The sequence below is a fragment of the Arthrobacter sp. efr-133-TYG-120 genome, from assembly GCF_030209785.1.
Lineage (GTDB): Bacteria > Actinomycetota > Actinomycetes > Actinomycetales > Micrococcaceae > Arthrobacter.
In genome coordinates this window covers 1-56,387 of sequence record NZ_JARVRI010000006.1, presented here as the reverse complement: position 1 = coordinate 56,387, position 56,387 = coordinate 1, and the positions used below count along the sequence as shown (strand labels likewise).

General features: G+C 61.6%; 57 protein-coding genes and 2 pseudogenes (1 of these 59 running past the window's edge). 25 read left to right on the top strand and 34 right to left on the bottom strand.

What is annotated here, in order from left to right:
• Positions 1-1,492, bottom strand: a pseudogene (mobF, locus tag QRN51_RS04920) (MobF family relaxase) (it extends 2,071 nt beyond the left edge of the window).
• Positions 1,493-1,814: 322 nt separating this feature from the next.
• On the opposite strand from mobF, the gene QRN51_RS04915 reads away from it, so the two are divergent.
• Genes QRN51_RS04915 through QRN51_RS04905 form a run of 3 tightly spaced genes read left to right on the top strand, consistent with a single transcriptional unit; the run spans position 1,815 to position 2,736 of the window.
• Positions 1,815-2,228, top strand: a complete 414-nt coding sequence (locus tag QRN51_RS04915; RefSeq protein WP_284988870.1) for a hypothetical protein — start codon at positions 1,815-1,817, stop codon at positions 2,226-2,228.
• The gene (locus tag QRN51_RS04910; protein WP_284988869.1) at positions 2,209-2,568 is read left to right on the top strand and encodes a helix-turn-helix domain-containing protein; all 360 of its coding nucleotides are present in this window, start codon (positions 2,209-2,211) and stop codon (positions 2,566-2,568) included. The genes QRN51_RS04915 and QRN51_RS04910 overlap by 20 nt, the downstream gene beginning before the upstream one ends.
• A 33-nt stretch (positions 2,569-2,601) precedes the next feature.
• Entirely contained in the window at positions 2,602-2,736 is a 135-nt protein-coding gene (locus QRN51_RS04905) for a hypothetical protein (protein ID WP_284988868.1), read from the top strand.
• Between the two features lie 64 nt (positions 2,737-2,800).
• Here the strand turns inward: QRN51_RS04905 and QRN51_RS04900 are convergent.
• Positions 2,801-3,028: pseudogene (locus QRN51_RS04900) on the bottom strand (fructose-bisphosphatase class II); the annotation flags it as partial.
• 80 nt (positions 3,029-3,108) lie between these two features.
• Between QRN51_RS04900 and QRN51_RS04895 the strand changes: the two are divergent.
• Positions 3,109-3,993 (top strand): DeoR/GlpR family DNA-binding transcription regulator, encoded by an 885-nt coding sequence (locus QRN51_RS04895; protein WP_284988867.1) that lies wholly within the window; start codon positions 3,109-3,111, stop codon positions 3,991-3,993.
• A gap of 111 nt (positions 3,994-4,104) precedes the next feature.
• Here the strand turns inward: QRN51_RS04895 and QRN51_RS04890 are convergent, their stop codons facing one another.
• Genes QRN51_RS04890 through QRN51_RS04880 form a run of 3 tightly spaced genes read right to left on the bottom strand, consistent with a single transcriptional unit; the run spans position 4,105 to position 5,714 of the window.
• The gene (locus QRN51_RS04890; RefSeq protein ID WP_284988866.1) at positions 4,105-4,395 is read right to left on the bottom strand and encodes a PTS sugar transporter subunit IIA; all 291 of its coding nucleotides are present in this window, start codon (positions 4,393-4,395) and stop codon (positions 4,105-4,107) included.
• Positions 4,335-4,673 (bottom strand): PTS fructose transporter subunit IIB, encoded by a 339-nt coding sequence (locus tag QRN51_RS04885; protein WP_284988887.1) that lies wholly within the window; start codon positions 4,671-4,673, stop codon positions 4,335-4,337. The genes QRN51_RS04890 and QRN51_RS04885 overlap by 61 nt, the downstream gene beginning before the upstream one ends.
• 27 nt (positions 4,674-4,700) lie before the next feature.
• Entirely contained in the window at positions 4,701-5,714 is a 1,014-nt protein-coding gene (locus QRN51_RS04880) for a 1-phosphofructokinase family hexose kinase (RefSeq protein WP_284988865.1), read from the bottom strand.
• 152 nt (positions 5,715-5,866) lie between these two features.
• Between QRN51_RS04880 and QRN51_RS04875 the strand changes: the two genes are divergently transcribed.
• The 8 genes from QRN51_RS04875 to QRN51_RS04840 all read left to right on the top strand — a co-directional run bounded on the left by QRN51_RS04875 (position 5,867) and on the right by QRN51_RS04840 (position 14,655).
• Complete coding sequence (locus tag QRN51_RS04875; RefSeq protein WP_284988864.1) at positions 5,867-6,721, top strand: class II fructose-bisphosphate aldolase; 855 nt, start codon at positions 5,867-5,869, stop codon at positions 6,719-6,721.
• A gap of 208 nt (positions 6,722-6,929) precedes the next feature.
• Positions 6,930-7,694 (top strand): DeoR/GlpR family DNA-binding transcription regulator, encoded by a 765-nt coding sequence (locus tag QRN51_RS04870; RefSeq protein WP_284988863.1) that lies wholly within the window; start codon positions 6,930-6,932, stop codon positions 7,692-7,694.
• A 119-nt stretch (positions 7,695-7,813) separates the two neighbouring features.
• Positions 7,814-9,178, top strand: coding sequence for an ABC transporter substrate-binding protein (locus tag QRN51_RS04865; RefSeq protein WP_459342780.1), 1,365 nt, complete (start codon positions 7,814-7,816; stop codon positions 9,176-9,178).
• Between the two features lie 64 nt (positions 9,179-9,242).
• Entirely contained in the window at positions 9,243-10,211 is a 969-nt protein-coding gene (locus QRN51_RS04860; RefSeq protein ID WP_284988862.1) for a carbohydrate ABC transporter permease, read from the top strand.
• Complete coding sequence (locus QRN51_RS04855) at positions 10,208-11,104, top strand: carbohydrate ABC transporter permease (protein WP_284988861.1); 897 nt, start codon at positions 10,208-10,210, stop codon at positions 11,102-11,104. The genes QRN51_RS04860 and QRN51_RS04855 overlap by 4 nt, the downstream gene beginning before the upstream one ends.
• Positions 11,101-12,105: a zinc-dependent alcohol dehydrogenase family protein gene (locus QRN51_RS04850; RefSeq protein ID WP_284988860.1), complete on the top strand. Its 1,005-nt coding sequence runs from the start codon at positions 11,101-11,103 to the stop codon at positions 12,103-12,105. Before QRN51_RS04855 ends, QRN51_RS04850 begins: the two co-directional genes overlap by 4 nt.
• A 7-nt stretch (positions 12,106-12,112) precedes the next feature.
• Complete coding sequence (locus tag QRN51_RS04845; RefSeq protein WP_284988859.1) at positions 12,113-13,162, top strand: 2-hydroxyacid dehydrogenase; 1,050 nt, start codon at positions 12,113-12,115, stop codon at positions 13,160-13,162.
• Positions 13,153-14,655 (top strand): FGGY-family carbohydrate kinase, encoded by a 1,503-nt coding sequence (locus tag QRN51_RS04840; RefSeq protein ID WP_284988858.1) that lies wholly within the window; start codon positions 13,153-13,155, stop codon positions 14,653-14,655. The genes QRN51_RS04845 and QRN51_RS04840 overlap by 10 nt, the downstream gene beginning before the upstream one ends.
• Positions 14,656-14,813: 158 nt before the next feature.
• On the opposite strand, the gene QRN51_RS04835 is transcribed toward QRN51_RS04840, so the two are convergent.
• Entirely contained in the window at positions 14,814-15,257 is a 444-nt protein-coding gene (locus tag QRN51_RS04835; protein WP_284988885.1) for a winged helix-turn-helix transcriptional regulator, read from the bottom strand.
• 164 nt (positions 15,258-15,421) lie between these two features.
• On the opposite strand from QRN51_RS04835, the gene QRN51_RS04830 reads away from it, so the two are divergent.
• Positions 15,422-15,787 carry a DoxX family protein gene (locus QRN51_RS04830; protein ID WP_284988857.1) on the top strand — a complete coding sequence of 122 codons (366 nt, stop codon included), beginning with the start codon at positions 15,422-15,424 and terminating at the stop codon, positions 15,785-15,787.
• Between the two features lie 91 nt (positions 15,788-15,878).
• Complete coding sequence (locus QRN51_RS04825; RefSeq protein WP_284988856.1) at positions 15,879-16,547, top strand: SDR family NAD(P)-dependent oxidoreductase; 669 nt, start codon at positions 15,879-15,881, stop codon at positions 16,545-16,547.
• 231 nt (positions 16,548-16,778) lie between these two features.
• On the opposite strand, the gene QRN51_RS04820 is transcribed toward QRN51_RS04825, so the two are convergent.
• From QRN51_RS04820 to QRN51_RS04790, 7 genes are all read right to left on the bottom strand, one after another.
• Complete coding sequence (locus tag QRN51_RS04820) at positions 16,779-17,621, bottom strand: alpha/beta fold hydrolase (RefSeq protein ID WP_284988855.1); 843 nt, start codon at positions 17,619-17,621, stop codon at positions 16,779-16,781.
• Positions 17,622-17,657: 36 nt separating this feature from the next.
• Positions 17,658-18,980, bottom strand: coding sequence for an MFS transporter (locus tag QRN51_RS04815; protein WP_284988854.1), 1,323 nt, complete (start codon positions 18,978-18,980; stop codon positions 17,658-17,660).
• 84 nt (positions 18,981-19,064) lie between these two features.
• A complete protein-coding gene (locus tag QRN51_RS04810; RefSeq protein ID WP_284988853.1) occupies positions 19,065-19,928 on the bottom strand; it encodes an NAD(P)-dependent oxidoreductase in 864 nt (287 codons plus the stop codon).
• Positions 19,925-20,416 carry a ribose 5-phosphate isomerase B gene (rpiB, locus tag QRN51_RS04805; RefSeq protein WP_284988852.1) on the bottom strand — a complete coding sequence of 164 codons (492 nt, stop codon included), beginning with the start codon at positions 20,414-20,416 and terminating at the stop codon, positions 19,925-19,927. The genes QRN51_RS04810 and rpiB overlap by 4 nt, the downstream gene beginning before the upstream one ends.
• 20 nt (positions 20,417-20,436) lie before the next feature.
• Complete coding sequence (dhaL, locus tag QRN51_RS04800) at positions 20,437-21,099, bottom strand: dihydroxyacetone kinase subunit DhaL (protein WP_284988851.1); 663 nt, start codon at positions 21,097-21,099, stop codon at positions 20,437-20,439.
• 9 nt (positions 21,100-21,108) lie between these two features.
• Positions 21,109-22,113 (bottom strand): dihydroxyacetone kinase subunit DhaK, encoded by a 1,005-nt coding sequence (locus QRN51_RS04795; RefSeq protein ID WP_284988850.1) that lies wholly within the window; start codon positions 22,111-22,113, stop codon positions 21,109-21,111.
• Entirely contained in the window at positions 22,110-22,970 is an 861-nt protein-coding gene (locus tag QRN51_RS04790; RefSeq protein ID WP_284988849.1) for a sugar phosphate isomerase/epimerase family protein, read from the bottom strand. The genes QRN51_RS04795 and QRN51_RS04790 overlap by 4 nt, the downstream gene beginning before the upstream one ends.
• 333 nt (positions 22,971-23,303) lie before the next feature.
• On the opposite strand from QRN51_RS04790, the gene QRN51_RS04785 reads away from it, so the two are divergent.
• The 7 genes from QRN51_RS04785 to QRN51_RS04755 all read left to right on the top strand — a co-directional run bounded on the left by QRN51_RS04785 (position 23,304) and on the right by QRN51_RS04755 (position 30,629).
• A complete protein-coding gene (locus QRN51_RS04785; protein WP_284988848.1) occupies positions 23,304-24,935 on the top strand; it encodes a sugar ABC transporter ATP-binding protein in 1,632 nt (543 codons plus the stop codon).
• Positions 24,932-25,921 carry an ABC transporter permease gene (locus tag QRN51_RS04780; RefSeq protein WP_284988847.1) on the top strand — a complete coding sequence of 330 codons (990 nt, stop codon included), beginning with the start codon at positions 24,932-24,934 and terminating at the stop codon, positions 25,919-25,921. Before QRN51_RS04785 ends, QRN51_RS04780 begins: the two co-directional genes overlap by 4 nt.
• Positions 25,922-25,976: 55 nt before the next feature.
• Complete coding sequence (locus tag QRN51_RS04775) at positions 25,977-27,122, top strand: substrate-binding domain-containing protein (RefSeq protein ID WP_284988846.1); 1,146 nt, start codon at positions 25,977-25,979, stop codon at positions 27,120-27,122.
• A gap of 67 nt (positions 27,123-27,189) precedes the next feature.
• Positions 27,190-28,050 (top strand): NAD-dependent epimerase/dehydratase family protein, encoded by an 861-nt coding sequence (locus QRN51_RS04770; protein WP_284988845.1) that lies wholly within the window; start codon positions 27,190-27,192, stop codon positions 28,048-28,050.
• Positions 28,051-28,097: 47 nt separating this feature from the next.
• On the top strand, positions 28,098-28,889 hold the full coding sequence (locus tag QRN51_RS04765) for an SDR family NAD(P)-dependent oxidoreductase (protein WP_284988844.1): 792 nt from the start codon (positions 28,098-28,100) through the stop codon (positions 28,887-28,889).
• A gap of 88 nt (positions 28,890-28,977) precedes the next feature.
• Complete coding sequence (locus QRN51_RS04760) at positions 28,978-29,655, top strand: GntR family transcriptional regulator (RefSeq protein WP_284988843.1); 678 nt, start codon at positions 28,978-28,980, stop codon at positions 29,653-29,655.
• Between the two features lie 80 nt (positions 29,656-29,735).
• Positions 29,736-30,629 carry an alpha/beta fold hydrolase gene (locus QRN51_RS04755; protein ID WP_284988842.1) on the top strand — a complete coding sequence of 298 codons (894 nt, stop codon included), beginning with the start codon at positions 29,736-29,738 and terminating at the stop codon, positions 30,627-30,629.
• 118 nt (positions 30,630-30,747) lie between these two features.
• Here the strand turns inward: QRN51_RS04755 and QRN51_RS04750 are convergent, their stop codons facing one another.
• From QRN51_RS04750 to QRN51_RS04715, 8 genes are all read right to left on the bottom strand, one after another.
• A complete protein-coding gene (locus tag QRN51_RS04750; protein WP_284988841.1) occupies positions 30,748-31,548 on the bottom strand; it encodes an SDR family NAD(P)-dependent oxidoreductase in 801 nt (266 codons plus the stop codon).
• 27 nt (positions 31,549-31,575) lie between these two features.
• Positions 31,576-32,544 (bottom strand): aldo/keto reductase, encoded by a 969-nt coding sequence (locus tag QRN51_RS04745; RefSeq protein ID WP_284988840.1) that lies wholly within the window; start codon positions 32,542-32,544, stop codon positions 31,576-31,578.
• Positions 32,532-33,227 (bottom strand): TetR/AcrR family transcriptional regulator, encoded by a 696-nt coding sequence (locus QRN51_RS04740; protein WP_284988839.1) that lies wholly within the window; start codon positions 33,225-33,227, stop codon positions 32,532-32,534. The genes QRN51_RS04745 and QRN51_RS04740 overlap by 13 nt, the downstream gene beginning before the upstream one ends.
• 94 nt (positions 33,228-33,321) lie before the next feature.
• Positions 33,322-33,561 (bottom strand): hypothetical protein, encoded by a 240-nt coding sequence (locus QRN51_RS04735; protein ID WP_284988838.1) that lies wholly within the window; start codon positions 33,559-33,561, stop codon positions 33,322-33,324.
• Positions 33,562-34,410: 849 nt separating this feature from the next.
• Positions 34,411-34,704, bottom strand: a complete 294-nt coding sequence (locus QRN51_RS04730) for a bactofilin family protein (protein WP_284988837.1) — start codon at positions 34,702-34,704, stop codon at positions 34,411-34,413.
• 50 nt (positions 34,705-34,754) lie between these two features.
• Positions 34,755-35,522, bottom strand: coding sequence for a hypothetical protein (locus QRN51_RS04725; RefSeq protein WP_284988836.1), 768 nt, complete (start codon positions 35,520-35,522; stop codon positions 34,755-34,757).
• Between the two features lie 9 nt (positions 35,523-35,531).
• On the bottom strand, positions 35,532-36,101 hold the full coding sequence (locus QRN51_RS04720) for a hypothetical protein (RefSeq protein WP_284988835.1): 570 nt from the start codon (positions 36,099-36,101) through the stop codon (positions 35,532-35,534).
• A gap of 116 nt (positions 36,102-36,217) precedes the next feature.
• Complete coding sequence (locus QRN51_RS04715; RefSeq protein ID WP_284988834.1) at positions 36,218-37,030, bottom strand: TIGR04255 family protein; 813 nt, start codon at positions 37,028-37,030, stop codon at positions 36,218-36,220.
• A 591-nt stretch (positions 37,031-37,621) separates the two neighbouring features.
• Here QRN51_RS04715 and QRN51_RS04710 point away from each other — a divergent pair.
• Positions 37,622-38,218: a hypothetical protein gene (locus QRN51_RS04710; protein WP_284988833.1), complete on the top strand. Its 597-nt coding sequence runs from the start codon at positions 37,622-37,624 to the stop codon at positions 38,216-38,218.
• Between the two features lie 760 nt (positions 38,219-38,978).
• On the top strand, positions 38,979-39,929 hold the full coding sequence (locus QRN51_RS04705) for a DUF559 domain-containing protein (RefSeq protein WP_284988832.1): 951 nt from the start codon (positions 38,979-38,981) through the stop codon (positions 39,927-39,929).
• Between the two features lie 861 nt (positions 39,930-40,790).
• On the opposite strand, the gene QRN51_RS04700 is transcribed toward QRN51_RS04705, so the two are convergent.
• Both QRN51_RS04700 and QRN51_RS04695 read right to left on the bottom strand, forming a co-directional pair.
• A complete protein-coding gene (locus tag QRN51_RS04700; protein WP_284988831.1) occupies positions 40,791-41,666 on the bottom strand; it encodes a nucleotidyl transferase AbiEii/AbiGii toxin family protein in 876 nt (291 codons plus the stop codon).
• A complete protein-coding gene (locus QRN51_RS04695; RefSeq protein WP_284988830.1) occupies positions 41,663-42,262 on the bottom strand; it encodes a type IV toxin-antitoxin system AbiEi family antitoxin domain-containing protein in 600 nt (199 codons plus the stop codon). Before QRN51_RS04695 ends, QRN51_RS04700 begins: the two co-directional genes overlap by 4 nt.
• A gap of 330 nt (positions 42,263-42,592) precedes the next feature.
• On the opposite strand from QRN51_RS04695, the gene QRN51_RS04690 reads away from it, so the two are divergent.
• Positions 42,593-43,474, top strand: coding sequence for a LysR family transcriptional regulator (locus QRN51_RS04690; protein WP_284988829.1), 882 nt, complete (start codon positions 42,593-42,595; stop codon positions 43,472-43,474).
• Between the two features lie 89 nt (positions 43,475-43,563).
• Positions 43,564-43,833, top strand: coding sequence for a hypothetical protein (locus tag QRN51_RS04685; protein WP_284988828.1), 270 nt, complete (start codon positions 43,564-43,566; stop codon positions 43,831-43,833).
• Between the two features lie 52 nt (positions 43,834-43,885).
• Here the strand turns inward: QRN51_RS04685 and QRN51_RS04680 are convergent, their stop codons facing one another.
• From QRN51_RS04680 to QRN51_RS04630, 11 genes are all read right to left on the bottom strand, one after another.
• On the bottom strand, positions 43,886-44,881 hold the full coding sequence (locus QRN51_RS04680) for a sugar phosphate isomerase/epimerase family protein (RefSeq protein WP_284988827.1): 996 nt from the start codon (positions 44,879-44,881) through the stop codon (positions 43,886-43,888).
• Position 44,882: 1 nt separating this feature from the next.
• Positions 44,883-46,058 carry a Gfo/Idh/MocA family protein gene (locus QRN51_RS04675; RefSeq protein ID WP_284988826.1) on the bottom strand — a complete coding sequence of 392 codons (1,176 nt, stop codon included), beginning with the start codon at positions 46,056-46,058 and terminating at the stop codon, positions 44,883-44,885.
• A gap of 218 nt (positions 46,059-46,276) precedes the next feature.
• Positions 46,277-47,467 (bottom strand): levoglucosan dehydrogenase, encoded by a 1,191-nt coding sequence (locus QRN51_RS04670; RefSeq protein WP_284988825.1) that lies wholly within the window; start codon positions 47,465-47,467, stop codon positions 46,277-46,279.
• 32 nt (positions 47,468-47,499) lie between these two features.
• Positions 47,500-48,318 (bottom strand): sugar phosphate isomerase/epimerase family protein, encoded by an 819-nt coding sequence (locus QRN51_RS04665; protein ID WP_284988824.1) that lies wholly within the window; start codon positions 48,316-48,318, stop codon positions 47,500-47,502.
• 78 nt (positions 48,319-48,396) lie between these two features.
• Positions 48,397-49,527 carry a glycoside hydrolase 5 family protein gene (locus tag QRN51_RS04660; protein WP_284988823.1) on the bottom strand — a complete coding sequence of 377 codons (1,131 nt, stop codon included), beginning with the start codon at positions 49,525-49,527 and terminating at the stop codon, positions 48,397-48,399.
• Between the two features lie 30 nt (positions 49,528-49,557).
• On the bottom strand, positions 49,558-50,532 hold the full coding sequence (locus QRN51_RS04655) for an ABC transporter permease (protein WP_284988822.1): 975 nt from the start codon (positions 50,530-50,532) through the stop codon (positions 49,558-49,560).
• Entirely contained in the window at positions 50,507-52,081 is a 1,575-nt protein-coding gene (locus QRN51_RS04650; RefSeq protein ID WP_284988821.1) for a sugar ABC transporter ATP-binding protein, read from the bottom strand. The genes QRN51_RS04655 and QRN51_RS04650 overlap by 26 nt, the downstream gene beginning before the upstream one ends.
• A 43-nt stretch (positions 52,082-52,124) precedes the next feature.
• Positions 52,125-53,288, bottom strand: coding sequence for a substrate-binding domain-containing protein (locus QRN51_RS04645; protein WP_284988820.1), 1,164 nt, complete (start codon positions 53,286-53,288; stop codon positions 52,125-52,127).
• Positions 53,289-53,531: 243 nt separating this feature from the next.
• Positions 53,532-54,413, bottom strand: a complete 882-nt coding sequence (locus tag QRN51_RS04640; RefSeq protein ID WP_284988819.1) for an alpha/beta fold hydrolase — start codon at positions 54,411-54,413, stop codon at positions 53,532-53,534.
• Between the two features lie 43 nt (positions 54,414-54,456).
• Complete coding sequence (locus tag QRN51_RS04635; RefSeq protein WP_284988818.1) at positions 54,457-55,611, bottom strand: substrate-binding domain-containing protein; 1,155 nt, start codon at positions 55,609-55,611, stop codon at positions 54,457-54,459.
• Between the two features lie 112 nt (positions 55,612-55,723).
• Positions 55,724-56,212, bottom strand: coding sequence for a hypothetical protein (locus QRN51_RS04630; protein WP_284988817.1), 489 nt, complete (start codon positions 56,210-56,212; stop codon positions 55,724-55,726).
• Positions 56,213-56,387 lie beyond the last annotated feature (175 nt).

Below are 56,387 nucleotides of genomic sequence, written 5' to 3'. Positions count from 1 at the left end.
CGAATCTGCCGTGGTGCTGGTAGCCTGCGAGTACCTCCATGGCGAGGTTTGCGCGGATAGCCGGGCCGCCGTCGTCGTTCCTTGCCTCCATGACGGTCTCCTCGCACGCGAGGGTGGTGGCGTCGGTGTAGAGGCGGGAGCCGTGGAAGTCGAAGACGTTCCGCCTGCCGAGGCGCAGATCGGGCTGCGCGTCCGCGGGGACGCTGTACCGGTAGTCGTTGAGGGGGACCGATTGGGTTTCGGCGGCGGTGGCGACGGCGTCGATCAGGGCGTTGCGGTCCTCCGGGGCGTGGCACCGGATCGCGGCGCAGACCCGTTCGGCCTCGGCGAGCAGGTTCCACCGGTTCCAGGTGGCGCGTTTGGCCGCGACACGTTCCCGGGTCAGTGATCCGACTTCGTCGATCCAGTCGGCGGTGAAGTCGCAGCCTCGGAAAGGGGCGGCATGCGAGCGTCGGACGGTGTTGGCCAGCACGAGGTGGGGTTCGAAACCTTTGGCGAGGGCCCGTGCCTGCCATTGTGCGGAGAGTTCGTGCAGCGGCGTGACGGTCTCGGGTTTGGGGGTCCGTGTGGAGAGGGTTGCTTGTTGGCGGAGCTTGATGGTGGTTATAGCCGTTGGGGGAGTGCCGTGGGCCGCGGTCCATGCGGCTACCAGGCGGTCGGTTTCCTGATCGATGAGGCGGGAGCGGTGGGAGAATTCGCGGATCAGAGTCTCGTCGATTCCAGTGAGCTGCGGGCTTGGGTTATGCGCGGTGGTTGCCGGTTCCCGGATGCCGGTATCGGTCCCGAGAGCCCGGTGTAGGGCATCGAAGAGCAGTCCGTTGTAGTGTTCGCTGGCGGCGACCGCTGCTTTGTAGAGGGTCCTGGAGTCGAGGGTGACCCAGGCGCCGTCGGTGGTCCGTTGGACACGGTTGGCGATGACCAGGTGCGTGTGCAGCTGCGGGTCCCCGGCGCGCGACTCCCAATGATCAAAGGCGGCGGCGATGGTTCCGCGGGTGCCGATGTGCGCGACGCCGTTGCGTCCCGCCCGGGTGTGGATGACATTCTCTTCGAGCCAGTCCAGTGTGGCGTTGACGGCGTCGTGGTGGGTTTGAAGGATCTGGTCCTGGAGGGCCCGGGGGCTGAGTGCCCAGAGCACGGACACGGACTTGGGGACGCTGAACGTCAGATCGAATCCGGCGACGGCCCGGCGCGTGCCGGCTTGTCCCTGGCTGTTTCCCACGATCGTGGGTTGGCCGTGCGGGCGGCCCAGGGGAGCGCCGGTGTCCGGATGGACGGTTTCATCGAAGACGGCTTTGGCATCCGTTTCGGTGACTGGGTCGCCGCTAGTTCGGTTGATTCCGCCCAGGCCGCTACCGAGCCAGCGCCCCTGCGGTGTCCCGGCCTTCATGTAGTAGCTTGTGGCCTCCGGGGGAGTCGGCGACACATCATCCATCATCGTGGTCTTGAACAGGTACCTCAGACCCGACTGCGCGGAGAGCCTGGCGATGGACATGGTCATGGCCGTCTCCGTGTCCGCCGTCGACGGTCTCGCTGCCCGTTGCCGCAGCGTGTAGAGCAAAACCGCTGCGAGGTGCGAGGATGTTCGAAGTATTGACCACATTCACAGGTCTTCCCGTTCACGTCGGTTCATCAACACCGAGCCCGTCGGCGACATGACCCGCCGTGAGCGGGCGCTCACGGTCACGCCTTGGGTGCCAGAGGTGTGCCATTGAAGGGTCAGTGGCATGCCCGGTCGAAGGCGGGCTCGAAGGTAGGCAGTGTGCGGCCGGCCATGATGACTTGCGATGCATATGTCTTGGAAGTCATAATTAGGTATGGAACTTTTCTGGCCGGAAAGCTTTGACGAGCAGCTGGACCGGCTGGAAGATGAGGCCGATCACGGTGATGAGAGGGCCAGGGCGGTATTCGAATATGTGGTCGCGGAGATGGACTACCTACGACGGTTGACGGCACCACCTACGGCCGAGACCCCGACTCTCAAGACCGTTCGACAGGCCAAGAAATATGAAGTGTGGCGGGTCTCCCACCCTTACCACCAAGGCATTGCCGTCCGACTCATTTGCTGGTTTCCTCCGGATGAAAACACTGCAGTGGTCGCCCTGTTTTCGGGCGATAAGGCCAACATGGGTGACGTCTTCTACGACAGCGTGGGAACCAGGGCGGACCAAATAATCGATCAATGGATCAGAGAAGGGGAGGTTGAAGAAAATGGTCAGGAAGACATTTAGGAAGGGCAACGACCGGCTCGACCATATCTTGGCAAAGCCGGGCATGACTGAGCGTGTGGCTGAAATCCGGGAAGCGTCCGCGCGCGAGGACCGCATCTACGCACTGAACCTGGCCACAATCCGCAAAGCGGCCGAGCTGACACAGGACGACCTGGCACAGAGGCTCGGGATAGATCAGAGCGTGGTCTCGAAGACGGAGCGACGGGAGGACATGCTTCTATCGACCCTGATGGATTATCTTTCCGCCGCGGGCGTTGAAGACGCAAAGATGGTCGTTCATGTGAACGGTCGCGAAATAGAACTCGACCTCCGCAGCCTGCAGCATCATGTGCGGGGCTAAAATCGGTGACGAACCGGCGTCGCCACATGCCTTTTGGCAATTCCGCGCTTCGCGTCGGCTTACTGTGATGGGGAAGATCCGTCCTTGGAAGAGATCTTCTACGGTGACATGATCATCGCGGCGGTGGCCCTGACCCTGGAACAGACGGGGGTCAAAGTGGTGAAGTAGGCTCTCCGTAGCAGGTTGCCCGCACCAGAAATGCAAGGAGCCCGACCTGACAGCCGGGCTCCTTGCTATTTCGGACCGTGCTGGTCCACTTATCGAGATGGTGTCCGCCATCGATCATGCGGATCGTACCCGAGCGGGAGCGCATCACGATCGACTTGGTCGTGATCGTCGATTTCTCATACCGCACGCCTCTGAGCAGATCATCGTCTGTAATGCCTGTCGCCGCGAAGTAGCAGTTGTCACTACGGACGAGGTCGCCCGTGCCGAGGACCCGGCCCGGGGCGTGAGTCGCTGTCGCCTTTCAATCCTAGGGGCGCGGTAAAATTAAGCCAAGCTTGTGCAGGCAATTACAGGTAAGCGCAAATTGCCGGAATGGGCGTCCCCGTGAGCGCCTGCGCCCGAGCCTGTTTCGCGGGCAGATGGCAGGATGGACTTGCCGTTGAACGCCTGAGAGGACGGAACATCCGCATGACTATCCAAGAGGACCCAGGGCGGGCCGCTTATGCCGATGAGCGCCACCAGCAGATTCTGCTGAAACTCCGCACCGAGCACAGGGTCGATTCAACGCAGCTGGCCGGTGAGCTCGGGGTGACGAGGGAGACCATCCGGATGGACCTGATCCAGCTGGAGAGGCACGGCCAGCTAAAGAGAATCCACGGTGGTGCCATCCCGGTGGATACAGCATCGTTCGAGCCGGCTGTGTCGACGCGCACCGAATATTCTGCCGAGAAGGGCCGGATTGTCCGGGCGGCCTTGGATCATCTGCCGGATCATGGTTCGGTTCTTATCGACGCCGGTTCCACGACCGAGAAACTGGCCGAGATATTTCCGGGGGACCGGGAGTTGTCGGTGTATACCAACACGCTTCCCATCGCGCTGGCGCTCGTATCGCGCCCTTTGGTGACGGTTTATCTGATCGGGGGAAGGCTGCGTAGCCGGACCCTGGCGGACGTCGACGACTGGGCGCTGCGTTCTTTGAGCGAGGTCAACGTTGACCTGGCTTTTCTCGGCACGAACGGCATCACTGCCGAGCGTGGCATGACGACGCCTGACCCGTCGGAGGCGCTGGTGAAGAGGGCGATGCTCACGGCGGCGCGGCGCCGGATTCTTCTGGCTGATCACAGCAAGGTGGGGGTCGTCAGCACGGCACAGCACGCAACGATTGCCGATATCGACCTGTTGATCACTGATACCGGACTGAACTCGGCGGACAAGACTGCTTTGGAATCCGCGGGCCTTCGGATCGAATGCGTCTGAGACAGGCCTTTAAATCGTTCAACCCTGAACTGAGCGCTGGCGTTTCGTGGCGCCCACAGTCAGAGAATCCCGGAAGTGGCGGGAACAGCCCCCCGTCCTGATGGTCGAGGGCTACACGTCAGCGAGTACATCCTCGCCGAAGAGAGCCACTATGGCTTCTGCCGACTCGGCTTCCAGGAGGCCCGCGCGGACGTCGGACTTCATCAGCGTCTTGGCAACCCGGGAGAGGAGTTTCAGGTGCGTGGTGCCGGCCTCACCTTCGGGGATAAGCAGGGCGATGGCCAGTTGGATCGGTTTGGAGTCGAGACTGTCCCAGTCGACCGCGGTGTTAAGCCTGACGATCACCAGTGCAGGGTCGGTGATTGCCGACGATTTGGCGTGGGAAATGGCGATCCCGTCCATGAGACCTGTGGTGCCTTGGGGATTCGCGCATCCGCAGTCCCTCGGCAACGGCCGCAGAATCGTTGGTCATGCCAAGGTCGGAAGCTTTGCCCGTCGGCCGCGATGATCACACCATCGGCGTTGGCGATCTCGTCGGCGCTCAGTGCGTTTTCGATGCCGATCTGGCCGTGGGTTTCCACTTTGATGTGCACGCCCAGCTTTTCGGCGGCCAGCTCGAGCGCTTCCTGGGCCATGAACGTGTGCGCGATTCCTGTGGGGCACCCTGTCGCAGCGACGATGGAGATGTTGGCATTTGTTGTGTTTCCTTACTTTGGTGCCGGGGATGTGCTGGCCCGGGCCGCGGGGGCGGCCGGTTCGGACAGGATGTATCCGGGGTCGAAGGTGTCCGTGACGGTGACACGCTCGGCAATGAGGGGGTCGACGTCGAAGAGGGTTGTCCCGTAGCCGACGGCGGACGAGGCGTAGGTCAGAGCGCTGGCAAGACATGCGGCCCGGTCCAGGCGCTGGTCGAGGCCTGCGAGGTAGCCGGCCAGTGCGGCGTCGCCGGCGCCGACGGTGTTCACCACAGTGATACCGGCCGCTTTTCCGTGAATGGCGCCATCGGCGTCGATGAGCATCATCCCGTCGCCTCCGAGGCTTGCCAGGACCGCCCCCGCGCCACGGCGGCGCAGTTCCTGGGCGGCGTCGGCCACGTCGCCGAGGGTGTCGATCCGGCGCCCGGTTTCCTCGGCCAGTTCGTGCACATTCGGCTTAATGAGGTCGGGCTTCTCAGGAATGGCCCGCCGCAGTACTTCACCTGATGCGTCCACGATCACCAAGGCCCCTGCCTGCCGCCCGACCTCGATAAGGTCTGGGTGAAACCAGTCCGGCGTCCCAGGGGGGAGGCTGCCGCAAATGGCAAGCATGACGGGACCCCCCTGACTGGCTGCATCGGCGGCCAGCAGAGCGTCTTCACAGGCGCTTCGCAGTGACTCCATCACGGCAGGTTCCAGAGGTTCGCCCGGCTCGTTGATCTTCGTGCCTGTTTGCCCGGGCACGATCAGCGTGATGTTGGTCCGCACTTCACAGGGAGACTCAACCGGAATGATCGTCACCCCTTGGGCCCGAAGGTCCTCGACCATGAACCGCCCGGTTTCCCCGCCGACCGGGAGCACTGCCACGGTCGGCACGCCGTTGCGGTGAAGGGCGACCGAGACGTTGATGCCCTTACCGCTGGCCTCTCTTGACTTGGAGGCAACGCGGTTGACGGCCGCGAATTCAAAGGAATCGACGTTGATGGTCCAGTCAATGGCGGGACTGGGGGTGACCGTGATAATCACAGTTGCTCCACTTCGAGGGGGTTGGTTCTGAGTTGCGCTGAGATGGCGTCGAACTAATCTGTGCTTACCTGCATATACTTGCGCTTTCTTGTTTTTGTGTCAACATGTTGTGAAAGCGCAAACCCAGAAACCACTCGATTTAGGAGTCCCCCATGCCGTTGGTCCCCACAGGAGAACTCGTTGCCCAAGTACTCCGAGAGCGCAGGGCAGTCGCGGCGTTCAATGTGATCACCCTTGAACACGCCGAAGGCATCGCGATCGGCGCGGAGCGGGCGAACCTGCCCGTCATCATGCAACTGAGTGAAAACGCCGTGAAATACCATGGATCGCCCTACGCGATCGCGGCGGCCAGCACCGCAGTGGCCAGGCACTCGAGTGCGGACATTTCACTGCATCTGGACCACATCACCGACGCGACGCTGATGAAGCTCGCGCCCGAGCTGGGAGCCAGTTCCGTAATGTATGACGGTGCCGCGTTCCCCTACGAAGAGAACGTTGCCCGCACCCGGGACGCAGTCCAGTGGGGACAGCGGTACGGGATCTGGATCGAGGCCGAACTGGGGGAGATCGGCGGCAAGGATGGTGCCCATGCCCCGGGGGTTCGGACGGATCCACGGGAGGCCCAGCAGTTCACCGCAGCCACGGGGGTCGCGGCGCTGGCCGTAGCGGTCGGGTCATCGCATGCGATGACCTCCAAGTCCGCGGTGCTGGACCATGAGCTGATCAAAGCGCTCAAGGATGCACTGGATGTTCCCCTGGTCTTGCACGGCTCCTCCGGGGTGCCCGATTCCGAAATGGCTTTGGCTGCCCAGGAAGGCATGGTGAAGATCAACATCGGTACCGCCTTGAACATCGCCTACACCGGGGCGACCCGCGGTTTCTTGAACGCGAACCCCTCGGCCGTGGATCCCCGCAAGTACTTTGCGCCCTCCCGGGAGGCTGTAGCCGACACCGTAGCCCATGCGCTGCAGGTCCTCGCAGGAGCAGCCAGCGCCGCAGATCGCTGATCGGCCTGAACCGGTATTTCCGGGTCACGGTGGCTGGCCCTGGCCAGGGCGCGGACCCCGCGCCGGAAACACCAACTGCCCGGGTTTGCCCGATATGCATCTAGGAACTGCCCGTTTGCCGAATCGGTAGTGGCGGGGGTCACAAGGTGAGATTATCGAAGAACAGAAACATGCACTAACAGTCACAAACGAGGACAGACGGGCAACGATGATGTACCCAGTAGAGCGCCAGCGTTGGATGCTCGAAAATGCGCGCAAAGCAGGCAAGATCGACGTTCCGGACGTCGCCTCGCAGCTTGGCGTAGCGGTCGAGACGGTGCGGCGCGATCTGAATCATCTGGAGAAGCGCGGACTGGTCCGGCGCGTCCACGGGGGAGCCATCCCCGTGGAGAAGTTCGGCTTCGAGAACTCGCTGGTCGAGCGGGGTGCGGCGCATCCGGGGGAGAAGGCCCGCCTGGCCCAGGCGGCCCTGGAACTGCTTGATGACGCCGAATCGATTTTCATCGATGAGGGGACCACGGCCGCGGCCTTCGCCGATGCCTTGAACCCGTCCCGCCCGATGACCGTGGTCACAAGTTCGCTCCCGGTGGCCTGCAAGCTTGCTGCCAACCCCATGCTGACGGTCCTGATCCTCGGCGGACGGGTCCGGGGGAACACCTTGGGGGCTGTGGACCATTGGGCGACGGGGATGTTGTCCCGTTTTGTTCTCGACCTTGCCATCCTCGGCACGAACGGGGCAACGGGCAAACACGGGCTGACCTGCCCGGATTCGACCGTCGCGGCCGTCAAGGCAGCAGCCATCGCTGCCAGCCGCAGGACCGTGGTTCTCGCCGACCACACAAAGCTCGGAGTTGACTCGAGCATTAAGTTCGCCGACCTGCACGACCTTGATGCGCTCGTCACCGAACGGGGTGTGGCAGACAGCCTGCTGCAACCATTTCGGCGTGTAGGTGTGGAGCTTATCCAAGCCTAGTTTTGCGGATCCGCCCCCGGCGGTCCGTTCCATATCTGCCCCAACGGCAGCACAGCAATGCCACGTGCCCTGCCACTGCATTGTCTGAATCCCAACGGAATCACTACCAGGAGAATCCTGTGAAAGTACAGAGAAGTATTCGCAAGGTCGCCCTACCCACAGCCGTCATTGCCGCTGCGGCACTGGCACTGACAGGCTGTTCCGGGGCCGGAGGCGGCACTGCCGCCGGCGACCAAAGCAGCATCAACGTCCTGATGGTGAACAACCCGCAAATGGAGGACCTCCAGAAGCTCACGGCGGACAACTTCACCAAGGACACCGGAATCAAGGTCAACTTCACCGTGCTTCCGGAAAACGACGTCCGGGCGAAGATCAGCCAGGAGTTCTCCAGCCAGGCAGGGCAATACGACATTGCGTCCCTGTCCAACTACGAAATCCCGTTCTACTCGGCGAACGGCTGGCTCGCGCCGCTCGATAACACCGTGGCAAAGAACCCGGATTTCAACCAGGCGGACATCCTTCCCGCCTACACCGCGTCCCTCACCGGCAAGGACGGCAAGCTCTACGGCGAACCGTTCTACGGCGAATCCTCCCTCCTGATGTACCGCAAGGACATCTTCGATGCCAAGGGCCTGACCATGCCGGCGAACCCCACCTGGGATCAGGTCGCGGACCTAGCAGCCAAGGTTGACGGCGCGGCCCCGGGCATGAAGGGCATCTGCCTGCGCGGCCAGCCCGGCTGGGGTCAGCTCTTCGCTCCGCTGACCACTGTCGTGAACACCTTCGGCGGTACCTGGTTCGACAAGGACTGGAACGCGAAGGTCAACGCCCCCGAATTCACCGCGGCCACCCAGTTCTACGTCGACCTGGTGCGCAACCACGGTGAAGCCGGCGCCGCCCAGGCCGGATTCACCGAATGCCTGAACAACATGACCCAAAGCAAAACCGCCATGTGGTACGACGCGTCCTCCGCCGGCGGATCACTGGAAGCAGCATCTTCTCCCGTGAAGGGCAAGATCGGTTATGTCCAGGCACCGGTGAAGGAAACCAAATCCTCCGGGTGGCTGTGGACCTGGTCCTGGGGTGTGCAGGCCGCTTCGAAAAAGCAGGACGCTGCCGGGAAGTTCATTGCCTGGGCCAGCTCCCAGAAGTATGAGGAACTCGTAGCCTCCAAGTTGGGCTGGGCCAAGGTTCCGTCCGGAAAGCGGACGTCCACGTATGCGAACGCCGAGTTCCAGAAGGCTGCCCCGTTCTTCGAAGCGGAAAAGACGGCCATCCAAAACACCGACCCGAAGAACCCAGGCGTGCAGCCGCGGCCGGCGATCGGTGTCCAGTTCGTGGGCATCCCCGAGTTCGCCGATCTGGGTACCACCGTCTCCCAGGGCATCAGTTCGGCCATCGCCGGACAGGGCTCCGTAGCCGATGCACTTGCCAAGGGCCAGGACGCGGCACAAAAAGTCGGCGACAAGTACAAGAGCAAGTAACCAACCGCGAAGTTTCGGTGTCCCGCCCCGGCGGGGCACCGAAACCCCAGGAGTAGGCAGAAAAATGAGTTCCGTAACGAAGCTCGCCTCCAGAACAGGACAGCGGGCCCCCCGAAATACAAACGGCGCCAAGGCCCGGGAACGGGCAGTAGCCTGGGCGCGCCGTGCCCCGCTGTTACCGGCGCTGGTCTTCCTCATCGTCGTCACCCAGCTCCCGTTCGTGGCCACACTGGTGATCTCGTTCCTGAATTGGAACAGCCTGCGCCCGGACCAGACCGGATTCGCCGGTTTCGGCAACTACGTCCAGGTCCTCACCAACCCCGACCTCCGCCAGGCAATCATCACCACCGTGATCCTGACAGCGTCGGTGGTCCTGGCCAGCCTCGCCATCGGCCTCGGCCTCGCCCTGCTTCTGGACAAGAAGTTCATCGGACGCGGCCTGGCCCGGACCCTGCTGATCGCCCCGTTTCTTATCGTGCCGGTCGCTGCGGCACTGGTGTGGAAGCACGCCCTCCTCAACCCCACCTACGGGCTGATCAACGGCACACTCACCTGGATCTGGTCACTCTTCGGCAGCAACACCCCGCCGCAGCCCGACCTGCTCTCCCAGACACCCCTCCTTGCCGTGATCATGTCCCTGGTCTGGCAATGGACTCCCTTCATGATGCTGATTCTCCTGGCAGGACTGCAGTCCAAGCCCGCCGACGTGATCGAGGCGGCACAGATGGATGGTGCGACGCCGTTCCAGATCTTCCGCTACATCACCCTGCCGCACCTGCGACAGTACCTGGAACTCGGCGGTCTGCTCGGCGCTATCTACATCGTCCAGAACTTCGACGCCGTCTTCACCCTGACCTCCGGCGGCCTGGGAACTGCCAACCTTCCCTACGCCATCTACCAGACCTTCTACTTCGCCAACGAGTATGGCCTGGCCTCCGCCACCGGCGTCGTGGTCGTGATCGGCACAATCGTCGTCGCGACCTTCGCCCTGCGCACCGTGTTCTCACTCTTCAAAAAGGAGGCAGCGCGATGACCGCCCCCGCCCAGACCACCCGTCCGACCAGCGCCTTCCCGGGCATCCGGAAGCGCAAGTCCCGGATGGACCCGACCCGGAACAAGACCGCAGCCGGCCTCGCGGCCTGGCTCCTTGCCTTGCTGTTCGCCTCGCCCGTGCTGTGGATGGTGCTCACCTCCTTCCACTCCGAGAACGACGCCGCGACCAACCCGCCGTCGGTCGCCGCCAACCTCACCATCGACGCCTACCAGGAGTTCTTCGGCGCGAGTTCGGGCGTGAGCCCGTGGCCTCCCATGATCAACTCGGCCATGGCGTCGGTCATTTCCACGATCCTTGTCCTGGCCCTGGCCATCCCGGCCGCCTACGCGCTCTCGATCAAGCCGGTCAAGAAATGGACCGACGTGCTGTTCTTCTTCCTCTCCACCAAGATGATGCCCGTCGTCGCAGCCATCCTGCCCCTGTTCCTCTTCGCAAAAACGGCCGGGGTCCTGGATAACATCTGGTTCCTGATCCTCATGTACACCTCCATGAACCTGCCGATCGCTGTCTGGATGATGCGCTCCTTCCTCGCCGAAGTCCCGGTAGAAATGCTCGAAGCCGCCCAACTTGACGGCGCCGGCCTTTTGCTCACGCTGCGGAAAATCATAGCGCCCGTCGCGACGCCCGGCATCGCCGCCACCGCCCTGATCTGCTTCATTTTCAGCTGGAACGAACTGCTCATGGCCCGCGTCCTCACCGGTGTAGTCGCCGGCACCGCCCCCGTGTTCCTGACCGGGTTCGTGTCCAGCCAGGGCCTGTTCCTGGCCAAGGTCTGCGCCGCCGCGGTGATCATTTCCCTCCCGGTTCTGATGGCCGGGTTCGCCGCCCAGGACAAACTTGTCCAGGGCCTCTCACTCGGTGCCGTCAAGTGAGGGCGGCCGTCATCTCCGCCCCCGGACGGATCGACCTGGAAACGGTCCCCGATCCGGCCCCTGGCCCGCGGGAAGTCGTGGTGCAGGTGGCGGCCGCGGGGATCTGCGGAACGGACCTTCACATCATGGCAGGCGGTTTTGCCCCGTCCCTGCCCGTGATCCCAGGCCACGAATTCGCAGGGACTGTTGTCGCGACCGGCAAGGACGTCAAAGGCGTCCGGATCGGCGCGCGCGTCGCAGCTGATCCCAACATGCCCTGCCATGAATGCCGGTACTGCCGGATCGGCCGCAGCAACCTGTGTGAGCAGTGGGCCGCGATCGGCATCAGCGCCCCGGGCGCGATGGCCGAATACACTGCAGTCCCGGCAGCCAACTGTGTCGTCCTGCCCGAGCACGTCCGGCTGGAGGACGCCGCACTTATCGAGCCCCTGTCGTGCGCCGTACGCGGCTATGACGTGCTCCGGGCCCGGCTCGGCTCGCACATCCTCATATACGGTGCCGGGACCATGGGCCTGATGATGCTTCAGCTGGCCAAGGCGGCAGGTGCCGCAAGCGTCGATGTCGTCGACATCAACGAGGACCGGCGCTCAACCGCCGTGATTCTTGGCTGCACGAACGCCGCGGCATCAGCTGACGATTTTTCCCGCCCCGGCTGGGACATCGTCATCGACGCGACCGGCAACGCCCGGGCCATCCAGGACGGGCTGGGCCGGGTCGCCAAGGGCGGAACATTCCTGCAGTTCGGCGTGGCCAGCGAGGATGTTCGCGTGACCATCGACCCCCACCGGATCTACCACGAAGAGATCACCATCACCGGGTCGATGGCGGTGCTGCACAGCTTCGACCGGGCCGCCGAGCTCTTCGCAACCGGCGTCCTGCCGGCAGAGATCCTCATCAGCCATCGCCTGCCGCTCTCCCGGACCGCCGAGGCCTTCCACCAGGTCAAGTCCGGCTCCGGCCGGAAAATCCAAATCTTGCCAACCCTTCCAGAGAAAGACTGATCCTGCCATGAGTGAGTCCTTCCGCGCCCTGATCATCGGCGACAAGTTCATCCCCACCGACAGTTACGCCGAATACCTCAACGGCAGCGACCTCGCGGTCGATTACGTTGACTGGGAGGGTACCAAGGCTGAGCAGCACGCCCTCCAGCAGATCACGGAGTTCAAAGGCGCGAACGCCGTCGAAGCACCTGCAGCGCTCCTGGACGCCGTCCACGACGCCCAGGCCATCGGCCTGCACTTCGCCCCCATCACCGCCGAGCTCATCGGAAAGGCGCCGAACCTGAAGCTCATCGCCGTCGCCCGCACCGGCCTGGAAAACATCGACGTCGACGAAGCCACCCGGCGCGGTATCGGCGTCGTTCCCGCCCTTGGCCGCAACGCCGGTGCCGTCGCCGAGCTTGCCATCGGACTCATGCTCGCGGAAGCCCGCAACATAGCCCGGGCCGACGCAAGCGTCAAAAGCGGTGGGTGGCGCAAGGATTTTCCCGGAGCCCGCATCGAAATCGCCGGACGCACCGTCGGAATGGTCGGGTTCGGACATGTCGGCCGCATCACCAGCGAACGCCTTTCCGGATTCAAGCCGGACATTCTGACTTTTGACCCCTATGCCAGTGATGAGCTCCTGCGCCAATCCGGAGTGCGCCGCGTCGATACCCTGGACGACGTTTTTCGGCAGAGCGACTTCGTCCTTGTCCAGGCCCGCCTCACCCCGGAAACCGAACGTTTCATCGGCGAACGCCAATTCCGCCTGATGAAGCCCGGCGCGTACTTCATCAACGGATCCCGCAGCCGGCTCGTCGACTATGACGCCCTTTTCAACATCCTCAAGGAGGGCGCGATCTCAGGGGCGGCGCTGGACGTCTTCGACGAGGAACCGCTGCCGGAAGACAGCCGCTGGCGTACCCTCGACAATGTGACGATCACCACCCACTATGGCGGAGACACAGAGGACACCAACCGCACGTCCGCACGCCTGGTCTCCGAAGCAATTGCGGAATTCGCCCAAACCGGCAAGATCGCCCGCGCAATCAACGCAAAGGACCTTGGATGGGCCTAACAGGCCAGGCCGATTACCTGCTCGGAATCGATGCGGGCCAGACATTCACCAAGGCCGTCCTCTTTACCCTGGACGGCCAAGAAACAGCGTCAGCCTCCACCTCGATCCTGACCACGTCTCCCCGGCCCAGCTGGCAGGAACGCGACATGGACCTCACCTGGGAACGGACAGCCTCGGCTATCCGTCGGTGCCTGAACTCCGCCGGCGTCAATCCATCGCAGATCCTCGCGGTGGGGCTGTCCGGGCACGGCGACGGCCTCTACCTCGTCGACGCCGGGGGGAAACCCGTACGGCCGGCTATCCTGGCGACCGACTCCAGGGCTTTCGCGCAATCCAAACGGCTCGGCGAAGGCGACGCGGGCCAAAGAGCGCTTGCCATCACAGGCCAGGTACCCGCGCCCTACAGTCCATCGGCACTCCTGGCCTGGCTGCAACACAACGAGCCGGAAACTCTGGATCGTGCCGACAAGCTGCTTCATTGCAAAGACTGGCTCCGGCTTCGTCTCACCGGTGAAATCGCCACCGATCCCACAGAGGCCAGCCATTCCTTCACGGATGCCGCCACCCAGAACTGGTCGGACGAGATACTGGCGCTCTACGGGCTTGAAAACCTCCGACACCTTTTGCCGCCAATCGTCTCCAGCTCGTCCGTGGCCGGGACGGTCAGTGAAACAGCCGCCGACCGGACCGGTCTTGCCGCCGGGACGCCAGTCGTCACCGGGGCGCACGACGTCGATGCTGCCGCGCTCGGCATCGGTGCCGGAACGCCCGGCGCGATGAGCATCATCATGGGAACTTTCAGCATCAACCAGATTGTCGCGGAGCATCCGGTCAGCGATCCCCGCTGGCAGGCCCGGACTTTCATCACACCCGGCCAGTACCTTCACATGTCAACGTCTCCCAGCAGCGCATCGAATTTCGAGTGGGCCACGAAAGTCTTGGGAGATGGAGGCACGCCGGACTATGCTGCTGCCGTCAGTTCAGCCCAACTGGAGGATCCGGGTTCCTTCGAGGATTCCCCGCTGTTTCTGCCCTATCTCTATGGGGCGCCTCAAGGCGCCGGGGACCCCGGGGGCACATTCTCGCGAATACGCGGCAGCCATGGCCGGGCTGACCTCTTCAGGGCAGTGCTCGAAGGCGTTGTGTTCAACCACCGATGGCACGTGGACGCGCTGAGGGAACGCTTCCAGATCGCCGGGGCTGTGCGTCTGTGCGGCGGCGGTGCAAAGAACCCCGCATGGTCACAGCTGATGGCGAATGCCCTGCAGTTGCCGATCGAAGTCACCGACGCCGAAGAGGCCGGCGCCCGCGGCGCCGCTCTCATGGCCGGCATAGGCGTGGGCGTCTACGGCAACATAGACGATGCTGCAGCCAGAGCCGTCAGGATCGTGAGGACGCACTACCCGGAACCGGCCTGGCAAGCCGTGCTTGATGGTCGGTACGCTTCCTTCCTACGCTTGATGGCAGCTGCCCGGGAATCTGCCGCCGAATAGTAGGTATTCACAGCTGTCAGTAACCGGGCCCAACCTCCGACGGCGACTGCGTCAGATCTCACGGCGCCTACCTGTGCTCCTTGCAATGGAAGCGCTGTCAGTGCGGCACATCCGATTCGAACCATGTCGTGTACGCCATGGTTCGCCGATACGAGCAGCTATCCCGGATGAGAACGCTGGCCTCCATCGGCCCTTCGTTTGGCGCGTGCCGCGGCTGTTTGGTCGAAGGCCTCACGAGCCGCTGCAATCAACGACTGATTGGTGATCGCCCAGGCTGCCAGGGCTGTAGAGGGTTCTATGAGAGTGCGTCCTGTCTCCGTCAACTCGTACTCCACACGGGGAGGGACCTCGGCGTGGGCCGTGCGGGTCAGCAGCCCATCGCGTTCAAGTTGGCGGAGAGTCAGGGTGAGCATCCGTTGCGAGATTCCGGGAATGTGGCTTTGCAATTCGCCGAATCGGAGGCGCCCCGCACTGAGCGTCCCAATGATGAGCAATGACCACTTATCACCAACCCGGTCAAGGATGTCGCGGATGGCACGGCCCTCGTCGGTTTCCAGGCAACTACCCTCGTACGCACTCAGCGGTGTCGGAACAGAGGACATCACGATACTTTTCCTTCCTCAGGCACTCTGTTGTGCCTTTTGTACGCCCTTCCATAATGACTGATGATAACTAACACACAAAGAGTAACTATCGGGGAACGGGGAACTGCCGGTCTTGTTGACCGACCTGTTGGCCCCTGCCTTTTCATATAGGAGGACTGAACATGCTGATCGTCTTATGGCTCCTAAACGCCGCACTGGCGCTGGCCTTCCTGGCCGCAGGTCTGCAGAAGGCCATCCGGTCACAAAAGGCTTTGGCCGCTGCCGGTATGGGATGGACAATCGATGCGCCGCCTAGCGGGGTAAAGATCCTCGGCCTGCTTGAGGTGGCCGGTTCTTTAGGCCTTGTCCTGCCGCTCGCCACCGGCGTGGCCGCGTTTCTCGCCCCGGCCGCCGCGGTCGGACTCACTTTGATGATGTGCGGCGCGACTCTCTTTCACTTGAAGCGAGGCGAAACGCCGCTACCGTCGGCGATTCTCGGGGTGGCTACCGCAGCTTCAGCAGTAATCGGCTTCATCACGCTGCCATAGGGGTATGCCAGATTTCGTTGCGGGACGTTCCCGAGGCCGGCGAACCGCGCTCCACCACAACCCACTACGTGCAACAGACTAGGAGAATATTGTGCCCACCATCGCTATCGTAGGGGCAGGTCCGGGACTCGGACTCGCTCTAGCCAAACAATTCGGTCGAAACGGATACAGTGCAGCCCTTATCGCCCGGAACCCGCAAAAACTTGACGGTCTGGTTGAAGCCCTGAACCGGGAAGGCATTGAAGCAGCAGGCTTCCCAGCGGACACCGCAGATTCCCTGGCGCTTCGAGATGCCTTGGCAAGCGCAAGCAGCCGCTTCGGGGGCATTCAGGTCCTCGAATACTCCCCATACACGGCTGGTCCTGGCTTCATGGTCAATCCGCTGGACGTCACTGTCGAAAACCTGCGAGAGCCGGTAGATTCTTTGCTCTTCGGCACTGTGGCTGCTGTCCAGTCAGTCCTTCCCGCAATGCGGCAGGCTGGACAGGGCACGATCTTGATCACAGCCGGAGTTGGATCAATTGATCCGGTCCCTTTCTTCGGAACCCTCAATGCGGCGCAGGCTGCAGCCCGCAATTGGACGCTTAACCTCCGTAGCCAGCTGGTGGATAGCGGCGTCTACGTAGCCCACATCGCCGTCGGCCTCATGATCGGCGATAACGCACCCGACGGGTATCCGAGCATGAGCGCAGACGAAATTGCGAAGATTTACTGGGAAATGCACCTTTCGCGCTCCGAGGCTGAACGAATTATCGCCTAACGCCGGGATCCCGGCGCCCCACACACCCTTCCCACAGGCGGGGGGATCATCACAGACGCTGGGCAGTCATTCCGTCCGCGGCAGGCGGATTCCGGCAAAGAGGAAGGCTTGCTGCCATGGATCTCTCCTGAAACAGCACGCCTTCCTCTTTGCCGCGTCATGGGACGCGCCGCTCCTCCACATGCTGTGAGTCTGCGGGGGCCGCGGCGGCCGACTAACTCGCTTGTCCGGCTAAACGAAGAAGTCCTTGAACGCCTTGGCGAGGGCTTCGGGCTGTTCCTCGGGCACCCAGTGCCCGCATTCGTCGACAATGACTTCGTCGACCGTTTCGGCCATCATGCGCAGCGACTTGGCGACTTCCGGGCCTCGTCCCCAGCCGTTGGCGCCGCCAACGGCGAGCGAAGGCACGGTGATTTTGCCTTGCCTTGCTTCGTTGTCGAGAACGTCCTGTCTGACAGTGCGGTAATAGGCGAAGCCTGCGCGAAGGGAACCTGGCGTCGTGAGGTTACGCATGTACTCGCTAACCGCTTCCGGTGTGATGCAGTCCGGGCGGTAGCCGTAGTTGGTGAAGAACCAGCCGAAGTAGTGCTGCTCCCTGCCTTCGATGAGCGCCTCGGGAAGGTCCGGGGTCTGCAGGAAGGTGTGGTGCCACCTCCGGCCACCTTGTCCGATGTTGGGCTGTCCGTCGCCGGGTATGGCGACGTCGACGACAGCCAAATGGGTCACGGCATCCTGGTGGTCGGCGGCAAGTGCGAAGGCGACGGTACCGCCCCAGTCATGCCCGGCAACGGCAAAGCGTTCGATGCCGAGGTGCTCGGTGAGTAGCTCCCAGACGTCTGCTGCGATGGTCTTCTTGTCGTATCCGTTCCATGGACGGGTCGTGTCGCCAAGTCCGCGGAGATCAGGCGCGATGATGTAATAGTCGTCCTGCAGCAGTTCAATGACTTGGCGCCAGCAGTACCAGCTCTGAGGGTAACCGTGAAGCAGTACCAGCGGCTTGCCGTTGCCTGCGGTTACGTAGTGCATCGTAAGGTCCCGGAGATGGGCGTAGTGGTGTTCGATGTTGACGGTCATATTAAGTGCTCCTACTTCGAAAATCTGTTGTTTCCCTCAAATTGCTGCTGCGACCGCAGCGTCCCTGGCTCTGGCTTCAGCTGCCGCAAGGCGCTTCCTCCGCCTCATGGCGACCAAGGCTGCAAGGACTGCGGATCCGAGGAGAACGTATCCGAGGGCGTAAAAGCCTTGGGACACGGCACCGCCGCCGGTGAGCAGGCCGACGAGGATTGGGCCGATGATGCCGCCGAAGTTTCCGACCGAGAGAATGAAGCTGGATGCGAATCCGGTCTGGTTCCGGGGTACGCCTTCAAGCGCCCATGGCCACCATGGGCCGAAGGCAGAGTGCAGCCCGACGCAGGCGACGCTGAGGAACACGATGTCCACAGCCAGGTTTCCGGGGACGAAATGTTGTCCCAGCAGCGCCAGTCCGCTCACTGCGATGGGAATCGCGATAAACGGGGTACGGCGGCCGTCGTGTTTGTCGGACTGCCGGGAAGCGAAGTACATGCCGACAGCGGCGAACACGAACGGAATGGTGGTGAGCCACCCGACGGCCTGGATGCCTTGCTTGGATGCTTCCGTCAGGATGGTGGGCAGCCACTGATTGAATCCGTAAAGGCCGGTAAGCCACAGCAGGTAGGTGATGGAGATCAGCCAGATCCGCGGGTTCAGGTAGACATCGCGCCAGGCCCCGCCCTGTTCTTTTTCGCCGGATGCCCGGTTTTCGAGGATGAAGTTGCGTTCGGCATCACTAAGGCGCTGGTCCTTGGCCGGGTCATCCTTGATAAGAAAGAGGACAAGGAATGCGATCACCACCGGCGGAACACCCTGGACGATGAACATGCCACGGTAGTCCCAGGCTCCAATAAGCCAACCGCCCATGGGAGCCATGATGATTGCGGATATCGGGATGGCCAGCAACGATAGGCCCGATGCGCGACCGCGTTCCCAGGAGGGGAACCACTTGACCAGGAAGATCGTGATCGCCGGGAAAACTAGGCCTTCGCCAAGTCCGAGGATTACTCGGACGATGATGAGCTGGGTGAAATCGTGCGTCAGGCCGGTCGCAGCGGAGGCCAGACCAAACACGATCAGGGCAATGACCATGGACCGTTTGGCACCCAGTCGGGTCACGACGAGGCCTGCGAGAGCGAGGCTTACGACGTAGCCCCAGAAGAACGCCGAGAGCAGCACACCCATTGCTGAGGCGTCCAGTCCGAGTTCCTTGGACATGGCGGGGGCAGCAATGGACATGTTGGTGCGGTCGATATACGCAACAAGGTAGGAGATCAGCAATAGACCGCCTACGCGCCACCACCGGGCGTTCGGGACTTGCGCCGATCGATGACCTGGCACTGTGGGATTGGTGGTAGACATCTTTGTCCTCTTCTTTACATAGATACTCATGGAGGATTCATACTTTGTCGAGGCCGCCCGAGGGCGGCTTTGAGGTTTGGCGAATCAGGCCTCAAACGCCCGGATGACGGCCGAATCATCGACCCGTCCGAAACCGGCAGCGGACACAGCCTGGAACCTGGCGTTCGCCTCATCGAGCAGGGGGACATCCGCCCCCACACGCGATGCGGCCTCTTTCACCAGGGTCGAGTCCTTGACGAAAATGTCGATGGCGCTGAGGACAGGGGGCTCTTCGGCGCTGAGCATTCGAGGGCCGCGGTCATTGAGCATGAACGAGGACGCGGCTCCCGCACCCACGGTTTTGAGTACTGCTTCGGGATCGAGCCCAAGCAGTTTGGCGAAGTTGAGGGCCTCGCCCGCGACGGCCAGGTGCACGGAGCAGAGGAGCTGGTTGACGAGCTTGACTGCCTGGCCATCACCGACGCGGTCGCCACTGTGGGCCAGGTTCGTTCCCAGGTGCTGAAGGACGGGCCGGACCTTTTCGATGTCCTTTTCGTCACCGGAGGTGAGGATGGTGAGTTCTCCGGTGACGGCGCGTACGACACCGCCAGTGACGGGGGCGTCCACGACCTGCACGTGCTGACCTTTCAGCCTTTCCGCAACCGAGGTTACGGAATCGACACCTACGGAGCTCATGATGATGGCTGTAGCGCCGATCTTGAATCCGTCGGCTGCACCATCGGGCCCGAAGACCGCCTGTTCCAGTTGGGCGGGCGTGGCCACCATGACGATAACTGTTTCGGAGGCGGCGGCTGCCTTGGAGGCTGATTCGGCCGAGGTGGCTCCCAGCTCCGTCAGTTCCTTGACGCGGTCGGCTGCCGGGTCAAAGACCGTGACGTTGAAGTGCGGGATCAGCCTCTTGGCCATGGGTAGTCCGATAGCGCCGACTCCGATGAATGAAACGTTCACTGGGTCCCCTCCGCGGTGTGTCCGGTGTAGCGCTGCTCGACTGAGCTGATTTTTCGGATCTTGTTCTCCGACGGTCCGCCGGTGAATTCGCTGCGCAGCCAGGCATCGGCGATGGACTTAGCCAATTCCACTCCCACTACTCGCGCGCCGATCGTGATGATGTGCGCATCGTTGCTCTTGCTAGCCCGTTCTGCGGAGTAGTGGTCATGGACTTGCGCGGCCCGGATTCCCGGGACCTTGTTTGCAGTGATTGCCATCCCGATGCCCGTTCCGCACATGAGGATGCCGCGGTCGGCCTCGCCGTTTGCGATGGCGAGGGCGACCTTTTCCGCGATGTCCGGATAGTCGACCGGGGCTGTGTCGAAGATGCCGAAGTCCATGACTTCGAGTTCGTCCCCGTGTTCGCTCTGCAGGTGGTGTTTGATTTTTTCCTTCAGCTCGAAGGCAGCCTCGTCGGCACCTAGGACGATGCGGGTCTTTTTGCTCATGGTGATGTCTCCTGAGTAGGTCAGTCGAGTGCGAGTACGGGGTGGCCGACGGGGGCGCCGGCCGAGGCTGCGAGGCTTTCCAGAACAAGGGTCACGGAGGTTGCCCCGGGATCCTGGTGGCCAAGGGTTCGTTCTCCGAGGCGGCTGGCCCTGCCGATGCGTGCCACGAGCTCTTTGGTTCGCTCGGTTCCGGCGGCGGCGGCCTCGGCGGCGGCACGCAGAACGGTGGCGGAACTGGCGTCTGCCTCTTTCGCTGCCGCAGCTGCTGCCTCGGCGGCCGGGACGATGGCGTCCACCATGGTCTTGTCGCCGACGGCGGCTTTGCCGCGGCGCTGGATCGCGTCGGCTGCTGCAGCAATAGCGGCAGCGGTGCGTTCGGCGCTGCTCAGCGCCGGGTCGGAATTTCGCAGCGCGACGCCGGACGAGAGGAATGCGGAGCCGAAGAGGGGACCCATGGCACCGCCAACTGCGTTGAGGACGGTGTTGCCCACGAGTTCGAGCAGGTCCGCAGGTTCATTGCCTTCCATGGCTGTCAGCTGCTGCTCGACGGCCGCGAAGCTGCGGGCCATTGAGGTGCCGTGGTCGCCGTCTCCGAGCGCGGCATCGAGGTCGCTGAGCTGATCGCGTGCGCTCTGGACCTGACGGCTGGCGTGGAGCAGTGCTTCTTTGAGGTCCCAGGACATGGGTGTCTCCTAATTTTGGGGCTTGGTCTGGGTGAAGTGCGGGGTACGTGCCGGCTCGTTGAGTAGGTCAAAGGTCCGGTCATCGAGTTTCATGAGTGTGATTGAGAACCCGTGCATCCCGAGCGCTGTGAAGTATTCGCCGACGAAGTTCACGTCGAGGCTGACTCCACGCTCGCGCAGTAGGAGCGCTACGCGCCGGTACGCGACATAGAGCTCCAGCATGGGTGTCCCGCCTAGGCCGTTGATGACGACGGCGGCGCGGTCGCCTTGGCCGAGTTGCAGCTCCTGGTTGATTTCCTCAACCAGCCTGTTGACGATGTCGTCGACCGGCACGAGGGGTTCGGTTGAGCGTCCCCGTTCGCCGTGGTGTCCGACGCCTATCTCCATTTGCCCTTCTTCAATGCTGAAGGTGGGCTTTGTGCTGCCGGGGAGAGTGCAGCCGTTCAGGGAGACTCCCATGGTGCGGGTTGCGGCGTTCACGTCTTGTGCGAGCTGTTTGAGTTCGGTGAGCGATGCACCCTGGCGAGCGGCTGCACCCACCGTTTTCCAGATAAGGAACTGGCCGCTGACCCCGCGTCGCTGGTCGGGGCGGACATTGGAACCGGCTCCGAGGTCGTCAGTGGCGACGGCCATTTCCACCTCGATGCCTTCGTCCCTGGCCATGTCCGCCGCCATTTCGAAATTCATGACATCGCCCGAGTAGTTGCCCAGCAGAAGCAGGACCCCTTGACCCGTGTTGACCGTCCGGATCGCCTCGAGAACGCTGCCCACCGGCGGAGAGGCGAAGACGTCGCCACAAACGACCGCGTCAAACATTCCTTCCCCGAGGTAGCCGATGAAGGCCGGCTTGTGCCCCGAGCCGCCGCCGGTGACGATTGCCACCCGGCCGGCCGGCGGCGTGGCTGTGGTGACGACACGGCTTGATCCGTGTCGTTCGAGTTCGGGGTGGGCCAGAAGGAAACCCTCGAGCATTTCGGTCACAGCGTCATCGGGGTCGTTGAGAAATCTGCTCATTTCATTGCCTTTGCTGGAGAACGGAACACGTGATCGAGTCGGTTGAGGGCGTCCGCTACTTCCTCGGTCTTCGTGGCGAACGGGCTGTCGTGGGTTTCCAGTTCCAGGACATAGCGGCCGGTGTAGCCGGCCCGCTGGGAGGCTTCATGGAACGCTTCGAAGTCCACGTCACCGGAACCCAGCACCTTGCGGATGTTTCCGGTCTCGGCGTCGCGCAGATGGACATGCACCACTCGAGAAGCGAACTCCGCGTAGGAAGCGGCGGCGTCCTCTCCGGCGGCACGGACGTGCGATACGTCGTAGACCAGTCCCACTTCGGGGTCCAACAGGGGGAGGAGTTCACGGACCCGGTCGAGCGTATTCACCAGCCGGTAATGGTGGGGAGCTTCCACGGCGACGCGCACGCCGTACCGGGCAGCGCTTGCGGCCGCGGCGTTAATGCCCGAAGCGACCGCTTCCAGTTGGTGGCGGTAGGGAATGTCATCCCGTTCTGGGGCGCCGCATGGCAGAAGGAGCAAAGGGGCGGAGGTCTCTGCGCAGAAAACGGCCAGCGACTCAATCCGGTCAAGGACTTCAAACGGAGATGTGCCGTCATTGAAAGAGCCGGGGTCGGCATTGACGCTGAGCACCCTCAGCCCCGACGCCACGACGGTGCGGCTCGCTTCCTTCAACTCATCGGGCGTCCCGAAAAGGGGGACATGCTCGCAAAGCCCCTGAAGAGCGCCTAGGTCGATGGCGTCGAATCCCTGCTGCTTTGTGCGTTCCAGCGCGTCAAATAGATCTTCGTTGCGAAAACAGATTGTGGAACATGCCAAGGCGATTGGTCCTTGGGTCCGAGCGTCTGCGCTCACGTCCATTGCTCACTTCCTTGTGCTTCTTGCCTGTGTCTAAGCGATTGTGGGCTCGCTGCCCTTGGGGGCTGGCCGCCAGGGGAATGCGCCCGCGATGGAGCAATCACGGTTGGAGGTGCTCTCGGCGCCCTGGCACAGCTGGCCCTGAATTGGCCTTGACCGATCAAGGCGTGTTGCTCAACACACCGTACTTTGTAGGACAAATATCTGTCAACAGATTATCTGTTCTACAAATTTTTGTTAGACAAACTATTGACGGCTCGTGATTCGGGTCACTAGGATCGATCCGACATAGCGCTCAGTGCGACAACGACGACGCCCCTTGAGGAGCAACACACCGTGAACAACAGCACCACCCCTCGGGCCGCCCAGTCAGCTGGACCCCCAAAACCCGTCGCGGCACCAGCCGAGGCAATTCCGAAGGATCGCCTGGTGGAGGTCACCGATCTCCGCAAGACCTATGGGGCCGTCCGTGCTTTGAGAGGCGTTGACTTCGAACTCGCACCAGGCGAGGTGCATGCATTGCTCGGCGAAAACGGAGCAGGCAAATCAACGCTCATCAAGATCCTTGCGGGGGTCGAGAGCTCCGACTCGGGAGTTCTGAAGATCTTTGGAGAGGAAAAATCGTTCCGATCGCCCGCCGAGTCCAGAGCAGCTGGACTGGCCGTGGTTTATCAGGAACTGAGCCTCGTCCCTTCCCTGACCGTCGCGGCAAACCTGTTCCTTGGCCGAGAGCCACACAATGCCCTGGGCGCCGTGAAGAAGTCGGAGATCATCAGGCGCACCAAGGAATTCCTGGCCGAGTACGGCTTCCCGCTTGACCCGAAGGCCGTTGTCGCTGACCTGCCCTTCGCATACCGGCAGATGACTGAGATTGCCAAGGCACTGCTCAGCAACGTGCGGGTGCTGGTCCTTGATGAGCCGACCTCGGCGTTGAGCGAGGGTGAAGAGGAAGTGCTGTTTGACGCTGTGCGCAAGGTAACGGCGCGCGGTGTGGGCGTCGTTTATGTGACGCACCGCCTCGGCGAGGTCTTCAAATTGTCCCAGCGTGTCACCGTCTTCCGCGATGGACTCCGGGTCGGAACATACCCGACGGCGGAAATGGACATGAAAACGCTGGTCAGTCACATCATTGGTCCCAGGACCATGGCGGCCGAGCTTGTTGAGGCGGTCCAGGGACACGGGCTGCGGCACGTCCGGTCACAAAACGATACCGGTACACCGCCGGCCCTTCGGATGTCAGGCATCGCCGACCCGCGGCTGCACGGCGTGGACCTCGAAGTCATGCCCGGGGAAATCATGGGCCTGGCCGGGGTCATCGGCAGCGGAAGAACGGAAATCCTGGAGACCGTATTCGGACTCCGCCGCCCCAGGCAGGGCCAGCTGCAGCTCAACGGACGTCCCTACAAACCTTCGGGCCCGGTGGACGCAATCCGCGCCGGCGTCGGTCTTGTGCCCGAGGACAGGCATGAACAGGGGCTTGTGCTTGGGGACTCGATCGAGCAGAACATCGCTTTGCCCCGCCTGAAGCCTTTGACCCGGCTGGGCTTCTTCAACCGGAAAGGTGCGGCCGAACGCTCTCACGCCGCGATGAAAGAGCTTTCGATCAAGGCGCAAAACCGCAAAACGGTTGTCGGGACACTTTCCGGCGGCAACCAGCAAAAGGTCGTCTTCGGCAAGTGGAGGGAGCCGCGATGTGAACTGCTCCTTCTGGACGAGCCTACCGTCGGGGTCGATGTCGGGGCCCGGGAAGAGATCTACGGCGTCATCCGTCAGGCCGCAGCGGCCGGCACCGGAGTGCTAGTGGTCTCGTCGGACCTTTCCGAACTGCTTCTGCTGTGCGAACGCATCACCATCGTCCGGAACGGCCGCACGATCAGGACCATCCACCGCGACGAAGTGGCCTCCGAAGAAGCCCTCCACCACCTCGTCCACACGTCAAACCCCAGCCAGCCAGGAGCACCATCATGAGCCAGACCGCACAAGCCTCCACGAAGGCCGGTGCCGATCTTCCCAGCACTAGGACCCTCAAGAATCTCATCAGGGGCGACCGGCCGTATGTTCTCTACGCGGCCTTCGCTGTGCTGATCGTAGCCTTCAGCCTGGCCTCTCCGGTGTTCTTCTCGTCGTCAAACTTCCTGAACATCGGTCGACAAACCGCACTGGTCACCATTATCGCCGTCGGGATGACGTTCGTGATCATCGCCGGAGAAATCGATCTCTCAGTCGCCTCCACACTGGCACTGTCCGGCATGAGCGCTGCGATGGCGATCCAGCAGTCCGGTGGCAACTGGCTCATCGGTACAGTCGCAGGCCTCGCCACAGGAGCGGTGGTGGGCCTGGTGAATGGGCTGTTGACCACCAGGCTGTCCATACCATCCTTCCTTGTGACTCTCGGCATGCTCGGTATCGGACGCGGCATCGCCTTGATGCTGACGGGAACGACCCCCGTTGTGGTCAACACCATCGCCTTCTGGGACACGTTCGGTGAGGGGGCGATCCTCGGCATACCGGCCCCGATCTTCATCACACTTCTGGTGCTCGGTATTGGCGCGTACCTGCTGCATTTTTCCACCTTCGGACGCAAGGTCTTCGCCACCGGCGGCAACGCCACAGCGGCTCGCTACTCCGGCATCAACACACGCCGTGCGAAAACCGTTGCCTTTGTGATCACAGGCGCCCTCGCCGGACTCGCGGGCCTGATCCTCACCGCCCGCGCCCACGCCGCACGCCCCGACATCGCAGCAGGACTTGAGCTGGACGTTATCGCCGCAGTAATCCTCGGCGGAACCAGCCTTTTCGGCGGACGCGGAGCCATCCTCGGAACACTTCTCGGAAGCCTCATGATCGGCGTCCTGAACAACGGGCTGACCCTTATGGGCGTCAGCTCCCAGGCGCAGCTGGTTGTGAAGGGCGCGATCATCATCGCGGCCGTCGCCTTCAGCCGCCGCAAATAAGCCAGCAACACCCCACCAACGTTTGCAACCCCAACCAACCATCAAGGAGCCCTCCATGAAGACGTGGAAGACATCAAAGGCAGCAGCAGCTGCCATCCTCAGCGCCGCACTACTTGCAGGATGTTCCTCCGGGACAGCATCCACCACCGACAACTCCGCCACCATTGACCCGAAGGCCGTCGAACCCAAAAGCCTGATCGGGTTGGGCCCCAACGGTGAAAAGCCCGCACTTACTTCCGATGTGAAGCTCACCGCTGAGCAGACAGCTAAAGTCCGCGCCGGCAAATTCAAGGTCGGGATCTCGATGCAGACCATGGACATCGATTTCGCCAAAGTACAGACCACGGTCCTGAAAAAGACGTTCGAAGAAAACGGCGTGCAGGTCATCGGAATCACCGATGCCCAGTGGAAAGCAGAGAAGCAGATCGGCGACCTCGAAAACCTGATCCAGCAAAAACCCAACGGAATCCTTGGCGTTCCCGTCGACGACGTCGCCACCGCCGCAGCGTTTTCCAAGGTGGGCCAGTCAGGGATGAAGCTTGTCATGATCGACCAAGTACCGAAGGGCCTGAAGTACCCGACCGACTACCAGGCCTCGGTACAGGCAGACGGCAAGGGCAACGGACAGGTGGCGGCTGAAATGCTTGCTTCCAGGATCCCCAAGGACGGCACGATGGGCATGGTGAACTTCGGCAACGATATCTTCGCCACCAACGAACGTACCAAAGGCGCCAAGGAATGGCTGGCCAAGAACCGCCCCGACATCAAAATCAAGGAGACGGCGTTCAGCGACCCGGCCAAGGCCGGACAAGTCGGCGGGGACTTCGTCACCGCGAACCCGGACATCAAAGGACTGTGGGTCGTCTGGGACGCGCCGGCCCTTGAAGTGATCAGTGCCCTTCGCGGCCAGGGCGCAAACATTCCCGTGGCGACAATCGATCTGGGCCAGCAGCTCACTGCGGAAATTGCGCAGGGCGCAGACATCGTAGGCGTGGGAGCCCAGAGGCTGACGGATCAGGCCAAGGCTGAAGCCAACGCCATGATGCTGGCACTTATCGGTGAAAGCACCCCCTCCTACATCGCGGCCCCTGCCCTGGCCGTGACCAAGTCCAACCTCACCGACTCCTTCAAGATCGTCTTCGATGCCCCCGCACCGTCGGACATCGTGGACGCCTGCAAGAAGAACCCGGGCTGCAAGTAGAAGCAGCAGCGCCCGGTCCGGGCAACGGACCGGGCGCTTCCCGCACAACAAGAACAGGACAAATCCCATGACACGCGTGATTGTCACAGGCGGCAGCGGAAAACTAGGCCGCGCCGTGGTGCAGGACCTGGCCGAAAACGGGTGGGAGGTCATCAACCTCGACCACGTCCCACCTCGCTCCGACTCCCCGGCCCCGTTCATCCAAGTTGATTTCACCGATTTCGGACAGACATTGGAGTCGATGCTCGGCATCGATGAGCAATACTCAGGCGTGGACGCGGTTGTCCATCTGGCAGCCATTCCGCGTCCCGGGCTGCGCCCCAACGCGGCGACGTTCGGAAACAACTTCATGTCCACCTATAACGTCTTTGCCGCCGCCCGCCACGCCGGCATCACGAACATCGTCTGGGCTTCCAGTGAATCAGTTCTGGGGCTGCCTTTTGACCGCAAGCCGCCATACATCCCTCTGGACGAAGAAGTCGCACGACCCGAAACGACATACTCTCTGGGCAAGTTCCTGGAAGAGCAAATGGCCGGCGTGCTGACAGGGCGTGACCCGGCACTGAAGATGATCGCCCTGCGCTTTTCCCACGTGATGGATGTCCCCGATTACGCACCTTTCCCTGCCTTCGACGACACCCCGGAAGTGCGCAAATTCAACCTTTGGAGCTACGTTGACGCCCGCGACGCTGCCCAGGCCGTCCGCAAGTCGCTCGAATATTCCGGGACTGGGTTCGGAGCGTTCATCATCGCCAACGCCGACACCGTCATGTCCCGGCCCAACTCCGAACTTGTCGCCGAGTTCTATCCCGGCGTTCCTTACACCGCGCCTGACGGACCCAACGACACTTTGCTGTCGATTGACAAGGCCCGCAGAATGCTTGGCTACGAACCAAAGCACACCTGGCGCACCGAGGTCACACGCTAAGGCGCGTCCTCAACCCCAAGGATGCGCTGCAAAACCAGAGAGAGATCATGAACACAACAGCATCAACCAACCCGCTTGCCATCATCACGGGCGCCTCAAACGGCATCGGCTACCAACTGGCCCTTCAACTGGCACAGCACGGGCACGACCTCGTAGCGACCGGAAGAAGCGACAGGATCTTCCAAGCCGCTGAAGACTTCAGGAAGTACGGGGTCGAAGTCACCCCGGTTCAGGCCGACCTGAGCAGGTTTGAAGAGGTCGAACGATTCTGGAAAGAATCAGCTGCCCTCGGGCGTCCCATCGCCGTCGCCGTCATCAATGCCGGCATCGGCATCGGCGGTGCCCCATTCTGGGGTACTGACCTCGAGGAGGAGCTCAAGCTCATCGACGTGAACGTCACCTCGGTAGTGCATCTCGCCAAGAGAGTCGTCACGCACATGCAAGCAAACCGTTCCGGCCGCATACTCTTCACCTCCTCCATCTCAGCCACCCAGCCCACGCCTTACGAGACTGTCTATGGCCCCAGCCGTGCTTTTGTCTTCTCCTTCGCAGAATCACTCCGCGAGGAGCTCAAGAGCGAAGGTGTCAGCGTCACCGCCCTGCTCCCCGGAGCAACCGACAGTGACTTCCATGCCAGGGCAGGAATGGGCAACACGGACATCGGGCGGATGAAGAAGAACGACCGGGTCATGGTTGCCAAGCAGGGCTACGAGGCGATGATGAAAGGCAAAGACCAGGTAGTCGGCGGCGACTGGGCCACCAAGAGGGCCGGATTCCTGAACCGATTCCTGACCGAGACATACAAGGCAGCCCGCCAAGGAAAGGCTGCCAGGCCTTGACTGGCAGGGGCGGTCCCGCCACGCGGGACTGCCCCTGAGAGAGCGGCTATGATAAATGTCAACAATTAATGACTGACGAAGGTGCCTGATGTCCACGATTTCCGCCTTTGACAAGAGAACCCTGAGGGAACGCTGCACACAACACGTGCGCGACCAGATCATTTCCGGCGCCATCAAACCCGGGGAGCACCTCAAGGAAATACACCTCAGCGAGGAAATGGGGGTCAGCCGCGGGACGCTGCGCGAGGCCCTTCGACCCCTCGAAATCGAAGGCCTCATTGTCGATGACGGTAAACGCCACATGCGTGTCCGGGAACTGACGTCCCAGGAAATTCTCGACGTGTTCGAAGTGCGCTCAACGCTGGAGACGCTTGCGGCGAAGAGAATCGTCGCCAGCGCCCAGCGCGAGGACCTGACCGCTGAGCTCAGACGGTGTCTTGAGCCACTGCGTGAGCCGGGTCTCGAGTTCGCGCAACAACTGGAACTTGACCTGAAGTTTCACGAACAGCTCTGTGCACTCGCTGGAAACCCCACACTTCTTGCCTCCTGGCGGAACCTGATAGGCCAGATCGAGATGATGATCATCGCAGCGGGACCGGACAAAGCCAGCGGGCGCATGCGCTTTGACGAGCACATCCAGATTGTGGAAGCCATCGAATCCGGCGTGGAGGAAGAGGCCGTGACTGCGCTGCGCGACCACATGAACGACTTCTGCTCCCGCTACGTAGGCGATCTGGTCGAGGTCGAACTTCAGGACGCAGGCTAAACAACTGCTCCTCCGGCGCGGGCGCCCGCTGTGTCGGGGTGTTCCGTGCTGCCCTCTACCAGCCGAAAGCCGACAGAAACATGTACAGCTTTGCCGAAGACATCAACCTCGCACACCACAAGGCGTGGATCAGCAGCGAAGACAACGTCCGGATTCACTATGTGACGGCCGGTCACGGCGACAAAACCATCCTGCTCATTCACGGAGCGCCGCAGACCTGGTACGCCTGGCGCCGTATGATCAGGCCATTGATCCAGGCAGGCTACCGGCTGGTCATCCCCGATTACCGCGGAGCAGGAGGATCCTCCAAACCTGCGGGCGGCTATGAGAAGTGGACGATGGCAGAGGACCTGCACAAGCTGCTCCACGAGCACCTCCACGTCAACGGGCCCGTCGCAGTCGTCGGACACGATATCGGCTCGATGGTGGCTTCCGCCTACGCGCTGCGCTACCGGGAGGACGTGCGTACGCTGACCACCATGGAGGCTCCGCTTCCCGGGACGAGCTACTTTGATGAGCGCAAGAACGCCAAGTCCGCGTGGCATTTCGACTTTCACGCGGCAACAGACATCGCCGTTCACCTCACTCATGGCCGCGAAAAGTGGTACATCAACCGCTTCTTCCAAGACCTCTGCTATGACCCGGACGCCATCAGCCCGGAGGACCTGGAGCACTACGCCCGCTCCTTTGAAGCCCCCGGTGCTATGAGGGCACTATTCGAGGCGTACGGCGCCTTCGAACGCGACGTCGAAATACATCGGGCCGACATCGCAGAAAACGGCAAGATCAGCACGCCCGTCCTGGCCACCGGCGGCGCAGAGCAAAGTCTGGCCCGGAACTACGCTCCCATGATGGAGGAAATCTCCCACGACGTCAGAGGCGAGCTCGTCCCACGCGCGGGGCATTGGGTACCGGAAGAAAACCCGGAATACCTCGCCAGGCTGATCGTAGGGTTTGATTCAGAGCACATGTAGATGTGAAGTGCTCGCAGCTCGACGCACGCGCAAAGCGGGTGGCAGGACAAATGGTCCTGCCACCCGATTTGTGCCGCTGCTGGATCTTGAACGCTCGTCTTGGAGAGGGATTGGGCGATCAGCTTCGGGGGCGTGCTTTCTCAGCATGACGCACTGCTTTATATGGTTCCGGCAGGAAGCGGTGTTTGATCGCGACAAGCTTGGTTTTCAGGTTTCCGCCTACGACGTGGTCACGGCCGGAGATCATGGCGGCGAAGCCCTGTCGTGCAACTTCGACACGGGAATTCTTTGCTGCGCCCTTTCCGAAGGCTGTGTTGTCCATTCCGGCACGGTGGTGGAATTCGGTGTCGGTGGCGCCGGGCAGGAGTGCTGTGACGGTAACGTTGTGCTCCCTGAGCTCCTGCCGGAGGCTTTGCGCAAACATGTAAACAAAGGCCCTGGATGGCCCGTAGACAGTCTCATAGGGTGTGGGGAGGGTGGCCGACAGAGAGGACGTGATCAGGATCTTTCCTTGCCGCTGGTTGGCCATGTGCCGCGAGACGTGCTTTGCCAGATGGACCACCGATGTGACGTTTAGCCCGATCAGGTCAAGCTCATCGTTCAGGTCTGTGTCGAGGAAGGATCCGCCGATTGATCGGCCCGCATTGAGGATCGCTACGTCAAGGGGGCGATTCGTGGCCATGACGGTCTTCCAGACGTTTTCCACCCCTTCGCTTTGCGCCAGGTCAGCCTCAACGGCCCAGACGTCCGACCCGCAACGTCGGCATTCCTCCGCAACATCCCTGAGGGCGCCGCTTCGGCCGGTCACAACGAGGTCGTAACCGTGGCGCGCTGCCAGTAGGGCGAGTTCCCGTCCTATTCCTGATGAGGCTCCCGTGATGAGCGCCAAACCCGATCGGGCTGATTTGCTAGTTTCCATGCTGATCCTTTCCTTCTGTGCCTGGGCCTAGAATCCTGCTACAGCGTGGGGTGTGTAGGGCGCTTCTAGTTCGGCTATTTCTGCATCGGTGAGTTCGACTTCAAGGGCGGCGATGGCGTCATCGATGTGTTGTTGTTTCGTGGCGCCGACAATGGGTGCGGTCACCGCGGGGCGCGAGGCGAGCCAGGCCAGGGCCACCTGGGCGCGGGGGATTCCGCGTGCTGCGGCGATACGCGCGACGGCCTCGACGACTTCTTGGTCTCCTGCCTGGTAGAGGCCCTTTCCGAATTCGTCCGTCTCGCTGCGGGAGCTGGTGGCGTCCCAGTTTCGGGTCAGCCGACCTCTGGCGAGAGGGCTCCAGGGAAGGACGCCGATGCCTTGGTCCTGGCACAGGCTGAGCATTTCACGTTCTTCTTCGCGATAGAGGAGGTTGTAGTGGTTCTGCATCGTTGCGAATCTCGTCCAGCCGTTGGCCTGGGATGTGTAGAGCGCCTTGGAGAACTGCCAGGCGAACATGGAGGATGCGCCGATGTAGCGGACCTTGCCGGCCTTGACGACGTCGTGAAGGGCTTCGAGGGTTTCCTCGAGTGGCGTGTTGGGGTCCCAACGGTGGATCTGGTAGAGGTCTACGTAGTCGGTGCCGAGGCGCCGGAGGCTGTGATCGATCTCGCTGAGGATGGCTTTGCGGGACAGACCGCCGCCGTTGGGTCCGGGGCGCATCGTGCCGAAAACTTTGGTGGCAATGACCAGCTCGTCGCGGTTGCCCGTTGCGGCCAGGGCCCGGCCGATGATTTCCTCGCTAGTGCCGTCGGAGTAGACGTTGGCGGTATCGAAGAAGTTGACACCGGAGTCAAGCGCCTTGCGGATAATAGGGAGGCTCTTGTCTTCGGAGAGGGTCCACTCGTGGGAACCGCGGCCCGGGTCTCCGTAGGACATGCAGCCGAGGCACACACGCGAAACGTCCAAGCCCGTGCTGCCTAGCTTCACATATTCCACCGTTGATCTCCTTGCTTCTTTTCGGGTTTGTTCTTGGCTGTAAGGGTTTCCACCTCGTCAGGCGTGAGCCCGGTCCAGCGATTGATGAGCAGCTGCAGGAGTCGGGTGAAGACGGCGACCAGATCCAGACGGGGGTCCAGGAGCCATTGGAGTTCGAGGCCGTCCATGAGTGCGATCAGGCCACGGATTTCATCCTGGATGGCGTCCCCCGTCATGGGTAATGCTTGCCCTGCGTCCCGTGCCGCGATCAGGTGCCCTGAGAAGGTTTCGAGGGTGTGGGTACGGTGGTCCTGGATGAAGGACCAGGCCGGGTGCTCCGGGTACGTTGCCTCCGCCGACATGGTCAGGAACAGCTCGATCAGGCCGCGATTGCTCACGTGGTATTCCATGAGATTGGGCAGGCGAAGGAAGTAGTCGAGTCCTTCCGTGCCTGCCTTGATCTCGGCGGCCTCTTTCTTCCAATGCTCTAGGACGGCGACAAGTAGACCTTCCTTATGCTCGAAGTGACTGACAAGGGTGGCCGCGCTGATGCCAACCTCCCCCGCGATCTGGCGCAGCGATCCGCCATGGTAGCCGTATTTGGCAAACACGCGGGAAGCGGCGACGACAATTTCCTGCCGACGCTGGATGCCCTTGCGGTACGGGCCCCGAGGGGCGGTTTTTGCTGCTGGCTGTGCTGTCACTCCGGGCCTTTCCGACTGCCCGCTTGGGTTGCGGAACGTGCTGAAAATCTAACAGGTGTTTATAGTATTGTAAAGCCGAACAATTGTTAGATTTTCATTGAACGTATGTCAACCAGAGCAGGGTACTTGTGGCGTTCGTGTCGTTGGCGAGGTAGCCGGCGACGGTTCGCGCGTAGGCGAATTCCCCGCCGTCGTGCTTGGATCCACGCGGAGGGTGGCGCTGATGGGGTTGGTGTCCAGGGGCGATTGCACATGAGGCTTTCCCACGGTCAGAGGCCAGAGTGCGGCCGATGAAAACGAAGGACAACTGGGTCTTGATGGTGAGCGTGTCCATGGTCCTTCTTCTTGAGCATGCGCTGTGGTCATTAGATTTCGGCGGCGTTCTGATACAGGGACCACTGCTGGGCATGAGGGGCCGGAGTGCAACTTGGGGAACCGGGAACAATCCAAAAGTTCGCGAGGAAATTAGCGACGCAGGAGCGCCGAACGAAGTTTTGGATTGGGATCGGCGCAAAGCGCCCTGGTTGCGCGGAGGACCCGCCCAGCGATGATCGGGCATCAGAATGACAAACAGCGAAGGTTCTTGTGGCTGTTCATGGCTGGGTGGTGGTGGCGGGGCGGCATGACCAGGGAGTTGAGTGACGTCCGCGGGAAGCTATTGTGCGAGGCGTGGGCCGGAACGCCTTTCGAGGGCGAGTTCGGCGCGTTCGACGATGGCCAGGTCGTGGGCGTCGAGGCGCCTGTCTGTCGCGGGGCTGGCCATCTCACAATCGCGTATTTCGACCAGGCGCTGGAGCCTGTTTCGGCATGGCGACCGAGCACAATAAGCCGGCTTGCGCGTCGCTTCTCTAGTATCAGCTGGCGCTGGCTCTGGGCTGCCCGGTTCCAGATCGGCCTGACTTCCAGGAGCAGCCGCCGGACATGGAGGCATGAGTACGATGGCCGCGGATCCCAATACGGTGATATCGGCGGACCGAGAGACGGTCAGTCCTTGGGCACACAATGGCACTGCTGCGTGTCATCAGAAGCTCAGTCCGGAGTACAGCCGGTCGAGTGGAACGACTCATTAAGGTTCTGCCGATGCCGGCTAGTTGGAGACGCTCTTCTTATGTGCTTCATCTAACATTGGAAACCAACACTGCCAGCGGGTTCATGTCGGTTTCGTCGGGGAATGGGCTCTGGATCAGCGTCTGGTATTGATGGCAGCGCCATGCGCGATGCGGAGTCCCTCGCCGGTCGCAGTGCCTCCGACTGTTCCATTGATCTCGGTGTATCCGTGGCCAACCACGTCCCCGGCTACGGTCCCGTGAACCACTGATTCGGCTCCTTCTTCGACAATGAGGTTCCCAGTGACTAGTCCGTGCAATTCCAAACGGGCTCCGACTTCGACGGTGCAGTTTCCGACCCACATTCCTTGGAGGTGTAGATCCTCAGCCAGGACCGTTTGGCTCTCGATCTTTCCCGTCTCAGTTCGCATGAGTTTCCCTTCGGCTTCTTGGTTTGTCTTCTTCGCGGATGTTCTCTTGATCATTCGCCTGTCTCATCCAAACAGGTACCGGGTCGGCCGGAATCGCAAAGTTGGCCGATATAGCGGACAGCTTCCTCGTGGAGTTCGTCTATTTCGGAGTACAGACCTTCTCGAAGCAAGTCTTCTTCGTTCTGTCCCTCCGGCCAAGGAGAGTTGAGCAAACCCTGAAACTCTGCCTCTACGGCTGCGACCTGCTGTTCGGTGAGGTCACCAAGGCGGACCCCCGCTGCCATGGTCCAATCACCCTGGAGTTCGATCTCGGACTGCACGCGTGCCGTGGACCGAGTGATAACTTCCGTTGGGATCGCATTTCGTGTCAGGTGGTAGATGATCCGGTGAAGCATGTGGGACCTGCCCTCTTGGCTGAACGATGCCACTCGCTTGGAACGATCAAGCAGCCCACTCGGGATGGTACCCATCGCCAATAGGTCTGCCTCGAACGCGTCGCTTTGCGTTCCGGAGAAGTCTGGCAGCGGAATGACCGAATACGCCCTATTCCATCGACCGGCCTCATCGAGGGGCTTCCGCCGGCTCTTAGCCTTGACGTGTAGGACGGTAGCTCGCTCAACGAGGGCTCCGCCTTTGCCTCGCATCGTGCATGGATGGAGGAACAGCATGACGTGACCGGTCTCGTCTTTTCCGGTGAGCGACGTGAGATCCACATCAGCGAAAACATCACCCTGATTGTGCGGAAGCCACAAAGGAACATCTGTGCCTTGGTATTCGTAGAGTGCCTCGGCAGATGGCAGGTCTTCGAGTCGTTCCAAACGTATTACCTATTCTCTTTTCGAAATGATGCCGTAGCTGCCGTCGTCAAAACGAGCAACTTCGTAACCACGGGCGTTGTACTTCTCCTGCCACCCCGGGGCGAGTGCGTCTAGAACGTCCCGAGCAGTCTGGCCGTTCGAGACTAGATCAAGCAGTGTTGATGCGTTGGGCTCGCTGTAGAGATGCTTGGGAGCGACGGTGTGGCCAGCGATCATGGGCGTTGAGAGCCACGAAGCAGGACGGACCCCAAGTTCGGACAGTAGGTCGACGAAGGCGCATAAGTGGGCAAGCTTGGCAAGATTTTCGGGCGTTACCCCACCGCTCATTCGCCACTTTCGCACAGCAGGAACGCTGACACTAAGCATTTTTGCAATGTCCACCCAAGCCATCGCATGGTCGACGGCGAGCATACGGAGCAAATCCTTGCCGTCGCCGGTGTTGTAACCTTGAGCATGCGATTCGATTTGCGCGGCGTAATGTGTCTCAATCCGCTCGGTGGCATGAGACTCCTGGTTGCGAAGCCCGCTTGCCTGTGACTCGACTTCGCCGATCCAGATCCGCGTAAACGTGCGCTCCAAGACCCAATTCTTGTCCAGATACCCTGAGCTGGTTGAGTCGATACGCGTAGGACCCGACATCTTTGAGTATGTAGGGTCGATGTAACTAGACGCTGTTTGCTCCCGCAATGTAGCAGTCATTTCGTTCCCCTGAAGAGTATGCGTGCTTTGTCGGTTAGGGCTGCCGAGAAGACGCTGTGCGCCGGCCGGTGCAGCTCATCATAATTCGAAAGAAGCATTTCGGCGTCGAGTGACTCGGGCGTCGTTGGAGTCCGCGACACATCAACGTCGAGCACGAACATGTGCTCTGGTTCCGAGTCTCGGTGAAAAGGGTGTCCCGGCCCGATCACACCTGTTCCAAAGAACGGTCCTAGGTTGAGAACAACCTGCCTCTCCCTTGGCAGGACATAGTGCCAGGTGGATCGCATGCCTTTGGCTGCCCCGGGTGCTTCGATCCCCAAGAGGCCTATGCCTCCGAGAAGATCAGAGGTTACCCACTCGCCCCACCCGTCTACGTCAGGCGGCGGCACAGGCACTCTGATTTCATCCAGATACCGCAACCCAAAGCGAGTGACGTACAGGTTTGGTGCCGTGGCGACGAGCGAATGCACGGCATCTGCGATCAGTGGGCGCAGAGATTCCTCGTAGTGTCGGTAGGCCAGTCCAGACATAGCTATAGTGAGGGTTTCGGCAGAGATTGCAATCGTCGTTTGACCATCAACTGCAGTGGCCTCCATGACTTCGATTGTCTGCTTGCCATGGACCGGTTCGGGCCCGCCAATCTCGATCGTGTGAGACTCTTGAATATTGCGTTTCAAGACGGGCGCGTAACTGCTCAGTGCCATCAGGACGTTCGACTGAATGGTGCGATCTTCCAGTGCAGGTGAGTAACCGAACCTGATCTCTGCCACCACCATTGCTAAGGGCGCGCTGGGAAAAACTTCGCTCATGAGCCTGTGCCACACTTCCCTCTATAACTTTGACTGTAACTACAACTGTAACCGGAAGACAGGACAATAAATATGTCCGTGTCTCGCCGCCCGATCACGCGCGGTCGCGGTAGGCCTAAGCGCGCCTGTCCATCAATCCATGCCTCAGGACTAAATGCGATTCATGTGCGTGGTCCCCGCGCTTCCTCTACGAGATCGATTCAAACCAAGTTCCAATGCGACGGAGATCCCATCCGGTCTACTCGATGCGACGGCTTATCGAGATCTCTTGGATATCCTCATACCTTTCGGCGAGCGAGCCGCGGCGCAGCTCAGAGCGGTTCTGCATCCCGCAGCAGTCTCTTCTTCAGATCCCGAATGGGCGCGATGCCGGGGCTAGAGCGCCTCGAAACCCATGCCATGCAAGACGACCGGTGCCGCAGAACCGCCATTTTGAACGAATAGTCATACGGGGAAGCGGGGCCGGAGGCTGTCTCAAATCCAAGGAAATGGGACACCATGACCTAGGTCTGCAAGAGGAGCCTCCTGCCATCAAGTTACGTATTTGCGGCTTCCGACCCGAAGAGGCTTCAAAGTCCACATAGCGCAGACATGGAGTTCGTCAACTATGTCGCCTTGGAGAAGGACTCCCGACGGATTTTGGCCATCTCGGAGTTGCGGAAGCCTGCACAGAACAGCAAGCGTTTCAACGGAACGCTCATCGTCTTGCATCCCCACGAGCAGGACGATTGTGAGTTGCTCAGGGAGCTTGTTGACAATGATGGGGTTGCGCGCCTCTTCGTGGTCGTGTGGTCGCCCGCGGATATGGTCCGGATTTGGCTTGACGGCATGGGCGCGCGCAACTTAGACACAGGATCGGCCCATGAAGCACCCGATGCCGTACAGCTGGAGGCAGCCACGTGCATGGTTGGTGAACAGTACAACGGGCTCTCGACCGGGAACGGGAAAGCCGCCGTCGTTCGACTGATCCGTGCTTTCACTGACGGAGGTTATCCCCTGGAGAAGGCGCCTTGGCTAAAAGCCTTCTTCGCTGCGGGAGGGGAATTCCGACATGCCGAGTCGATCGGCAAGCTGATCTCGGAGATGAAAAAGGGAACCAAGCACCGCGTACAGCAACGATACCGACCCGAGATCCTCTCGATACTCCGGGAGCGTGCCGCAGCTGCACTCGCAGACCTCCCTGGCTGATAGATACCGAAGGGCCTGTCGCTACAGCGTCAGGCATTCCACGGAGGCACGCCGCACCAGAACCGGGATGTTCTGCGTGCCAATGGATGGCTACAACGTAAAACTAAGTGATGACCCGCCGGGCGGCCCTAAGGCACGCATCCGGTCCACCCAGTAGTTTGAGCAAGGGTCGAGCATGTCAGGCTTTTTGTCTGAGCTCGCGTCTAACATCCCTCCAATAAGCACTATGCGAGGAACCTTTGATGGGGGCGTTGTGAAAGCACTTGAGGACTGGCCGGTACTTACGCCCGAAGAGCGTTCGAGGTTGGGCCTTGCCCGGCGGGCACCGAAACCTGAAACTTCGGTGGCAGCCAGGCATGAAGAAGTCCTGGACATGTGGGACGACGAGAATCTATTCGGCCCAAATGCCATTCCATCCTCATCACCGGTGAAAGTGCGTTGGATTTGCGGGCAGGGGCACAGGTTCGTTGAGTCCGCAGTCGTTCAATGTGGCGCAGTGTCGGGTTGGCGCCGAGCAGGAGGCGGCTCACGCGCCTGTGAGCGCTGCCTGGACGAGCGAAATTATGGCCTGACGCGCCTCGACTGTGGGCACGAGGTGATCGCCCGCACGGGCACCGAGACTCGGGCCATGTGTCGCGCATGCTGGCGAGCGAGCATGGCGGTAAGTTCCGGTGCGAGAGCAATGAGAGCTGAACCGAAGTATTCCATTGGCGCCGTCGTCCAATCACGGAACCTCACGACGTCCCAGACTGAGCAACAGGTGAGAGACAAGCTCGTCGCCGCCGGGTTGGCTGTTCACAAAGGCCGTAGCGGTATTCAGTGCGGCCATGAAGCTCAGCGCAACAATTTTCCTATCCTCACCCCGGACATCCTGATCTCTAAAACGAAGGTATGCGTGGAAGTCGACCCAGCTCATACGCACGCTGGGAAGGAAAACGACGACAGAACACGCAACCAGCTTTTGGATGATGTGGGGTGGACGGTGGTGCGGCTGCGACTCGGTGGACTGGAATCAGTCGGAGAACACGATGTCCTAGCGGAATCCGACAGCGTTACGAATGAAGCGATTGATGCCCTTGTCATAGCGGTTTCCGACGCCATAGCAGGTCGCCCGGGAAGCATACGAACGATTAAAAAGAAGCAAGTACCCGCCCGAGAAAAGCCAAGGCTGGGAGCGCTTGCTGAGCACAAGCACTACGAAAACGCCTACTACGTCTCGTGGAGATCGAACTCAGGGCGCCTGTTGCGCTTGGTAGCGATGGACTACGGGCGCTACTTGGCTAGCGCTGAAGGATGGGAAGCCCCACGATTCATCTGCGGGTTGGGCCTGAATGAGTTGCCAAGGAAGGAGTGGCGTACTGCTCTTCTCGACATTTTGGGAAAACTGTCGGATACAGATTTTGTGCCGGTGTCTACATTTCCGTGGGGCGATGAGCTGTTCATCGGAGAGCAGGCGCCAGCTGTTCGAATTTCGCCGAAGTTCCATCTGGGTGCTTCGGTATGGGATTTGACTGCCAACATAGTCGGTGCGGATACCTTCACTGAGACTGCAATCTGCGCGGGCACCGATGTTCAGGCTGAGTTGCATCCAGAAGCCGTCGAGCGCGGCTGGCGGATTGCTGCCGTTGGGCAGCGAACGGGAAAGCACGGCATTTACCAGGAAGTCCAACTCCTGCGTCCGTCTCCGGCAGATGCACTGGCCGCACTCTAAGGAAGTGGGACACGGCCATCTGGACCGTCTGAGTATTCACCCGAGGATGCTGCGAGAGCCCGGCAACGTTCCTGCCGTCCCCCCGGAGATCTTGCGAACACGGCACTGGATTCATGAAACTCCGGCCCGGAGCTTCTGGACGCCTGGCTCGCAGAGCCTGGAGTCTAAGCGCGGTTGAGCTCAGCCAACGCTGCAAATAGGACTGTGGAAATACTGACCTCGTCAGATATGAGAACGCCGTTGAGAATGTCCTCGTCTTGCCGTGCACTGAACCGGAACTCAACTGCCAGGCACCGAAGATCCAATGGGGCCCACTTCAGTCATGTGCTCCCGACACGTCCAGCCATGAAAGCCAGACGGACCGCTGAGGTCCACCCGCAGACAGGAGGGAGCTTGGTTGGAGGCGATGTCGGACGCGACATGAGGGCGGGCACGTCCATGCGGCCAGCAATTGCAACCGACTCACCTTTAACTCACCCTAATCAGCGTCAATCAATGACAATTCAGCGGCTGTCGTTGATTGCAAGAACCCCTAGATTCCGGGCAAAACAGCACATTACTGGCCTATCCATAGGCGTCTGAGACTAAAGCGGGGGTCGTCGGTTCGAATCCGACAGGGGGCTCTTAGTTTGGGTTTGACCTGCGGGTTTAGTGCCGTGCGTGGATGGCAAGGGGCCAATTCCAGCAGCGGTTCGGCGGGGTTTCTCGGTCTGAATCCCATCGAGTATTGAATTGGGGCGCTGACCTGCGGTTTTGATTCGGTAGGCGGCACGGAAGAGGCCGAATCCCGCTCGGACTCACCTTTAACTCACCTCAATCAGCGCTACGCCGCCGACATTAGGCGCCGGCTTCCCGTGTGGCCTATGACCAGGTGCGCGCGTCGGGACTCCACCGGTGGTGGTCTTCGGCTGAGCCGTCAAACACCGGCTCAATGAACGTGAGCACACGATCAACCTGTGCGTCGAGGTTCTGCTCGCAGAGGTCTTCGACTTTGAGCTTGCTGCGCCATGCAGCCCATTTCGCTTGTCCGGTCGCACCGTAGCCTTCCATCAGGGCTCGGAGCGGCCCGAGTTCGACGGTACGGTGCCCCGCGACTTGCATCGCTGCTTCTCTGACGACTGCGGCGTCGAACTCGAACCGGTCGGCGAGGACTGCCACGTCCAGCAGGTCCCGCCACCGGGTGCTGGTGGTGCCGCGCTGAAGCATGGTGACGGTCTTCTCGGCGATTACTGTCACCAAAGGATGACCTTTCATCTTCACTGCTCCGCCGAGCAGCGATGGCAGTTCGATCTGCTCCGGTTCGGGCCAGATCGGGTCGCCGGTACTGATGTCGAGCTTGATTGTGACTTTCCCTCGGCCCAGGACTGCGGGCACGGAGACCCGCAGGCCGCTGTACTCATCTTCGTCGCGGATCTGTTCGATCTGCATAGACGTATGGTCGAAGACCAAGCCGTCGTCGACGACGACGTCGCATACCGCCTTCACCACTTCGGTGACGTGATCGACGTCGAGCTGGAAATCGAGTGCCTGCATGTCAACGTCACGGGTCGGGCGGCGCAGCGAGTGGGCGGACAGCAGGACGCCCCCTTTGAGGCAGAAGTCCTCCGCAAAAGGCGTGTCTGCCAGACGCGCCAGGAAGCGCTCGAGACCGTAAAGCGTGAAGATCTCGTCGACTGGGCGCATCCGGTTCCGCGCAACCCTCTGAAGCTGCAGGTAAATGACCCCAGCTGCCGTCACAGGAGGACCTCCAATGCTTGGCGGAGCGGACCCTTGGACCGGGGGACCGACAAAGCGATCTCCATGAGCCGGGCGGGCTGGGATCCTGGGCGCTTGAGCCAGTTACGTAGCGCTTCGATTCCCGTTTCGTATCCGGCGCTTCCACGAAGGCGAAAGGCGTCGACGATCGAACGCTCGGGGGAGTAGATGCCGATCATCGCCTCGTCCGCCCCTTCGATCGGGATGGTTGAGCGGCCGACGTCGAATGTTGCATTGTCGAAAAGGTGCCAGGTGACCGGGGCCGAGATTTGCGGAGGGGTTTTGCCGCGGGGCAGAGCCAAATCGATGCTGGACGGGATCTCATCGATGAGCTCGTGCCGTGCGAGAGCGCTCGTGAGGCAGATCGTCGCCAGGGGAGCCTTTCGCGATGCTTCCAATAGATCGATCTCGGCCTCAATGCCCGTTCCGGCGATGTACAGCCCAGAGCCGATCCTCTCAACCAAGCCGGCGTCGCGCATTCGGTACAGGCTCGAGTGGGAGACTCCGTGTTCTGCGGCGTCGGAGATGCTGAACAGGCCGCGCGGAAGGCGGTCCAGCAGATGGCTTTGGCGCTTCATGTTCATATTCTACGACAGATAAATTTATTTGTCGTAGAATATGACCGCATGCAAATGGCTTCCCAGCTCCTGATCATGGACAACTTGTCCGAAAGCTGAGTGAGAAGGTCGAGGATCGCCGCCCTATCGGCCGATTCGGCGACCTGCCAAAACGTGCCTGATCAAAACTGACTCCTGTCATCCTAATAAGACCACTGCGACGCGCTAGAAAGCGCCAAAAAGCTGGGTGCGTTTGTGGTCTTTTCTGTCGTCATGCCAGTGTGCTATCTCACTCGTCTATGAGTCCAACACATGCTTGTCATCTCACCTATCTATCTGCATCATGGGTGGATGGAGTTGCAGCAGTTTCGCTATGTCGTCGCCGTGGCTGAGGAAGCCAGCTTTACCCGTGCCGCGGCACGGTGTTTCGTGGTGCAGTCGGCGCTGAGCCATCAGATAAAGCGCTTAGAGGAGGAACTGGGAGTCACGCTGTTCAGCCGGACCAGCAGGCGCGTCGAGCTCACCGCCGCAGGTGCGGCGTTCGTGGCTGCGGCTCGCGTGAGCCTCAACTTTGCCGAGCGAGCCGGCGTCGACGCCGCGGCGGCAGCAGGCCACATCCGGGGACGTCTGAGCGTAGGAGTCATCCCCACGGTGACCGCCATTGATGTGTCGGCAGCCTTGAAGGCCTTCCGCCAGGCGCACCCGCAAGTCCACATCGTGCTCCAGGTCGCGGGCAGCGACCAACTGGAAACAGGGATCGCCCGTGGCGAAATCGACGTCGGCCTCCTCGGACTTCCCGAGAACCGACAGCCTCGCGGCGTAGCCTGGCGTCACTTAAGCAGCGATCGGTTGGTCGCCGTCGTCAGCGACGAACATGCCCTCGCCCATCACCACGAGATACAACTCAGCGAGCTGGCTACGGAGACCTTCGCCGACTTCCCAACGGGGACACCGGCGCGCGACGAAAGCGATTTCGCCTTCACCGCGGCAGGCATACACCGTGACGTGGCATTCGAGTCAATGGCCACCGACCTCACGATCGAGCTGATCCGTAGGAACCTCGCCGTCACACTGCTGCCATCCAGGTATGTGCCCCGCCATCCCGACCTTGTGAGCCTCCCGATCGCTGACGGGCCCTCCCGGGCTGAATACATTGCTTGGAGTGACTTCAACCCCAGCCCGGCGACGCACGCCTTCCTCGACATCATCAAGCAAGCAGAACCGGAGCGGTGATTCCGGAGGGATAGACCAGATCAACGTCAACCCATTCGTCCGCTCTGACAGTACGTGTTTTCCCGCGGCGATGGCTGCCGGGTTCCATCGTGCAGCGAGTTGGCCAGCGGGTTGTAGACCGCTTCGATCTCCGGGTCATTGACAAGATCTTCGTGGGTGCCGAGTACCCGTTCCACGTCGTGCCGGTCGGCAAAGTCCTGTGCCCGGTCCCGGTCGCGGGTGCGACGGCCACCAGCCGCACACCTGTCAGCCTGGTAGGTTCAATGATGGATGTCGGGCTGACGCGGGACGCTCCCAGGATGCCGATGCGCAGCGGTGCTCTTTTTCCGTTCATCTGTGGAGTCCTTTCCGGTTTCTGATGTCGACTTCTCCTCACCGTCTTGATCACGGCGCGGCACCCCCCGCGGCTGGCTACTGCTTGAAGGCGGCGTCGAAGGATGTGTTCGACGGCGGGAAGTCGAATTTCTTGAGGGCGGCGAGGGCTTCGGGGGCGCCGTGGAGGCGGTCCATGCCGGCGTCTTCCCATTCGATGCTGATGGGTCCGGTGTAGCCGATGGCGGTGAGGGCGCGGAAGCTCGATTCCCAGGGGACGTCGCCGCGTCCGGCGGAGACGAAGTCCCAGCCGCGGCGGGGGTCGCCCCAGGGCAGGTGGGAGCCCAGGACGGTGTTGCGGCCGGTGGGGCGGAGCTTGGTGTCCTTGCAGTCCACGTGGTAGATCCGGTCCTTGAAGTCCCAGATGAAGGAGACGGGGTCGATGCCTTGCCACATGAAGTGGGAGGGGTCCCAGTTCAGGCCGAACGCTTCCCGGTGCCCGATCGCTTCCAGGGTGCGGACGGTGGTCCAGTAGTCGTAGGCGATCTCGGAGGGGTGGACTTCGTGGGCGAAGCGGACGCCGCATTCGTCGAAGACGTCGAGGATGGGGTTCCAGCGGTCGGCGAAGTCCTGGTAGCCGGCTTCGATGACTTTCTCGGGGACGGGCGGGAACATGGCGACGTACTGCCAGATGGAGGAGCCGGTGAACCCGACGACGGTGTCCACGCCGAGCGCCTTGGCGAGGCGGGCGGTGTGTTTCATTTCCTCGGCGGCGCGTTGGCGGACGCCTTCGGGATCGCCGTCGCCCCAGACCTTGGCCCCGACGATCGCCTGGTGGCGGAAGTCGATGGGGTCATCGCACACGGCCTGGCCCTTGAGATGGTTGGAGATGGCCCAGACCTTGAGGTTGTGCTTTTCCAGGATGGCGAGCTTGTTCTCGACGTAGCCGGGTTCGTCCCAGCGCCAGGCGTCCAGGTGGTCGCCGGAGACGGCGATTTCCAGGCCGTCATAGCCCCAGCCGGAAGCGAGTTTGGCGACTTCCTCGAAGGGCAGGTCGGCCCACTGGCCGGTGAACAGGGTGTAGGGGCGGGGCATGTCAGGCTCCTTCAATGGCAAACGCCGCGTCCTTGACAGCGGTGAGCGTGCTCTTGTTGTTGGCGGATTCTTCCACGGCGGCCAGGACCCGCTGCACTTGCAGCCCGTCTTCGAACGAAGGTGAAGGCGCCTCCCCGGCGCTGATCGACGTCACGAAGTCGCGGATCTGGTGCGTGAAGGTGTGTTCCCAACCGATGACGTGACCTTGCGGCCACCACGCAGCCATGTACGGATGCTCGGGCTCATTGACCAGGATCCGGCGGAAGCCCTGCTCGCGAACGGGCACAGTGGCATCCAGGAACCCGAGTTCGTTGAGGTTCTCCAGATTGAAGGACAGGGCGCCTTCGGTGCCATAGACCTCAATTTGCAGGGAGTTCTTCTGGCCGGTGGCAACACGGGAGGCCTCGACGGAGGCTCCCATGTCTCCGGTGAGCCAGAAGGTCGCCCACGCGGCGTCGTCCACGGTGACATCCTCCAATCCCTCCGGGCCGGGGCGCCGTGAGACGAACGTTTTCAACAGCCCGGAGGTCTCAAGGATGCTTTGACCGGTGAGGTACTGGATCTGGTCGATGGCGTGGGAGGCGATGTCGCCCAAGGCGCCGGAACCGGCGGTTTCCTTCCTCAGCCGCCAAGTCATGGGCGCCTGGTCATCGGCGAGCCAGTCCTGCAGATAGGCGGCACGGACGTGCCGGATGGTGCCGAGACGGCCCTCCGCAATCAGCTCCCGGGCCAGCGCGAGGGCCGGGACCCGGCGGTAGTTGAACCCGATCATGGACTGGACGCCCTTGGTCCGGGCGGCTGCCGCGGCCTTAGTCATGGCTTCGGCCTCCGCCAGGGTGTTGGCCAGCGGTTTCTCGACGAGGACGTGTTTGCCGGCCGCCAGCGCGGCGATGGCGATTTCTGCGTGCATCCAGCCCGGGGCGCAGATATCCACGACGTGAATGTCGTCCCGGTCAATAACAGTGCGCCAGTCGGTGGCGGACTCCGCCCACCCGTACTTCTCCGCGGCCTCGGCGACGGCGGGGGCGTCCCGGCCGACGAGGACCTTCTGCTCGAAGGCCGGGACGTCAAAATAGCTGGCCACGTTCCGCCACGCGTTCGAGTGGGTCTTGCCCATGAACGCATAACCGATCATCGCCACGCCCAAGGGTTTGGGCGGATAGGTCTTGTAGGACATCGTTTTGTTCTTTCTCGGAACCGTGACGGGAGGGACAAAGGTGGCCGTGTGCGCCCGCTGCTGGTGACGGGGAGTGGGAAACGATTCCCTGCTAAAGCTCGGCGCAAGGAGCGATCATTTTTGCTTCTCTGCCTGCCTCGAGTGGGATGGCAAGCGGGATCGTTGCCAGGTCAACGGGAGACGGAGCAGGGCGGGGACTTGCTCCGTCTCCCGACGTCCTACTTGGCGGTCGTGGGAAGTCCTGCGACCGCTGGTACGTCCACCCACGCGCCCTTGTCAGCGGAGGTCACGATCGCGTCATCGATGAGCGCCGTCTGGTAGCCGTCGGCGAAATTCGGGTTCACGCTGCCGCCCTCGGCGATGGCTTTGAAGAAGTCGTGGGCCTCGATGATCTTCGTTTCGCCGTAGCCGATGCCCAGGGCCGGGATCGGCCAGAGTGCGTCCCCGTAGGGGTGGGCGGGTCCGGTGTAGACGGTTCGGAAGCCTCTGCGGTCCCCGGCGTCGCTCGCGAAGCATACCTGGAGTTCATCGCGGCGTTCGTAGTTGAAGACGATGCTGCCCTCGGTGCCGTGTATTTCGAACGTGATGAAGTTGTTCCGGCCATAGGCGTTGCGGGTCGCCTCGATCGAGCCGACCGCACCGCTGGCGAAGCGGATCATGGTCATGACCTCGTCGTCGACGTCCACTTCTCCGCGGGGGCCATCGTCGCCCCTGACATTTCCGAGCGCGTCCGCGCCGCCGGCCTGCAGCGGCCGGTCGGGGATCCAGGTGGAGAGGATCGAGTTGACCGAAGCGAATTCGCCGACGAGGTAGCGTGCCATGTCGATGACGTGTGTGGCGATGTCGCCTAGGGCGCCGGAGCCGGCGATGGACTTCTGGAAGCGCCAGGACAGTGGCGAGTTGGGATCGGCGCTCCAGTCCTGGAGGTACGTTCCGCGGAAGTTGATGATGCGCCCGATGGCACCCTCCTCAATGTACTTCTTTGCCAGGGCCACGGCGGGGGTGCGCCGGTAGTTGAACGCGACCATGTGTACGACGCCCGCGTCCTTGACCGCATCGTGCATGGCCTTGGCTTCCTCGACAGTGCGGGCCAGGGGCTTCTCGCAGATGATGTGTTTACCGGCTTCCGCGGCGGCGATTGCGATTTCGGCGTGCAGGTGGTTCGGCGTGGCGATGTCAACGACGTCGATTTCCGGGTCCTCGATGATCCGGCGCCAGTCCGAGGTGGACTGTTCGAAGCCGAAGCGGCGCGCGGCCTCTGCGGCCATTTCGTCGTTGGCCTCGGCGATGGTCTTCCGGACCGGAAGGGCCGGGGCCGGCCAGAAAAACATGGGCATTGCGGCGTAGGCGAGCGAGTGGGCCTTGCCCATGAAGCCGCCTCCGATGAGGCCGACGTTGATGTTCTGCATGATGGGTTCCTTTTCCGTGGAAAGTGCGGTTGTTACGGGAGGAGTTCTTCGAGGAACTTCCGGCTGATTTCTGCGGCGGCCCGGGGGTCCCCGTCGTATTCGTCGAGCTCGACCATGAGCCAGCTGTCGTAGCCGCTCTCTTTGATGGCCTGGATGATGTCCGGGAAGTCGAGTTCGCCCTGCCCGAGGGGAAGGAAGGCGAAGGGATCCTTGCGCAGGTCCTTGAGGTGGACGTGACGGATGCGTTCCGGGTACTTGCGAATGACCGCGGCGGGGTCGGCTCCTCCGGCGGCAAGATGGGCCGTATCGGGGCAGAAACCGATCCTGGTGAGCGGCATCAGCCGCTCCAGCTCGTCCGGGCTCTCGACGATGGTCGTCAGGTGAGGGTGGTAGCTGGCTGTCAGCCCGAAGTTCTCGGCGATGTCGGTGACCTGGTCGAGCGCCCTGCCGAGGCGCAGATAGTCCTCGTCGGTGGTGCCTGCGGCGCGGCGCGCTCCTCCGCCGACGACAAGTCGCTCGGCCCCGAAGCTGGCGGCGAGCTCCGCGGCCCGGTGGATGCGGTGCAGTTCGTCCGGGAGGATGTCGGCATAGATAAAGTTCGCGCCGGTGTAGACGCTGGCGAGGGTGACGCCGGCGTGGTTGAGGATGCCGCGGAGTTCGTCGGGCTTGTCGGCGTAGTCTGCGAGGTTGCCGTCGAACATTTCGACGCCGTGGTAGCCGGCGGCGGCGATGTCTGTGATGGCCGTGTCCATGGGCCCGTGGGCCATGTAGAAGAGATCTTTGATGCTGGTTACCCCGACGGGGTGGCCGACGACGCCGCCCCAGGTGATGGTGCTATATCCGAGTTTCATGCTGAGGCCTTTCAGATGCGGGGAGAAGGGTGGCGAGGGCCGGGCAGCGGGGCCGGACGAGGCAGTGATCCGTGGCGGTCATTTACGCTCTTCCGCGGAGGCCTGCGCCTTGGCGTTGGCTTCGCGGATCTGGTCGGTCATGTCGGTGTAGAACTCATCCTCAGGGTCTTTGATACCCCAGCCTCGTCCGAGGTTCTCGATGTAGCCGCACCAGTGCCAGCCGATGATCCAGGGTTCGGCGATGGCCCGCGCGAGGCCGTTCGCGTAGTCCTCGCCGCGCTCAGCTTGGGTTTCCATGTCGCTGGTGCGGTGGGGGTTCATCTCGGTGGGCACCCAGTTGCCGATGTCGGCGATGACCACCGGCTTGCCGGTGAGTTCGTGCCAGCGGCGAAGGTCCTCGATCATCGTCTTGTATTCCTCGTCCGACTTTCCGGTGAAGTATTGGACGGAGAGGACGTCGACGAAGGGAACCATTGCGCGGAGGGCGGCTTCGGGGATTCCCTTGTTGCCGTTGTAGCGGTCGCCGAGGATCAGGTGGTTGGGGTCGTAGCGGCGGATCGCCTCGGTGATGGTTCTGTAGTACTGGGTCGCGACCTCGTAGAGCTTCCGGTCGTGCTCTTCCTCGGTGAGCCCTTCGAATCCGGGCCAGAACCGGCCCGCGGCGTGGGGCAGCCATGCGGGGATGTCCACAAGGAAGTAGCCGATCAGGTTCGGGCTGTTCTTGTGGTCGGACACCATGCGGCGGGCAATCCAGTCTGCGTACTTTTGGAAATCTTCCCCGAAGACGTCGCGGAAGGCGGGGTGGCCGTTCCAGTCTTCGATCTCCTGGGCGCGGACCTGCACGACGTAGGGCATGCCGGCCTCGAGCAGGTGCTGGTCGGGCCAGGGGAGGGAGTGCCCGAGGTCAACGGGGTCTCCGAACCAGTCCAGGGCTTCGCCCCAGCCTCCGCTGATGTACTGGGAGGTCCATCCGATCGTGTTGAAGTTGAGGTCCTGGAGGTCTCGGACGACCCCCTGGGACCAGCCTTCGCGGGAGCCGTACTTGCGCTCGAAGACTGCGACGTTGTGGGGGTAGCGGAGGTCGGTGTCATCGAGGTGGTTGAGGCCCAGTGAGAGGAACGGTCTGCCTTCGGGGTCGATGAAGCTCCAGGCCCCGCTGCTGTTCTGGGCTACGCGGAAGAATCTGCTGCTTGGTTCGATTGCGGACATTTTCTATCGCTTCCTTTCGAGAGAGTCGTGTTATTTCTTGCTGAGGGAGACGGCTGCGATGATGATGGCGCCCTTGATGATCTGCTGTACGGAGGAGTCAACGCCCATGAGGACAAGCCCGTTGTTCATCATGCCGATGATGAGGGATCCGGCGAGGGCTCCGATGACTGTTCCGCGGCCGCCGAAGAGGCTGACGCCACCGAGGATGACCGCGGCGATGACGTCCAGTTCGAGGCCTACTCCCACATCGGGGCGGGCTGCATGGGCGATTCCTGTGAACAGGAGTGAGGCCAGTCCGACCAGTGCGCCGGTGATGACGAAGGACAGGATCACGGTGCGGTGGGTTTTGACGCCGGTGAACCGTGCGGCCTGGGGATTGCCGCCGGTGGCGAAGACGCGAAGCCCGAAGACGCTCTTGTGCAGGAGCAGGAAGCCGAGCCCGACAATGGCGATGGTCCAGACCACGGCGATCGGAATGCCGAGGATGTTGCTGTCACCAAAGATGCTGAAGTAGGGACGGTTGGCGATGATGACGGGACGGGTGTCCGTGATGAGCAAGGCGATTCCGCGGGCGACGCCGAGCATTCCAAGCGTGACAAGGAAGCTGGGTATCCCGAGTTTTACCGTGAGCATGCCGTTGACGAATCCAAAGACAACTCCGACGGCCACCGCGGCGAGAGCGCCGAGGAGCCAGAAATTCGCAACCTGCTGAAGCACCAGGGCTGAGGCCATTCCGGCCAGCGCGAAAACGCTGCCGACCGAGAGGTCGATGTGCGCGTTGACGATGACCAGCGTAACGCCGACGGCGATGATGGACACGATGGCCGTCTGCCGGCCCACGTTCGCGAAATTCTGCACGGTGAAGAAGACGGGCGAGGCAACTGAGAAGAAGATCACCAGCCCCACCAGGGCGATGTAGACGAAGTATTCGCGGATGAAGTCTAATGCTGATCGGTTACCCCATTGCGGCCGGATCAGGCTAAAGCTGCTGGTGATCGCGCTCATGGCTTTCACGAACCCTTTCATTGAGTCTTGAGTAGATGTATTGGTCTGTAACTTCCGGGGTCACCGGCTCGGGCTCGCTCATGGATGTAGATGTCATGAAGCAAATCTCGTCGCATAGCTCCTGAAGTTCGACAAAGTCGGAAGAGGCGACAACGATTGCGGCTCCTTCTTCGGCGAGGCGGTGGATGACCCGGTAGATTTCCTGCCGGGCGCGGACGTCGACGCCTTGGGTCGGTTCATCCAGAAGTAGGACATGCATTCCGGGCTGCAGCCACTTTGCGAAGACAACCTTTTGCTGGTTCCCGCCCGACAGCGTCTGCACAGGGCTGTCAATCGAGTTCGCCTTCACTTGCAGCGTCTCCACGAGGCCACGAATCAGTGACCGTGCTGCCCGGTTGTCCACCAGGCCGCCCTTTCGCAGTGACTTGTAGTGTGCCAACGTGAGGTTTCGCTGGATGGAGTGCTGCAGAACCACGCCGGAGCGGTGTCTGTCCTCGGGAACGAGGGCAACGCCTGCGTTGAGTGCTTCCCACGGGTGCTTGAAGCGGACGGTCCGGCCATCGAGCCTGATCTCACCGGCCGTGCTGCGGCGCATTCCGCCGATGGTTTCCAGCAGCTCCGTGCGGCCGGTACCGATCAGCCCTGCAATTCCTACGATCCGGCCAGCCGCCGCGGTGAAGCTGATATCCGAGAACCGGTCTCCGGACAGGCCTGACACCTGGAGCTTCGGCCCGGTGGAGGAGCTGACGAGGAGTTCGGGGCGGGAGAACCTATCGAATGCTTCCTTCGGCGGCCCCGACTCCTGTGGCTCTGCGCCGGTGATCTCGCGGACCAAGGACCCCATTTCCATGTCGGCTACGTCAGAGGTCAGGACCTTCCTGCCGTCGCGGATGATGGTCACCCGGTCGGCGAGTTCGAAGACCTCGGTGAGGCGATGCGTGACATAGATGATGCCGACACCTGACTTCTGGATGTCGCGGATGCTCTTGAACAGAAGCAGCTCATCTGCCTTGGTCAGGGTTGATGTCGGCTCGTCCAGCACCAGGACCCGCGCATCGCGGTGAATGGCCTTGGCAATCTCCACCAGCTGACGGGAGGCGACGGAGAGGTTCTCCACCAACTCATCAGGAGACAGGTGCAGCCCGAGTCCGTCGATGAGCTCCTTGGCAACTGCGTTCATTTTTTTCCTCTGCACCAGCCCGAAGGCGTTGCGGAGCTCGTTGCCAAGGAAGATGTTCTGGGCCACCGAGAGTGACGGCACCAGGCTGAGCTCCTGGAAGACGGTTGCGATGTCTGCTTGGACTCGTCTGCGGCCGTCGACTTCTACGATTCCCTCATCCTGGGGTTGAACTCCGTCGAGGATCTTGATGAGGGTTGACTTGCCGGCGCCGTTGGGACCGAGCAGGGCGTGGACTTCGCCCGGGCGCAGATCGAAATCAACATCCTTCAAGGCGTAAACTCCGCTGAATGCCTTGCTGACCCCCCGGGCCTGAAGCACGGGTTCTCCGGGTATCTGCCCAGCTTTGGCTATTTCGGTTGCGGTCTTCATGTCGGTATCTTCCATTGCGGCGGGTTGGATGGTCCTGGACATCTCACTGGGTACCGCAGAGTCCAGAAGACTTGCAGGCGTCCAGGACTTCACGAGGCGGCTCCGAGTGGAAGATGGACTTGTATTTCTCCAAGAGGTTGCCCGGGGTCACGGCAACGGACGGAAGGGCAATCCAGGCGGGGACGTTGTTGCCGATGAGGGCGAGTGCGGCGGCGCGCGCCTCAGCGACTCCCTGGTTGTAGGGCTCCTGGGCCCCGATGGCCTTAATGTAACCGCCGTTAGCCATTTCCACGGCGTCCTCGGTGCCGAGGTCGACGGTTGTGATGGGGATGTTCACGCCGGCGTTCCGGAGAGCGGCGACCGACTGCATGGCGGGTGAATCCCAGATGACAAAGAGACCTTTTACGTCCGGATTTGCGGTCATGAAGTTCGCAGCGGCGGGCCCAACAGCATTGGTATCGGTGAAACCTACCTCCTTGATTTTCACGTCAGGGCGGTTTTCCTTGAACCATTCCTTCACCCGCTGCGTGCGCTGGTTTGTGGTGTAGAAATCAACCGCGAAATCCACGATGCCGGCCACGCCGTCCTGGGGGATGAACTTGGACAGCGCTGCCGCGGCAATCTGGCCGTTGCCCTGATTGTCCGGAGCTATGACTGCCTGATATTCGGAGGGGTATGAGAGCCCGGAGGCAGGCATGTGGATGAAGACCAGCTTGATCCCCGCCGCTGCCACCTTTTTGTAGGTTTGGGCGGTGGCCACATCGTCCGTGGGGATGCTGATGATCAGGTCCGGCTTTTTTGTGATCAGGTTTTCGAGGTCGGCGATCTGCTGCTGGACCTTGAACTTCGCATCCGTGACGCCGACGACCGCCACGCCGAGCTCGCCCAGAGTCTTCTGGATGCCTTCGATTGTCAGGCGTGACCAGTCGATGTCCATGGTGTTCATGGAGATGCCGACGGTGAACTTGCCTTCGGCGACCTTCTTCTTGTCGGCGTCGCTCAGCTTCAGGGCGTCTGCAAGCGCCGGGTCTTCGCCGTTCTTGCCCTTACCGACAATTCCGGCGGGAGAAATCGCGGCGGCATCGACGGAGGGTGCTTCCGACGACGTTCCGCCGGCTCCAGCATCGCTGGAACATCCGGACAGCGAGATGGCGATCGCGGTGAGCAGTCCAGCCGCGGCGGAGAGCGTCTTGTTTCTGCGTGTCATGACAGTGGTCCTTCTGATGGCCAGGGAAGCCGGATAGCGGGGCTTTCAACCTGAGAGGAAAGAGAATGGGTTTTGGGCCCCATTCATGAGGGTGGGGAGTCGCAAGACGGCATAGTCTTCGGCTCGGAGTGACTGCCGAGTGGTGCCAAGGCGGGTCAGGTCCGTGCCGGAACCTTGCTGGTGCAATGTGTGTCCAGCGTCCGCGAGGCGTCCGGCAGTCCGCCCCGCGGAGCTGGTAGCTAATTACTCCTTGAAGAACTGCAGGTATGTCTCCGCGAGCGTCTCGGGATCTTCCTCTGCTAGCTGGTGGCCCCAGGGGAGGATGGCCCCTCTGACGTCCTCAGCGACTTCACGCATCTGCCGCTCGTTGTCGGCCCCGATGAAGTACTCGCTCCCTACGGCCAGCACAGGCATCTTCAGCTTGGTCTTGGCCGCTTCATGGTTCTGGTCCGCGTCCTCGAGAGTGGCGCGGTAGATGGCGAACATGCTCCTCAGCCCGCCAGGGGATGAGTAGCAGCGGACGTACTCGTCGAGGGCGTCGGGAGTGATGGCCTGGGGGTTGTGCGTCTCGTGCTTGATGAAGTAGTTGAAGTACTCCCGCTCCCTGCCGGTGATCAGCAGTTCCGGGAAGTCGGGGACGTTATAGAAGTTGATGTGCCAGAGCCAGACGTAGGTGCTGACGTTCTCCTTGGTCAGGAAGGAGTAGTCCTCAAGCCCAAAACCAGGGAGGATCATCTCCTGATACACGAGCTTCTTCACCCGCTCCGGATACTGGGCGGCGACCTGGTAGGCGGTCGAAGCTCCCCAGTCCTCTCCCACAAGGTAGAAGGTCTCGTAGCCGAGGTGCGTGGCCAGCTGCGCGATGTCCTCCGCCATGTTTTTCATGTCAAAGCCGCCCTGCGGGCGCTCCGAATCGCCCAGGCCGCGCAAGTCAGGTGCAATGACGGTGTAGTAGGGAGTGAGCAAAGGGATGACTCGGCGCCAGTGGTAGGAAGTCTTCGGCACCCCGTGCAGCAGGAACAGCGGCTCGCCTTCGCCGGCAATGGAGTAGTGCAGCCTCACGCCGTTTACGTGGGCGCGTCCGTGCTTGGCAGGCACTCCGTTGTGGTCCTGAATGATGTCCATAATGTACAGCTCCTTTTTTGTTGATCTTTGGGGTTAAGCGGGGTTACCGGCAGCCCTCGGTGGACTTGCAGGTTTCGGTGAGCTGGCTTGGCGGATCCTGATGATAGACCTGCTTCCAAGCCGCAAGGACGTTGTTCTGAAGAACCGGCACGGCCGGGAAAGCAAGCCAGTTGGGGGCGCTTCCGCCCAAGAGCACCTTGAGGGCCATATCCGCTTCGGCCATCCCCTGGTCGTAGGGAACCTGGGCACTGAGGGCTTTGATGTTTCCGCCCGTCGCGAGGTCGGTCGCCACATCCGAAGCGATATTTACAGCAGTGATTGGTATTGCCTTGCCCTGTGCCCGCAATGCTTGGTCGATGCCGACTGCAGGAACTTCCCATTCAGTGAACATCCCTTGGACATCAGGGTTCGCGGTGAGGAAATTACCGGCGTCTTTGCCCGAGGTTGCCGGGTCGAGGAATTCGGAAACCTTGATCTTGATATCGGGGCGGTTCTTTTTCATCCAGTCGACGAAGCCCTTCATGCGTTCCTTGGTCACGAAGAAGTCGACGCCGAAGTCGAGCACGCCCACGGTGCCGCCTTGTGGGATGTACTTGGCAAGTGCTTCGGCGCAGACGGCCCCGTTGCCCTGATTGTCTGAAGAGACCATGCCCTGGTAGTCGGACGGGAACTTCAGCCCGGAAGGCACGTTGTCCATCATGATGAGCTTGATGCCGGCAGCGCCGATCTTGCGGTAGGCCTCGGCCGTCGCAGTATCGTCGACGGGGATGCTGATGATGGCGTCCGGCTTCAGTTGGATCATGTTTTCAATGCCGGACACCTGCTTTTGAACGTCGAAGTTTGGGTCTGCCACTCCGACGACCTCGGCGTCGTATTTCTTGAGCTGTTCAGTGATGCCCCGGACCTGCTCGGTTGACCACTCGATGTTCATCGTCTGCATGACGATGCCGACCCGGAACTTCCGTTGCTTGGCCTGATTCACCTCCTGATCGGTCAGCTTGACGGCGTCGAGGTGGCCAGAGCTGACCCCATTTGGACCCAAACCCACGATTTCCTGGGGTACTAGCTCCTGGGCCTTTACCTGGGCGAGAGGATTCTCTGCACCCGCCGACGATGCCGCCGATTCCGAGCCGCAGCCCGTAAGTACTGCAGCCATCGCTGCGAGGACAATTGCCGCAGCTGTCGCTGTCGTTTTCATTCTCAGATTCCCTTCAGTCGGTCACCATTGACCCGTGATGGTCCGGCCATTGGGCGCGGGCAGCTCACGGTGGGGTAAATCGGATAGTGCGGGGTGAATCGGAAGCAGCGGCCTAAGCGAGGGCGATCGCTAAAGCCGGCGGGACTGGAGACAGGACGAGCCCGTCGGTAGCGGAGGCTGTGCGAATCGCAGCAGCCTTGTCGGACGCGCTCAAGAACGCTTCCGCATGCAATTTGTCGAAGAAGAGTCCCAAGGAACATGGTCCGTGGTTGGAGATGACCCACTTCACGGCATGGCCCGCCATTGCGGCCATGTCACCCTTTAGTTCCACGGCGCCGCACCCCAAGGTCGTCACCGATGCAGGCCTGCCTGAATTGTCCGTGGCGACCACCAGGCTCGCCCACAGGACACCGGAATCAAACACGCCAACGACCGCCCAGGAGCTGCGGGGGACGAACGTTCGGAGACCGAGCGCGATGTCACCGCTCGAGCACCCGGTTCCTGTCAGGATTTCTTCGACATTAGCCCACTGGCTGCCGTCAATGTCCTCGGTCATGACGCCAGCGAGAACCCCGAGGGCCTGGACATTCTTTTCCCTCACTGGGTGCTCCTTCCTGTGCGTCAAGACTGTTCCGTGAACGTTTACGGTAGAACTATCGTGAACGTTCACGGAGAATGTGTCAAGGGTTACAAAAGAAGTTCTTTGGAGACTCTCAGCGGCGCACTGATATGTAGTTCTGGTTGTCAAGAGTGCATGGATGAGCGGCTCCTGGGTT

Excerpts from the sequence above, each read along its gene's own strand:
- QRN51_RS04915 (WP_284988870.1), top strand. The coding sequence starts at position 1,815 with ATGGAACTTTTCTGGCCGGAAAGCTTTGACGAGCAGCTGGACCGGCTG.
- QRN51_RS04910 (WP_284988869.1), top strand. The coding sequence starts at position 2,209 with ATGGTCAGGAAGACATTTAGGAAGGGCAACGACCGGCTCGACCATATC.
- QRN51_RS04895 (WP_284988867.1), top strand. The coding sequence starts at position 3,109 with ATGGGCGTCCCCGTGAGCGCCTGCGCCCGAGCCTGTTTCGCGGGCAGA.
- QRN51_RS04890 (WP_284988866.1), bottom strand. The coding sequence starts at position 4,395 with ATGGACGGGATCGCCATTTCCCACGCCAAATCGTCGGCAATCACCGAC.
- QRN51_RS04875 (WP_284988864.1), top strand. The coding sequence starts at position 5,867 with ATGCCGTTGGTCCCCACAGGAGAACTCGTTGCCCAAGTACTCCGAGAG.
- QRN51_RS04870 (WP_284988863.1), top strand. The coding sequence starts at position 6,930 with ATGATGTACCCAGTAGAGCGCCAGCGTTGGATGCTCGAAAATGCGCGC.
- QRN51_RS04860 (WP_284988862.1), top strand. The coding sequence starts at position 9,243 with ATGAGTTCCGTAACGAAGCTCGCCTCCAGAACAGGACAGCGGGCCCCC.
- QRN51_RS04855 (WP_284988861.1), top strand. The coding sequence starts at position 10,208 with ATGACCGCCCCCGCCCAGACCACCCGTCCGACCAGCGCCTTCCCGGGC.
- QRN51_RS04845 (WP_284988859.1), top strand. The coding sequence starts at position 12,113 with ATGAGTGAGTCCTTCCGCGCCCTGATCATCGGCGACAAGTTCATCCCC.
- QRN51_RS04840 (WP_284988858.1), top strand. The coding sequence starts at position 13,153 with ATGGGCCTAACAGGCCAGGCCGATTACCTGCTCGGAATCGATGCGGGC.
- QRN51_RS04835 (WP_284988885.1), bottom strand. The coding sequence starts at position 15,257 with ATGTCCTCTGTTCCGACACCGCTGAGTGCGTACGAGGGTAGTTGCCTG.
- QRN51_RS04830 (WP_284988857.1), top strand. The coding sequence starts at position 15,422 with ATGCTGATCGTCTTATGGCTCCTAAACGCCGCACTGGCGCTGGCCTTC.
- QRN51_RS04820 (WP_284988855.1), bottom strand. The coding sequence starts at position 17,621 with ATGACCGTCAACATCGAACACCACTACGCCCATCTCCGGGACCTTACG.
- QRN51_RS04815 (WP_284988854.1), bottom strand. The coding sequence starts at position 18,980 with ATGTCTACCACCAATCCCACAGTGCCAGGTCATCGATCGGCGCAAGTC.
- rpiB (WP_284988852.1), bottom strand. The coding sequence starts at position 20,416 with ATGAGCAAAAAGACCCGCATCGTCCTAGGTGCCGACGAGGCTGCCTTC.
- dhaL (WP_284988851.1), bottom strand. The coding sequence starts at position 21,099 with ATGTCCTGGGACCTCAAAGAAGCACTGCTCCACGCCAGCCGTCAGGTC.
- QRN51_RS04795 (WP_284988850.1), bottom strand. The coding sequence starts at position 22,113 with ATGAGCAGATTTCTCAACGACCCCGATGACGCTGTGACCGAAATGCTC.
- QRN51_RS04790 (WP_284988849.1), bottom strand. The coding sequence starts at position 22,970 with ATGGACGTGAGCGCAGACGCTCGGACCCAAGGACCAATCGCCTTGGCA.
- QRN51_RS04780 (WP_284988847.1), top strand. The coding sequence starts at position 24,932 with ATGAGCCAGACCGCACAAGCCTCCACGAAGGCCGGTGCCGATCTTCCC.
- QRN51_RS04775 (WP_284988846.1), top strand. The coding sequence starts at position 25,977 with ATGAAGACGTGGAAGACATCAAAGGCAGCAGCAGCTGCCATCCTCAGC.
- QRN51_RS04770 (WP_284988845.1), top strand. The coding sequence starts at position 27,190 with ATGACACGCGTGATTGTCACAGGCGGCAGCGGAAAACTAGGCCGCGCC.
- QRN51_RS04765 (WP_284988844.1), top strand. The coding sequence starts at position 28,098 with ATGAACACAACAGCATCAACCAACCCGCTTGCCATCATCACGGGCGCC.
- QRN51_RS04760 (WP_284988843.1), top strand. The coding sequence starts at position 28,978 with ATGTCCACGATTTCCGCCTTTGACAAGAGAACCCTGAGGGAACGCTGC.
- QRN51_RS04755 (WP_284988842.1), top strand. The coding sequence starts at position 29,736 with ATGTACAGCTTTGCCGAAGACATCAACCTCGCACACCACAAGGCGTGG.
- QRN51_RS04750 (WP_284988841.1), bottom strand. The coding sequence starts at position 31,548 with ATGGAAACTAGCAAATCAGCCCGATCGGGTTTGGCGCTCATCACGGGA.
- QRN51_RS04735 (WP_284988838.1), bottom strand. The coding sequence starts at position 33,561 with ATGGACACGCTCACCATCAAGACCCAGTTGTCCTTCGTTTTCATCGGC.
- QRN51_RS04730 (WP_284988837.1), bottom strand. The coding sequence starts at position 34,704 with ATGCGAACTGAGACGGGAAAGATCGAGAGCCAAACGGTCCTGGCTGAG.
- QRN51_RS04715 (WP_284988834.1), bottom strand. The coding sequence starts at position 37,030 with ATGAGCGAAGTTTTTCCCAGCGCGCCCTTAGCAATGGTGGTGGCAGAG.
- QRN51_RS04710 (WP_284988833.1), top strand. The coding sequence starts at position 37,622 with ATGGAGTTCGTCAACTATGTCGCCTTGGAGAAGGACTCCCGACGGATT.
- QRN51_RS04695 (WP_284988830.1), bottom strand. The coding sequence starts at position 42,262 with ATGAAGCGCCAAAGCCATCTGCTGGACCGCCTTCCGCGCGGCCTGTTC.
- QRN51_RS04690 (WP_284988829.1), top strand. The coding sequence starts at position 42,593 with ATGGAGTTGCAGCAGTTTCGCTATGTCGTCGCCGTGGCTGAGGAAGCC.
- QRN51_RS04680 (WP_284988827.1), bottom strand. The coding sequence starts at position 44,881 with ATGCCCCGCCCCTACACCCTGTTCACCGGCCAGTGGGCCGACCTGCCC.
- QRN51_RS04675 (WP_284988826.1), bottom strand. The coding sequence starts at position 46,058 with ATGTCCTACAAGACCTATCCGCCCAAACCCTTGGGCGTGGCGATGATC.
- QRN51_RS04670 (WP_284988825.1), bottom strand. The coding sequence starts at position 47,467 with ATGCAGAACATCAACGTCGGCCTCATCGGAGGCGGCTTCATGGGCAAG.
- QRN51_RS04665 (WP_284988824.1), bottom strand. The coding sequence starts at position 48,318 with ATGAAACTCGGATATAGCACCATCACCTGGGGCGGCGTCGTCGGCCAC.
- QRN51_RS04660 (WP_284988823.1), bottom strand. The coding sequence starts at position 49,527 with ATGTCCGCAATCGAACCAAGCAGCAGATTCTTCCGCGTAGCCCAGAAC.
- QRN51_RS04655 (WP_284988822.1), bottom strand. The coding sequence starts at position 50,532 with ATGAGCGCGATCACCAGCAGCTTTAGCCTGATCCGGCCGCAATGGGGT.
- QRN51_RS04650 (WP_284988821.1), bottom strand. The coding sequence starts at position 52,081 with ATGAAGACCGCAACCGAAATAGCCAAAGCTGGGCAGATACCCGGAGAA.
- QRN51_RS04645 (WP_284988820.1), bottom strand. The coding sequence starts at position 53,288 with ATGACACGCAGAAACAAGACGCTCTCCGCCGCGGCTGGACTGCTCACC.
- QRN51_RS04640 (WP_284988819.1), bottom strand. The coding sequence starts at position 54,413 with ATGGACATCATTCAGGACCACAACGGAGTGCCTGCCAAGCACGGACGC.
- QRN51_RS04635 (WP_284988818.1), bottom strand. The coding sequence starts at position 55,611 with ATGAAAACGACAGCGACAGCTGCGGCAATTGTCCTCGCAGCGATGGCT.